This window comes from Flavobacterium sp. FlaQc-47 (assembly GCF_044006475.1).
Taxonomy (GTDB): Bacteria; Bacteroidota; Bacteroidia; order Flavobacteriales; family Flavobacteriaceae; genus Flavobacterium.
This window is the reverse complement of sequence record NZ_JBIPCQ010000006.1, coordinates 57,672-115,342: the sequence shown is the minus strand read 5'-3', so window position 1 is coordinate 115,342 and position 57,671 is coordinate 57,672. Positions and strand designations below refer to the sequence as shown.

At 36.1% G+C, this 57,671-nt stretch carries 27 protein-coding genes (2 of these 27 cut by a window edge); 23 read left to right on the top strand and 4 right to left on the bottom strand.

Features of this window, described 5'->3' with window-relative positions; genetic code table 11:
• The 17 genes from ACHRVX_RS18870 to ACHRVX_RS18790 all read left to right on the top strand — a co-directional run.
• Positions 1-620, top strand: the 3' end of a protein-coding gene (locus ACHRVX_RS18870; RefSeq protein ID WP_395335021.1) for a glycoside hydrolase family 140 protein. It extends 787 nt beyond the left edge of the window; only the last 620 of its 1,407 coding nucleotides appear in the window; its start codon lies off the left edge, out of view; its stop codon occupies positions 618-620.
• A gap of 224 nt (positions 621-844) precedes the next feature.
• Positions 845-2,419, top strand: a complete 1,575-nt coding sequence (locus ACHRVX_RS18865; protein ID WP_395335019.1) for a glycoside hydrolase family 28 protein — start codon at positions 845-847, stop codon at positions 2,417-2,419.
• Between the two features lie 88 nt (positions 2,420-2,507).
• Entirely contained in the window at positions 2,508-3,428 is a 921-nt protein-coding gene (locus tag ACHRVX_RS18860) for a glycoside hydrolase family 43 protein (RefSeq protein WP_395335016.1), read from the top strand.
• Between the two features lie 205 nt (positions 3,429-3,633).
• Positions 3,634-5,499, top strand: coding sequence for a six-hairpin glycosidase (locus tag ACHRVX_RS18855; protein ID WP_395335013.1), 1,866 nt, complete (start codon positions 3,634-3,636; stop codon positions 5,497-5,499).
• Between the two features lie 243 nt (positions 5,500-5,742).
• Entirely contained in the window at positions 5,743-8,493 is a 2,751-nt protein-coding gene (locus ACHRVX_RS18850; protein ID WP_395335010.1) for a glycoside hydrolase family 78 protein, read from the top strand.
• Between the two features lie 165 nt (positions 8,494-8,658).
• Entirely contained in the window at positions 8,659-10,074 is a 1,416-nt protein-coding gene (locus ACHRVX_RS18845) for an alpha/beta hydrolase family protein (protein WP_395335008.1), read from the top strand.
• A 322-nt stretch (positions 10,075-10,396) separates the two neighbouring features.
• A complete protein-coding gene (locus ACHRVX_RS18840; RefSeq protein WP_395335006.1) occupies positions 10,397-12,853 on the top strand; it encodes a glycosyl hydrolase family 95 catalytic domain-containing protein in 2,457 nt (818 codons plus the stop codon).
• A 237-nt stretch (positions 12,854-13,090) separates the two neighbouring features.
• The gene (locus ACHRVX_RS18835) at positions 13,091-14,659 is read left to right on the top strand and encodes an MGH1-like glycoside hydrolase domain-containing protein (protein ID WP_395335004.1); all 1,569 of its coding nucleotides are present in this window, start codon (positions 13,091-13,093) and stop codon (positions 14,657-14,659) included.
• A 177-nt stretch (positions 14,660-14,836) separates the two neighbouring features.
• Complete coding sequence (locus ACHRVX_RS18830; protein WP_395335002.1) at positions 14,837-17,596, top strand: glycoside hydrolase family 78 protein; 2,760 nt, start codon at positions 14,837-14,839, stop codon at positions 17,594-17,596.
• A 135-nt stretch (positions 17,597-17,731) separates the two neighbouring features.
• Positions 17,732-18,877 (top strand): exo-alpha-sialidase, encoded by a 1,146-nt coding sequence (locus tag ACHRVX_RS18825; RefSeq protein WP_395335000.1) that lies wholly within the window; start codon positions 17,732-17,734, stop codon positions 18,875-18,877.
• 109 nt (positions 18,878-18,986) lie between these two features.
• Positions 18,987-19,880, top strand: a complete 894-nt coding sequence (locus tag ACHRVX_RS18820; RefSeq protein ID WP_395334998.1) for a sugar phosphate isomerase/epimerase family protein — start codon at positions 18,987-18,989, stop codon at positions 19,878-19,880.
• A 197-nt stretch (positions 19,881-20,077) separates the two neighbouring features.
• Positions 20,078-22,804, top strand: a complete 2,727-nt coding sequence (locus ACHRVX_RS18815; protein WP_395334995.1) for a glycoside hydrolase family 20 zincin-like fold domain-containing protein — start codon at positions 20,078-20,080, stop codon at positions 22,802-22,804.
• 409 nt (positions 22,805-23,213) lie between these two features.
• On the top strand, positions 23,214-26,744 hold the full coding sequence (locus tag ACHRVX_RS18810; RefSeq protein ID WP_395334993.1) for a malectin domain-containing carbohydrate-binding protein: 3,531 nt from the start codon (positions 23,214-23,216) through the stop codon (positions 26,742-26,744).
• Between the two features lie 306 nt (positions 26,745-27,050).
• Complete coding sequence (locus tag ACHRVX_RS18805; RefSeq protein WP_395334991.1) at positions 27,051-29,474, top strand: sugar-binding domain-containing protein; 2,424 nt, start codon at positions 27,051-27,053, stop codon at positions 29,472-29,474.
• Between the two features lie 115 nt (positions 29,475-29,589).
• Positions 29,590-30,810 (top strand): DUF4272 domain-containing protein, encoded by a 1,221-nt coding sequence (locus ACHRVX_RS18800; protein WP_395334989.1) that lies wholly within the window; start codon positions 29,590-29,592, stop codon positions 30,808-30,810.
• 247 nt (positions 30,811-31,057) lie between these two features.
• A complete protein-coding gene (locus ACHRVX_RS18795) occupies positions 31,058-31,885 on the top strand; it encodes a helix-turn-helix domain-containing protein (protein WP_395334987.1) in 828 nt (275 codons plus the stop codon).
• A gap of 47 nt (positions 31,886-31,932) precedes the next feature.
• The gene (locus ACHRVX_RS18790; RefSeq protein ID WP_395334984.1) at positions 31,933-33,060 is read left to right on the top strand and encodes an FAD-dependent oxidoreductase; all 1,128 of its coding nucleotides are present in this window, start codon (positions 31,933-31,935) and stop codon (positions 33,058-33,060) included.
• A 37-nt stretch (positions 33,061-33,097) separates the two neighbouring features.
• Here the strand turns inward: ACHRVX_RS18790 and ACHRVX_RS18785 are convergent, their stop codons facing one another.
• From ACHRVX_RS18785 to ACHRVX_RS18770, 4 genes are all read right to left on the bottom strand, one after another.
• Positions 33,098-34,105, bottom strand: coding sequence for an FAD:protein FMN transferase (locus tag ACHRVX_RS18785; protein ID WP_395334982.1), 1,008 nt, complete (start codon positions 34,103-34,105; stop codon positions 33,098-33,100).
• A 324-nt stretch (positions 34,106-34,429) separates the two neighbouring features.
• The gene (locus tag ACHRVX_RS18780) at positions 34,430-36,619 is read right to left on the bottom strand and encodes a PepSY domain-containing protein (RefSeq protein ID WP_395334980.1); all 2,190 of its coding nucleotides are present in this window, start codon (positions 36,617-36,619) and stop codon (positions 34,430-34,432) included.
• 83 nt (positions 36,620-36,702) lie between these two features.
• Positions 36,703-37,185 carry a DUF2271 domain-containing protein gene (locus ACHRVX_RS18775; protein ID WP_395334977.1) on the bottom strand — a complete coding sequence of 161 codons (483 nt, stop codon included), beginning with the start codon at positions 37,183-37,185 and terminating at the stop codon, positions 36,703-36,705.
• Positions 37,186-37,265: 80 nt separating this feature from the next.
• Positions 37,266-38,759, bottom strand: coding sequence for an ankyrin repeat domain-containing protein (locus tag ACHRVX_RS18770; RefSeq protein WP_395334974.1), 1,494 nt, complete (start codon positions 38,757-38,759; stop codon positions 37,266-37,268).
• 1,012 nt (positions 38,760-39,771) lie between these two features.
• On the opposite strand from ACHRVX_RS18770, the gene ACHRVX_RS18765 reads away from it, so the two are divergent.
• From ACHRVX_RS18765 to ACHRVX_RS18740, 6 genes are all read left to right on the top strand, one after another.
• Complete coding sequence (locus tag ACHRVX_RS18765) at positions 39,772-52,002, top strand: MBG domain-containing protein (protein WP_395334972.1); 12,231 nt, start codon at positions 39,772-39,774, stop codon at positions 52,000-52,002.
• A 55-nt stretch (positions 52,003-52,057) separates the two neighbouring features.
• On the top strand, positions 52,058-52,984 hold the full coding sequence (locus ACHRVX_RS18760) for a PorP/SprF family type IX secretion system membrane protein (RefSeq protein ID WP_395334969.1): 927 nt from the start codon (positions 52,058-52,060) through the stop codon (positions 52,982-52,984).
• A 738-nt stretch (positions 52,985-53,722) separates the two neighbouring features.
• Positions 53,723-54,754 (top strand): methionine ABC transporter ATP-binding protein MetN, encoded by a 1,032-nt coding sequence (gene metN, locus ACHRVX_RS18755; RefSeq protein WP_395334966.1) that lies wholly within the window; start codon positions 53,723-53,725, stop codon positions 54,752-54,754.
• On the top strand, positions 54,747-55,400 hold the full coding sequence (locus ACHRVX_RS18750) for a methionine ABC transporter permease MetI (RefSeq protein ID WP_395334963.1): 654 nt from the start codon (positions 54,747-54,749) through the stop codon (positions 55,398-55,400). Before metN ends, ACHRVX_RS18750 begins: the two co-directional genes overlap by 8 nt.
• 376 nt (positions 55,401-55,776) lie before the next feature.
• A complete protein-coding gene (gene metQ, locus ACHRVX_RS18745) occupies positions 55,777-56,595 on the top strand; it encodes a methionine ABC transporter substrate-binding lipoprotein MetQ (protein ID WP_395334961.1) in 819 nt (272 codons plus the stop codon).
• A 294-nt stretch (positions 56,596-56,889) separates the two neighbouring features.
• Positions 56,890-57,671 carry the 5' portion of an NAD(P)-dependent alcohol dehydrogenase gene (locus ACHRVX_RS18740; RefSeq protein WP_395334958.1) on the top strand. It continues 244 nt past the right edge of the window, so only the first 782 of its 1,026 coding nucleotides appear in the window; the start codon lies at positions 56,890-56,892; its stop codon lies beyond the right edge, outside the window.

Genomic DNA, 57,671 nt, shown 5'->3' with positions numbered 1-57,671 from the left:
AAGACAATTACAAATTTGTCCTGAGAGATTTCGAATTACAACCTGTAAAACCTACGCTTGACGGAGAACCATCTTACGAAGGGATTCCACATGGTTTGCACGACACTTTACAGCCAAAATGGACAGCAAATGACGTTCGCCGTTACGGATATTGGTCGGTTTTGTCAGGCGCTGCAGGATATACATACGGACACAGCGCCGTAATGCAAATGTTTAGAAAAGGCGATAAACCAGCCTACGGAAATAAAGAATTATGGACATCAGCAATAAATGCACCAGGAGCAAAACAGATGGTTTACCTTAAGAAATTAATGGAAGAATTTCCGCTTTTAGAAGGAATTCCGGATGTTTCATTAGTAGTGAACCAAGGAGAAAAATACGATTATATTCCGGCGATAAGAGGAGAAAAACATGCTTTGCTTTACACTTATAACGGAAGAATAATAGAAGTTAAATTAGGAAAAATTTCCGGGGATAAATTCGAAGCGATTTGGTACAATCCAAGAAATGGGAAGAAAACTAAAATAGGAACTTTTGATAATAAAGGAACTCAAAATTTTCAACCAGCAGGAAAAAAAGAAGATGGTAATGACTGGGTTTTGATTTTGAGATCGAATTAGTAAAAATAATTAGTAAGAAGTAATTCGTGAATTCGTGGCATTTACCCACAATTTTGTCATCCTGAGCGAAGTCGAAGTACCGCAAAGCAACTCGACAATGATTGGCGATAAAATAAATAACCACAAAAAATGAGAATCAAAATCATTGAAAATCTTTTTTATCTGTGGCAAAAAAAAAAAAATCCGCGCAATCTGCAAAATCTGCGTGAAACCAAAAAAACATTATGAAAATCAAATTAATTATAATATTACTATTCTTCATCACAGGATTCAACACCGCTTTCGCAAATGACGGCTGGTTGAATATCCTAAACGAAGGCGGAAACAACAAAGGAATAAAATGTACCGAAGCCATTCAGAATGCCATTGAAAAAGCTTCAAAAAATGGCGGCGGAACAATTTTTTTCCCTTCCGGGGAATATCTAACGGGCGCTTTAAAACTAAAAAGCAACATCACGATTCATTTGGATTCGGGTGCGCTTTTAAAGTTTTCAGACAATTTTGATGATTATTTGCCTTATGTAGAAATGCGTTATGAAGGCTTGGTAATGAAATCTTTTTCACCTTTATTTTATGCGAAAGATGCCGAAAATATTACCATCAAAGGAAGAGGCGTAATCGACGGACAAGGAAAGGCGTGGTGGAATGAAGTGTATAGAATTGAATCGGCAAAAGGCCCAATTCCGCAAACGAAATATCAAAAAATGTGGGAAGAACAAAATGTTGGAATTGTTTATTCGGATTATTATAAAAGAACAATTGACAAAAAGTTTTTCAGACCTTCTTTCTTTCAGGCTTATGGCTGTAAAAACATTTTGATTGAAGGAGTTACGTTTCAAAATTCACCTTTTTGGACGATCAATCCAGAATTCTGCGATAATGTAACGATAACCGGAATTTCAATTTTTAATCCGCATTCGCCCAATACAGACGGGATCAATCCTTCCTCTTGTAAAAATGTTCATATTTCAAATTGCCACATCAGCGTTGGAGATGATTGTATTACAATTAAATCCGGAAGAGATGAAGACGGCCGTAAATATGGAGTTGCAACAGAAAATGTCACCATTACAAATTGCACGATGCTAAGCGGTCACGGCGGCGTTGTTATCGGAAGTGAAATGTCGGGCGGAATCAAGAAAATCACGATTTCAAACTGTGTTTTTGACGGAACAGATCGCGGCATCCGTATCAAAGCAGCACGAGGACGTGGTGGAGTTGTAGAAGATATCCGCGTCGATAATATCGTAATGAAAAATATTAAAGAAGAAGCAATTGTGTTAAGTCTTTTCTACGATAAAGATACCAAAGTTGAACCTGTTACAGAGAAAACGCCAATTTTCAGGAACATTCATATGAGCAATATTACAGGTTCGAATGTGAATAAAGCAGGACAGATTTTGGGAATTACCGAAATGCCAATTCAGAACATTAGTTTTTCCAACATTAATATGAATGGAAAAGAAGGTTTCACCGTAAACACGGCGACAGATGTAGAATTTCACGATGTAAAAGTAAACGCAACAATTGGTTCTTCTTTCAAAATATCAGATTCAAAAAATATTATTTTAGATAATGTTGGATCTTCAACACCAATAAAAAATGTTCCGGTAATCAAATTAGATAATGTTTCTAATATGATGATTAACAATAATTTCCCGTTTAATGCAACGGATGTTTTTATCGAAGCAAACGGAAAAGATACAAAGAATGTTTTCCTGAAAAATAATGTATTTAATAATGTAATAACAGTAGTTAAAAAAGGAAAAGACCTGGACAAAAAGGCGATTACAGAATAAGTTTGACAAAAAAATACAACACAGATTTCACGTATTTACACCAATCCAATTCGTGGTAATTAGTGAAATTAGTGTTTAATTAAATAACATGAAAAAAATATTCATCATCATAACCCTTTCTCTTTTTGCCATAACTAATGCGCAGAAAAAGAAAGAACTCTATCTTTTTACGTCGTTTCGCGAACCGGCTACAGAAGGTTTGTATCTCGCGTATAGCGAAGATGGTTATAATTGGAAAGGTTTGGAAGGTTCGTTTTTGAAACCCGAAATCGGCGCAAGCAAAATTATGCGAGATCCCTCGATTACAAAAGGTGGAGATGGAACGTATCACATGGTTTGGACAACAGACTGGAAAGGTGGAAATGGTTTTGGCTACGCAAGTTCTAAAGATCTGATTAATTGGTCAAAACAAGAATATATTCCGGTAATGAAAAACGAACCGGAAGTGGTAAATGTCTGGGCGCCGGAAATTTTTTATGATGATGTTAAAAAAGAATACATTATTATCTGGGCATCGACTATTCCGTTCAGATTTGAAAAAGGTGTTGAAGAAGAGAAGAATAACCACAGAATGTATTATGTAACAACAAAAGATTTCAAAACTTTCTCTGATACAAAATTGTATTATGATCCAGGTTTCAGCGTAATTGATTGTGTGATTGTCAAGAAGAGCAAAAATGAATATGTTTTGGTTTTGAAAGACAATACAAGACCCATGCGAAATATAAAAGTAGCTTTCGGAAAATCGCCTTTAGGACCATTTGAGAAAAGTTCAAAACCATTAACAGCGTATTTATCAGAAGGACCAACGGTGGTAAAAGTCGGTAAAAAATGGCTGCTGTATTATGACAATTACGGTTCAAAAAATTATAAAGCTTTAAGTACGTCAGATTTTGTTCATTTTGAAGATTTTTCGTCAAAAATAAGTCTTCCGGAAGGACACAAACACGGAACGATTACAACAATTTCTGAAGAAGTTTTAAAAGGATTGATAGAAAGAACTAAATAAAAAAATCAGCCAAATCTGCTAAATCTGCGTGAGTAAATTTTTTCATGCAGATTTAGCAGATCAAAGAAATAGTTAGAAAAATTTCACGCAGATTCAAATTGATTTTAGCAGATTTACCAGATTTTATTTAAACATAATCAGATAAAAAAATCTGCTTTGATCAGCTAAAATCTGCTAAATCTGCGTGAAACAAAAAATATAAACAATGATTACTTTCCAAAACATAAAAACCAACATCATAACTACAGCCGCAATTCTATTGAATTGTACAGTTGTAAATGCACAAAATGATACAGTGCGTTATGTAGGCAAAACACTTTCGAATATTGATTACCATCATGGTCAATTAAGCCCTGCTGTTGGAGTTCACACTACACAAATCATGCGTGCGAGCCGCGAGCATCCGGAGAAAGCAGACGGTTTTGGCTGGACTTACAACCACCAGCCTATGATGGCGTATTGGAACAATACCTTTTACCTGCATTATTTGAGTGATCCGTCCGGCGAGCATATTCCGCCGAGTCAGACTTTATTAATGACTTCAAAAGATGGTGTAACATGGACAAAACCTGCCGTAATCTTTCCTATTTATCATATTCCTGACGGATGGAAAAAAGAAGGTGTAGAAGGAGTAGCCAAAAATCTGGATGCGATTATGCACCAGAGAATGGGTTTTTATACCTCAAAAGATAACCGACTTTTTGCCCTTGCGTATTACGGAATTGCGATGGATGAAAAAGACGACCCGAATGACGGAAAAGGAATTGGACGCGTCATTCGGGAAATTAAAAAAGACGGAAGCTGGGGCGAAATCTATTTTATCAGATACAACAAAACGTGGGATAAAACGAAATCTGCATTTCCATTTTATACCGCATCAAAAGATAAAGGTTTGAAAAAAGCCTGCGAAGAAATCCTCACAAATCCTTTAGTTTTACAACAATGGGTAGAAGAAGCAGATCGCGATGACGAATTGATTCCGCTGCAAAAACCGTATAAAGCATTTAGTTATTACCATTTACCAAACGGAAACGTAGTTGGTTTATGGAAGCACGCATTGACTTCGATCAGTAAAGACGGCGGAAAATCCTGGGAATACATGCCATTGCGTGCACCGGGTTTTGTGAATAGTAATGCTAAGATTTGGGGACAAAAAACATTTGATAATCGTTATGCCACTCTTTATAATCCGTCAGAATACCGTTGGCCATTGGCTATTTCTACAAGTGATGACGGTTTAAATTACAAAGATTTATTGTTAGTTCACGGTGAAGTAAGTCCAATGCGTTACGGTGGAAATTACAAATCGGCAGGTCCGCAATATGTTCGGGGAATTTCAGAAGGCGACGGAACTCCGCCTGACGGAAAAATCTGGGTAGGTTACAGCATGAATAAAGAAGATATTTGGGTAGCGTCGATTCCTGTTCCGGTTGTGAGTACGGTTACTGATAATGCAAATGACATTTTTAATGAACTTCCAGACGGACAAGAATTAAAACTTTGGAATACCTATGATCTGGCTTGGGCTTCTACAAAAATTGAAAAGAAATCAGACGGCAAAAAATGGCTGACTTTAAGAGATCAGGATTATTTTGATTATTCACGAGCAGAACGTGTTATTCCTTTTGCAGAAAAAATGGAAGCTGTTTTTACGATTATACCGGAACAAAACAATCATGGTTTATTGCAGATCGAATTTCAAAACAAACAAGGATTACCCGCCGTAAGATTAACTTTTGATTCTGATGGACAATTGAAAGTAAAAAATGGGGCACGTTCTAATGCAATTGCAAAATACGAAGCAAATAAAACATATAAAATAACAGTGAAATTGAACGTTAAAACGCGTTCGTACACTATAAAAGTAAACGACGAAAAAGAATCGACGAGAATTTTTTATGCTCCGGTAGATGGTTTTGAGCGAATTATGTTCCGAACAGGCGAACAAAGATATTCTCCAAATCCCGACACAGAACCGGATACAGATGATTACGACGATCTGCCTCAAACAGGAAAATTAATTCCCGAAGCAGTATTTAATATTGAATCTTTAATTACGAAGAGAAATTAAAAATTAAAAAATATCGCCACGAATTTGCACGAATCATTCTTTTTGCAGATTTTAAAATTCGGGAAATTAGTGTAATAGTGGCAAAAAAAGAACGCAGATGACACGGATTTACTTCGTAAAAACGCAGATAAAAACGGATTATTTATTCGCTTTGAAATAGATATTTAAAAAAAATCCGTTTTTATCCGCGTCTTCGCTTTAGCGAATCCGTGTCATCCGCGTTCTAAATCTCAACAATAAGAAATGAAGAATTTCAAAAATATAGTAGTAGCAATTTGTCTTTTAGTAACATTAGTTTCTAAAGGACAAATTTTGCCTGTACATCTAAAAACAGAAATGGCTGAAAATCCAGTAGCCGTAGTTCAAAATCAGCCGAGATTAAGCTGGCAATTGGTTTCAAAAGAATCTAATGCATCACAAATTGGCTATTATATTATGGTTGCTTCATCTGAAGAAAAACTAAAAAATGATGAAGCAGATATCTGGAACAGCGGAAGAATAAATTCTGATAAAAATCTGCAAATAGCTTATGGCGGAAGTCCGTTAAAAAACGAAACCAAATATTTCTGGAAAGTTAAAGTGTGGAATCAAACAGGCAAAGTTTCGAAATGGAGTAAAACAGCTTCTTTCAGAACCGCTTCGTTGGAATCAGAATTAAACCCCATCTGGATTGGAGCGATTACAAAAGCCGACAGTCATTTGCCGGAAGGCAGAAATTACCATTCGGCAACTTTTAACAGAGAAAAAAAGAATGCGATAATTAATGCTTCAGATTCGTTGTCACGCAGAAGTATTATGCTTCGTAAATCCTTCGAAGTTAAAAAAGAAATTAAAGAAGCAGTTGTTTATATTTCAGGTTTAGGACATTATGAATTAATGATTAATGGAGAAAAAACAGGAAACAGTGAATTTGCACCTTTATGGACGGATTACGATAAAAGCGTGAATTACAATACTTATGAACTAAATCCGAAAGAATTAGAGAAAGGAGAAAACGTAATTGGAGTTCTTTTAGGAAACGGAATGTACAACACGCTTGCCGAAAGATATACCAAGTTTTTTGTAAGTTTTGGTCCGCCGACTTTATTTTTCAAAATGAAAATTACTTACGAAGACGGTTCTTCAGAAGTCATAAAATCAGATGAAAGCTGGAAATACAGCAAAAGTCCGATTACGTATAACAGCATTTTTGGAGGCGAAGATTACAACGCCAATTTAGAGCAAAAAGACTGGAATAAAAAAGGTTTTAAAGATTCAAGTTGGAAAAAAGTAGTAGTTCAGGAAGCACCAAAAGGAGTTTTAAGACCACAGACCGCGCCGCCAATTACGATTCAAAAACAATACGTAGTTAAGGAAGTAAAAGAATTAAAACCTAACTTTTATGTTTTTAATATGGGGCAAAATCTATCCGGATTTCCAACCATACAAGTAAAAGGAAAAAAAGGGCAAACCGTTCGTGTTTGGGTTGGGGAAGGATTGAATGACGACGGAACAATTAATCAGGGAAGATCCGGAAAACCCTATTATTATGACTATATTTTAAAAGGAGATGGCGTTGAAGAATGGCAGCCAAAATTTAGTTATTACGGTTTTCAATATGTACAGATTGAGAATATCAATTACAAAGAAACTAAAGATAAAAACCTGCCTACATTAATAGATTTAAAATCAAATTTCATTTATAATTCAGCAGGTGAATCCGGAAGTTTTGCGTGTTCAAATGAAATTTTCAACAAGACACATGAGCTAATCAATAACTCGATAAAAAGTAATTTTCAAAGTGTTTTTACCGATTGTCCGCAGCGCGAAAAATTAGGTTGGCTGGAGGAAATTCACTTAAACGGTCCGGGTTTAATGTTCAATTATAATCTCGAAAGTTTTATTCCGGCAACGATGCAAAACATTTCAGATTCGCAGCGTGAAAATGGATTGATTCCAACAATCGTTCCTGAATATGTAGTTTTTGGAGGCGATTTCACCGATTCACCGGAATGGGGCGTAACAGGTGTAATTCTGCCTTGGATGTATTATGAATATTACGGCGATGCTTCTTTAATTGAGAAATATTATCCCGTAATGAAAAAGTACGTGGATTATTTAGGCACAAAAGCCAAAGATCATATTGTGTCGCACGGTTTGGGCGATTGGTACGATTACGGAACACATGCCGCAGGATATTCAAAAAATAGTCCGATTGCGCTTTCTGCAACTTCACATTATTTTTATGGAGCAAGTTTGGTGGCAAAAGCGGCAAAATTATTGAACAAAACAGAAGATATTCAGAAATATGAAACTTTGACTTCGGATATTAAAAATGCTTTTAACAAAGAATTTTTCAATGTACAAACCAAACAATATGGCACAAACAGTCAATTTAGCAATGCCGTTCCGGTTTATATGGATATCGTAGAGCCACAATACAAAGCGGCTGTAATGCAAAATTTGTTAGCAGATATAAAAGCAAAAGGAGACAGATTAACAACAGGCGATGTTGGAAATCGTTATTTGTTTCAGGCTTTGGCACAAAATGGCGAAAACGAAATGATGTACAAAATGAACAATCATTATGATGCGCCGGGTTATGGTTTTCAGATTAAATTTGGCTTGACGACTTTAACCGAACAATGGGATCCGAGAAAAGGAAATTCGTGGAATCATTTTATGATGGGACAAATTGAGGAATGGTTTTACCAAAGTTTAGCCGGAATTGTTCCCGATGATAAAAATCCGGGTTTTAAACATTTTTTTATTCAGCCGGAAATGGTGGGCGATATGACTTTTGTAAAAGCAACTTACAAATCTATTTACGGAAATATTACTTCAGAATGGGAGAAAAAAGAGGGAAAATTGATCTTGAAAATCGAAATTCCTGTGAATACATCGGCAACCATAAAATTGCCGGTTAAAGCGGGAACACAAGTAAAAGTAAATGGAAAAGTAACTAAAAACCTGAGATTTGGATCAGGAAAATATACCATTGAATGTGGAATTTAGAACGCGGATGACACGGATTTACTTCGTAAAAACACGGATTAAAACGGATTTTTTAAATTAGTTTTTATTCACATTAAAATAAAAAAATTCGCGTAAATCTGCGTCTTCGCTTTAGCGAATCCGCGTCATCCGCGTTCAATTCTACGTTTATTAATAAATATTAAAATGATAAAAATTAAAATATACATATTATTATTCTTTGCCGTGACATATGCAAATGCGCAAATAACTTCTGATGAAAACTACAGAAAACCAGTTTCGGAAACATTAAAAAAAATCGAAACCATTTTTAAAGTCACCATTAACGACGACAGAGGTTTACTAAAAGGAAAAGAACTCGATTATGCCGATTGGCGAATTGAACCGGGAAATTTGGCGATTTCCTTAACAAATATTTTAGTGCCTTTTGAATTGATGTATTTCAAACAGCCGGACGGAACTTATATTATCCGTAAATATGAAAACCATAAGGTTTCAGTAGATAAAGGAAAAGAACGTCTGGATTATTTAACGACTTTATATTCGAATGTAACCGAATGGGAAGCACGTAAAAAGGAGTTAAAAGCGTGTATGATTACATCATTTGGTTTAGATAAAGCTCCCCCAATGCCAAAGTCTATACCACTTTTAACCCCAAAAAGAATTTATAAAGATTACAGTATCGAAAATATCGGATTGGAAATTTTGCCTGGCGTTTATGTAACAGGTTCGATTTACAAACCCTATCCGTTAAATAAAAAAGCTCCGGTAATTTTAACTCCGGATGGACATTTTGGAGACGGAAGATATAGAAAAGACGAGCAATATCGTTGCGCTATTATGGCAAAAATGGGAGCTATTGTAGTAAGTTATGATTTGTTTGCGTGGGGAGAATCATTATTGCAGTTTCCTGAAGAGACCCATAGAAATAGTATCGCTTCAACGGTTCAGGTTTTAAGCGGAATACGATTGTTGGATTATTTATCCACTCAAAAAAATGTGGACATGTCAAGAGTTGGCGTTACCGGAGGATCTGGCGGTGGATCGCACACTATGTTTTTGGCTGCGATTGATGACAGAATTACCGTTTCTGCTCCTGTTGTAATGGTTTCTTCTCATTTTTCTGGCGGATGTCCGTGTGAAAGTGGTCGCGGAATTCACCTTTGCGGTAACGGAACCAATAATGCTGAAATTTCGGCAATGATGGCACCAAAACCACAATTGATTGTTTCGGATGGAAAAGACTGGACATTGGCCGTTCCGGAATTGGAATTCCCTTTTATCCAAAGAACGTATGAACTTTACGGAAAAAAAGATTTAGTAGAAAATGCTCATTTTGCCAAAGAAGGTCATGATTTTGGAATTTCAAAACGTATGGCTTTGTATCCGTTTATGGCAAAATATTTAGGTTTGGATTTGAATAAGGTCAAAAATGAAAAAGGCGAAATTGACGAATCGACTTGTGTGATCGAACCTTATGAGAAATTATATGTTTTTGGAAATAAAGCCGAAAATTTACCTAAAAACGCGCTGAAAGATATCGACAAATTATATGAAATGTTTGGCGAGAAAAATAACAAGATTTACGAGGTTAAAAAGTAAGATACAAGAAATAAGAAGCAAGAAAGAGTTGCCACAAATTTCACGAATTTTCACGAATGTAATAGCAGTAATTTAATTTTTGCAACTCCCGATAGCTATCGGGATAAAGGATTAGAAGGATTTTTTAATCTCCATAATCTGCTAAATCTGCGAGAGTAATTTTTTTCACGCAGATTAAGCAGATTTTAATCAGTGAAAATCCTTTAGTATGTGGCAAGAAATTAGAGAAATTGAAATAAAAATTAAAAAGAAATTAGTACTAATTCGTGTAATTGCTTCGCCTGTTCGCTATCGCTCGGGTCGTGGCTAAAAAAATATTTATATGAAGTTAAGAAATAAAATAACTGCAATTTGTGTCGGAATTTTTTCGTTTACGGCGACGGCGCAAAGTAATAGCGATCTAAAATTATGGTACGATAAACCTGCGGCAATCTGGAACGAAGCTTTGCCTCTGGGAAATGGTCGATTGGGTGCAATGGTTTTTGGAGATCCGGCGGTGGAGCGTTTGCAATTGAACGAAGAAACCATTTGGGCAGGTTCTCCAAATAGCAACGCACATTCAAAATCAATAAAAGCACTGCCTATTGTTCGTCAGTTAATTTTTGATGGAAAATTTGATGAAGCGCAGGAATTGGCAACGCAGGATATTATGTCGCAAACCAATGACGGAATGCCATACCAGACTTTTGGAAGCGTTTATATTTCATTTCCGGGACATCAAAAATATACCAATTATTACAGAGATTTAGATATTGCAAATGCTACGGCAAAAGTAAAATATACGGTAAACGGAGTAGAATTTACTAGAGAAATTTTGACTGCTTTTTCAGATCAGGTGATTGTAGTAAAACTTTCTGCAAGCAAACCGGGACAAATTACGTGTAATGTTTTCATGAACAGTCCGATTGATAAAACCGTTGCTTCGACAGAAGGAAACCAAATTATACTTTCCGGTTTAGGAACTAATTTTGAAGGTGTAAAAGGAAAAATAAAATTTCAGGGCAGACTAACCGCTAAAAATAAAGGTGGTGAAATTGATGCCAGTAACGGAGTTTTAAGCATTAGCAAAGCAGATGAAGTGACTTTATATATTTCGATTGCGACTAATTTTAAAAACTATCAGGATATTTCAGAAGATGAAGTTGCGAAAAGCAAGTCATATTTGGCGAAAGCCGAAACAAAAGATTTCGAAAGTATCAAAAAAGATCATATTGCTTATTATCAAAAATTCTTCAATAGAGTTTCTTTTGATTTAGGTTCGAATGAATTGGCAAAGAAACCAACAAACGAAAGAATCAGGGATTTTTCTAAACAATTTGATCCGCAATTGGCGAGTTTATATTTCCAATTTGGTCGTTATCTTTTAATTTCGAGTTCACAACCGGGCGGGCAACCTGCCAATTTACAAGGAATTTGGAATGATATGGTGACGCCGCCGTGGGACAGTAAATACACAACAAATATTAATGCCGAAATGAATTATTGGCCGGCACAAGTAACGAATCTTCAGGAAATGCACGAACCTTTTGTTCAAATGGCAAAAGAATTAAGTGTTACTGGAGCAGAAACAGCCCGAATGATGTACAATGCAAGCGGCTGGGTTTTGCATCATAATACTGATATCTGGCGCGTTACGGCTCCGGTTGATTCTGCAGCTTCGGGAATGTGGACAACAGGCGGTGCATGGGTTTGTCAGGATTTATGGGAAAGATATTTGTATACAGGCGATAAAAAATATCTCGAAGAAATTTATCCGATCATGAAAGGTGCAGCAGATTTTTTCCTTGATTTTATGGTTATTGATCCAAACACAAAATATTTAGTAGTTGTACCGTCAAGTTCGCCTGAAAACACACATGCAGGCGGAACCGGAAAAGCAACAATTGCATCAGGAACTACAATGGACAATCAGTTGATTTTTGATTTGTTTACGCATGTTATCGAAGCTTCGACTTTGGTTTCACCAGATGCCGCTTATGTGAAAAAAGTAAGCGAGGCGCTGGCAAAAATGCCTCCAATGAAAATTGGAAAACACAGTCAGCTGCAGGAATGGCAGGACGATTGGGATAATCCTAAAGACAATCACCGACATGTTTCGCATTTATACGGATTGTATCCGAGTAATCAGATTTCTGCAATTAAAACACCTGAATTATTTGAAGCGGCAAAACAATCTTTGATTTACAGAACAGACGAATCTACAGGCTGGTCAATGGGATGGAAAGTGAATTTGTGGGCAAGACTTTTAGATGGAAATCACGCTTATAAATTAATCCAGGATCAAATGCATTTGGTTACGGCTGACCAAAGAAAAGGCGGCGGAACGTACCCGAATATGTTGGATGCGCATCAGCCTTTTCAAATTGATGGTAACTTTGGATGCACGGCCGGAATCGCCGAAATGCTGATGCAAAGTCAGGAAGATGCGATTCATTTATTGCCTGCTTTACCAAGTGTTTGGAAAGAAGGAAGTATAAAAGGTTTGGTTACAAGAGGTGGATTTGTAATTGATATGACCTGGAAAAACAATAAGGTTTCGGAGTTAAAAATCTATTCGAAAATTGGTGGAAACTGCCGATTGAAAGTAGAAAATACTTTAAAAGGAAAATCTCTTAAAAAAGCAAAAGGAAAGAATACAAATCCGTTGTTTTATGATGTGGAAGTGAAGAAACCGATTATATCTGAAAAAGCAAATTTAAAGAAAGTGGTTTTGCCAAAGTATAATGAATATGATGTGAAAATGAAGGCAGGACAAACGTATACTTTTTATGGGAATTAAACGCTTTTTTGTCATTTCGACGGAGGAGAAATCACATCCAGAGAGTGACGAACTTTGTGTCTTAACGTTATGTGATTTCTCCTCCGTCGAAATGACAAATTGGTGCGCATAGACTTTTGAAATGTTAATACCTACAAGGTTTTGAAAACCTTGCAGAAATGAAAAGCGTGAACGGACAGTAAAATTCGCCGCGGCGAAACACGCCCAAAAAATGAATTTGATACTAATAATTTGAATATGTTACATCATTTTAAATACAAAATAATTGCTTTTATAATCTTGATTTCAACTTTAAATATAAGTTGTAAATCAGGAATAAATGCTACTAAAAAAAGTTCGGCAGTTATTTTAAAAGAAGAAAACTACAAACATTATGTTGATTATTTCAACACGATGGAAGATGAGAATTTAAAATTTGCGATTCCGAATGATTCGTCGTGGAGTTGGATGGAAAAGAATATTCCGTTGTTTGAGTGTCCGCAGCAAAATTTTGAAGAGATTTATTATTTTAGATGGTGGAGCGCGAGAAAACATATAAAAAAAACGCCTCAGGGATATGCGATTACGGAGTTTTTAGTAGATCGTTCTTATGCAGATAAATACAATATGATTAGTTGTGCTTTGGGACATCATATCAACGAATTTCGATGGGTTCATGATCCGCAGTATATTGAGCAGGACGTTCATTTATGGTTTAGAGGAAATGACGGCAAGCCAATGAAAAAGCTTCGAACTTTTAGCAGCTGGACGGCTTATGCTTTGTATAATAGGTATTTGGTCAATAAAGACGATAAATTTTTATTGGACATATATCCTGATTTGGTTGCAGAATATGCAGCCTGGGAAGGAGACAGAAAACGCAAAGACGGTTTGTTCTGGCAGTTTGATGTAAAAGACGGAATGGAAGAGTCGTTGAGCGGAGCAAGAAAATTTAGAAATGCACGCCCGACAATTAACAGTTATATGTTTGGAAATGCAACCGCTTTGGCGAAAATTGCAAAGCTAAAAGGCGATGCCAAACAGGAAACATATTTTGAAGCCAAAGCAGATACACTACAAAAATTAGTTGAAACGAAACTGTGGAATACTAAAAGTGAATTTTTTGAAACGTTTACAGAAAAAGATACTTTAGCGCAGGTTCGAGAAGCAATCGGATTTATTCCGTGGTATTTTAATTTGCCTCAAAAAGATAAAGGTTTTGAAAAAGCGTGGGAACAAATTAAGGATGAAAAAGGATTTTCGGCTCCTTTTGGGTTAACAACGGCGGAGAGAAGAAGTCCGCGTTTTAGAACACACGGAACAGGAACTTGCGAATGGGACGGTGCGATTTGGCCTTTTGCCAGTTCGCAAACCTTAACGGCTTTGGCGAATGTGTTGAACAATTACGATCAGAATTTTGTTGCTAAAACCGATTATTTTAAACAAATGAATTTATATATTGAATCGCAATATTTTCACGGAAGACCTTATTTAGGCGAATATCTGGATGAAACTACAGGATATTGGTTAATGGGTGAAAAAGAGAGAAGCCGTTACTACAATCATTCTACTTTTAATGATTTGATGATTACAGGTTTGGTAGGTTTACGCCCGAGAGCAGATGAAAAAATAGAAGTGAATCCGTTGATTCCGCAAGAAAAATGGGATTGGTTTTGTCTGGATAATGTTTTGTATCACGGCAATATCATTACGATTCTTTGGGATAAAACGGGAGAAAAATATCATAAAGGAAAAGGATTTAGAATTTTTAAAAACGGTAAGGAAATTGCGGTTTCTGAGAAATTAGAAAAGTTAGTTTCGGAGTAAAGATTTACCCACGGATTTGACTGATTAAACGGATTGGCACAGATTCTTATTGTATATTCTGCTCGTTCCTTGGGGTTACAACTAAGCGTAAAGACGGGAATAAATCCGTGTCAATCCGTTTAATCCGTCAAACCTGCGGGCAAAAAAACAGTATCAGCATATCATTAAACACAACACATGAAAAAGTTTTTTTTACATCTAACAATAATCATCTCACTTTTTACACTTTCGGCGAAAGCCCAAAATAAAATCAGCGTTACCAATTTGCAATGCGAAATGCTGAACAATCCGGAAGGAATTGATGTTGTGAAACCAAGATTGAGCTGGCAAATAAACGCAGATGTAAATGATGTAAAACAAACGGCATATCAAATTATTGTGGCTTCGACTTTAGAAAATTTAAATTCGAACAAAGCTGATTTATGGGATAGTGGTAAAGTAGAAAGTGATGAATCTGTCCATATTATTTATAACGGAAAACGTTTAGAAAACCGCCAAAATGCATTTTGGAAAGTAATTGTATGGACAAACAAAGGAGAAATTCAATCTGTTGAGAAAGCTCATTTTAGCATGGGAATTTTAAATTATGCCGACTGGAAATCAACACGCTGGATTGGTTATGAAAAAGCTTCTGCGGGAGATAGTATTTCGCAGTATTCGAAATTGTCTGCCAGATATCTTCGAAAAGAAATCAACTTAAAAAAACAAGTTAAAAGCGCCAAAGTCTACATCATGGGTTTGGGACTTTATGAATTTTATATTAACGGAAATAAAATTGGCGATCAGGTTTTGGCACCGGTTCCTACGGATTATACTAAGAATGAAAAATACAATGTTTTTGATGTGACTTCGCAATTGAAAGAAGGTAAAAACATGTTGGGAACGATTTTAGGCAACGGACGTTTTTTTACCATGCGTCAGGATTATAAACCGTATAAAATTAAAACATTTGGTTACCCAAAAATGGCTTTGCAATTGGTTGTAGAATATACGGATGGAAGTAAAGACATAATCAGAACCGATGATACCTGGAAAGTAACCACAAACGGACCAATTTTATCAAACAACGAATACGACGGAGAAGAATACGACGCCCGAAAAGAAATGAAAAATTGGAACACCACCAATTTTGATGATAAAAACTGGTTTCAGGCAGAATATGTTCAGGAACCCGGCGGTTTTTATGAAGCACAAATGACGCCGAATATGAAAATTATGGGCGAGGTAAAACCCATTTCAATCAATAAAACGCCCAAAGGAACTTATATTCTTGATATGGGTCAGAATATGGTCGGCTGGCTTCAATTGAAAGTAAAAGGAAAAAGCGGCGATAAAGTGACTTTGAAATTTGCGGAATCTTTGCAAGCTGATGGCTCTTTGTATATCGAAAATTTAAGAGATGCGAGAACCACTGATGTTTATACTTTAAATGGAGAAGGCGAAGAAATTTGGGAACCAAGATTTATATTTCACGGATTCCGTTTTGTAGAAGTTTCAGGATTTCCGACAAAACCAACTGTAGATAATTTTGTTGGAAAAGTAGTTTACGACGATATAAAAACAACGGGAACTTTTGAATCTTCGGATGCGACGATGAACCAGATTTTCAAAAATGCCTATTGGGGAATTAGAGGAAATTATAAAGGAATGCCAATTGATTGTCCGCAGCGAAATGAGCGCCAGCCGTGGATGGGCGACAGAACGACGGGAGCTTATGGCGAAAGTTTTTTATTCGATAATCAAACACTATACGCAAAATGGCTTGATGATATCAAAAATGCACAAACGGCAGATGGCGGAATTCCGGATGTCGCGCCTGCATTTTGGCGTTATTACGGAGATAATGTAACCTGGCCGGGAACGTATATTACGGTTACAGATATGTTGTATCAGCAATTTGGCGATAAAAAAGTAATTGAAAAACATTATCCATCCATGAAAAAATGGGTTGTGTATATGGAACAGAATTATTTGGTAAAGGATTTAATGACCAAAGATAAATACGGAGACTGGTGCGTTCCTCCTGAATCGTTGGAATTAATTCACTCCAAAGATTCAGCGAGAACTACAAACGGAGAATTAATTGCAAGTGCTTTTTATTATCATTTATTACAGAAAATGAAAAGCTTTGCAGCAATTAACCGAACAAATGCTGATGATATTCAATATTACAACGCACTTTCTGAAAGAATAAAAACGGCTTTTAATGCGAAGTTTTTCGATCCAAAAACAAATAAATATGTGAATAATACGGTAACGGCAAATTTACTTCCCTTGGCATTTGGGATGATTCCTGAAAATTTAGAAGCTAAAGTATTTGATAATATTGTGCATGAAGTCGAGGTAACGTACAAAGGTCATATTAGTACGGGCGTTATAGGAACTCAGTTTTTAATGCGAACGTTATCTAAATTTGGAAGATCGGATTTGAGTTATAAACTGGCTTCAAACGATACGTATCCAAGTTGGGGTTATATGGCAAAAAACGGCGCGACAACAATTTGGGAATTATGGAACGGAAACACCGCCGATCCTAAAATGAACTCGCAAAATCACGTCATGCTTTTAGGCGATTTATTGATTTGGTATTATGAAAATATGGCCGGAATAAAGAGTGATCCTGAAAATCCGGGTTTTAAACAAATTATTATGAAACCTGATTTTGAAGCCGGATTAACTTTTGTAAATGCTTCGTATGAATCTGTTTACGGATTGATTAAAAGTGACTGGAAAAAAGCTAAAAACAAACTCGACTGGAAAATTAATATTCCGGCAAATAGTTCGGCTATTGTTTATCTGCCAACTTCTGATATTTCAACTGTAACTATTAATAATAAAAAACTAAGTGTTGCATTTTCATCTTCTTATAAAATAGAAAACAATAATTTGGTTTTGAATTTGTCATCCGGATCTTACGCTATTTCCGTAAAGCGTTAATTTTAGACAATTCGGGACAGTACAGGATACATTGTTAAATTTTTAGTGTTATTTTTACACTTAATAAATATTTTTACCTAAAAAAATATTAGGAATGTATTTATAATCCAAAATTTTAATTCAATAAAATTAAGAATGAAGATCATAAAATTGATATTTGTCTTGTTTGGACTTTTCCTTTTGGGAAGCTGCAAACCAACTTTACAAAATAAAACCTGGAAAGAAGGGATTTTGGTTGATGAATTTATTTACGATAAAGCACCTTATCCGTCTTGCCACGCAGTTACAATTGTTGAAACTACAAATGGAGATTTAGTTTCTTCCTGGTTTGGTGGAACGCACGAAAGACATCCTGACGTTTGTATCTATGTGAGCATAAAACCTAAAGGAAGTGATAAATGGGGCGAAGGTGTTAAAGTGGCTGATGGCGTGATGAAAGATGGACCGAGATTACCAACATGGAATCCGGTTTTATATCAGATTCCAGGCGGTGATTTAATGTTATTCTACAAAATAGGACCTAAACCATCTGAATGGTGGGGAATGATCAGAACTTCATCTGATAACGGAAAAACATGGTCTGAGGCTAAAAATATGCCCGATGGTTTCTTAGGACCAATCAAAAACAAACCTGTTTTATTAAGCAACGGAACTTTATTATGTCCGTCAAGTATTGAAGGCGACGGTTGGAGACTTCGTATGGAATCGACTCCTGATTTTGGAAAAACATGGTTAATGGGCGATACTTTATCAAGAGGAAAACAAAAGATAAATGCGATTCAGCCTAGTATTTTATTCCATAAAGACGGAAGAATTCAGGCAATTGGAAGAACGAGAAACAGAGCAATCTTTAGTACGTTTTCTAAAGATAACGGAAAAACATGGTCTGATGTTGAGTTAATTGGTTTGCCAAATAATAATTCAGGAACCGATGCCGTAACCCTTAAAAATGGAAAACATCTGCTAGTTTACAATCACGTTTTACCTCCGGGAACAGAAGCAAAAGGACCCAGAACGCCATTGAATGTTTCTATTTCTGATGACGGAATTAACTGGAAAGCAGCTTTGGTTTTAGAAGATTCAAAAATTAGTCAATATTCATATCCATCGATGATTCAGAGTGCTGACGGAATGGTGCATATTGTTTATACATGGAGAAGAGAAAAACTGAAATACGTAAAAATCGATCCAAGTAAATTAAAAGTACTTCCCATCAAAAACGGAATCTGGCCTGGCGATGAAAGTAAAACCGTAACGGCTGTTAAGGCTGAAGAAGAGTAAAGAAAAAGTTTGCCACGAATTACACGAATTTGCACTAATTTTTAGCCACAATGTGTTAAAAATAATTCGTGAAAATTGGTGCAATTCGTGGCTAAAAAAACACACAACAATGAGCAATAAAATTTTTATAAAATTAACGGCTATATTTTTTACAGTGATTTTTGCAGGAGCATTTAATAGTTGCGCAACAGCTCAGTCATCAAATAAACAACAATATAAAGTTGCGGTTTGCGACTGGATGATTTTAAAAAGACAAAAATTAGGTGCGTTTGGTTTAGCTGCTGAAATAAAAGCCGACGGAATAGAACTGGACATGGGTGGTTTAGGAAACAGACCAACTTTTGACAGTAAATTGGGCGATCCGGTTGAAAGGCAAAAATTTGTCGATAAATCGAAAGAATTGCATGTGGGAATCAGTTCTATTGCTATGTCCGGATTCTATGCGCAGTCTTTTGCCAAAAGAGAAACCATCGAACCGATGATTAATGATTGCGTAAAAGCCATGAAAGACATGAAGGTAAAAGTGGCTTATCTTCCGTTAGGAACTGAAAGTGATTTGGTTAAAAATCCGGAACTGCGTCCTGTAATTGTTGAAAGATTAAAATGGGCAGGAAAACAAGTAGGTAAAATTGGTGGTGTAATTGCTATAGAAACTTCATTGAACGCAACTGAAGAAAAGAAATTATTAGAAGAAATAGATTCTAAATACATCAAAAGCTCTTTCAATTTTGCCAATGCAGCCGATAACGGAAGAGATATTCCATCAGAATTAAAAATATTAGGCAAAAAATATTTGGCACAAATTCACGCATCAAACACAGATAAAGTCTGGCTTGAAAGTGACACCATGATTAATATGTTGGAAATCAAAAAAACGCTGGACGAAATGAAATGGAGCGGCTGGTTAATTGTAGAACGTTCTCGTGACGTCACGCAAGTACATAATGTAAAAGCAAATTACGGTGCAAATGTGGCGTATTTGAAAAAGATTTTTCAGGATTAAATAAAAATATCTGCTCAATCTGCAAATCTGCGTGGAAAATTTTTAGCACGCAGATTTGCAGATTCGGCAGATTTTATACTCTCATTTTTTGTCATCTCGACGAAGGAGAGATCAAACTAGATATTCCAATATTGTGGTTACGTGTGAGATTTCTCCTCCGTCGAAATGACAAATCGGTTGAACAAAAACATAATACAATGAAATATATTACGTTACTTTTTTTAAGTTTTTACGTCACTTTCACAACAGCGCAAAACATCACAATTGTTAGTGATAGCAAGTCGCCAAGAGCACAATTTGGTGCAGAAAAATTATCTGAAACTTTATCTCAAAAAGGATTCAAAGTAATCTCTTCTGATAAAATAAATAAGAAAGAGAAAGTCATTGTTATTGGCGAAAAAGGAACCGATTTTTGGAAACAAAATTCAAAGGCTGCTAAAATAGACGATAGCCAGTTAACCAAAAAAGAAGGCTTCCAAATTCGCACCCAAAACAACATTATCTATATTGAAGGAACCGACGCTTCAGGTGCTTTATACGGTGCATTGGAACTGGCAGATCGTATTAAAAGTTCAGGACAAATTCCGTTAGAAATTAATATTGATGACAGTCCCGAAATGGTTTTGCGCGGTGCGTGTATCGGAATGCAAAAAACAACTTATCTTCCCGGCAGAGACGTTTATGAATATCCGTATACGCCTGAAACTTTTCCTTGGTTTTACGATAAAAAACTTTGGAAAAAGTATCTTGATATGTTAGTCGAAAACCGCATGAATTCATTGTATTTATGGAACGGACATCCGTTTGCTTCATTGGTAAAACTAAAAGAATATCCGTTTGCAGTAGAAGTTAGCGACGAAGATTTCAAAAAGAACGAAGAAATTTATAAATTCCTAACCGAAGAAGCCAACAAAAGAGGCATCTGGGTCATTCAGATGTTTTATAATATCATCGTTTCAAAACCTTTTGCCGAACATTATAACATCAAAACACAGGATCGTTCGCGTCCAATTACGCCTTTACTTTCAGATTATACCAGAAAATCTATTGCCGCTTTTATAGAAAAATATCCAAATGTGGGATTAATGGTTTGTTTGGGAGAAGCCATAAATACGGTTGATGATGACGTAGAATGGTTTACCAAAACGATTATTCCGGGAGTTCAGGATGGTTTAAAAACATTGGGAAGAACAGACGAACCGCCAATTATTTTGCGTTCGCATGATACCGATGGCCCTTTGGTAATGGAAAAATCGCTTCCGTTATATAAAAATCTATACACCGAAAGTAAATATACCGGCGAATCCTTAACCACTTACAAACCAGGCGGACCTTGGGGAGAAACGCACAAACAATTAAGCGCCTTAAAATCGATTCATATCGAGAACGTTCATATTCTCGCAAATCTGGAACCTTTTAGATACGGTTCTCCGGACTTTATTCAGAAAACGGTAAAAGCCATGCACAGTGCGCACGGAGCAAATGCGCTACATTTATATCCGCAGGCATCGTATTGGGATTGGCCATATTCTGCTGATAAAACAAAAACAGGCGAACGAATTCTGGAAATGGATCGCGACTGGATTTGGTACAAAGCCTGGGCAAGATATGCTTGGGATAGTAAAAGAGACAGAAAGGAAGAAGTTCAGTTTTGGGATAAAGATCTGGCTGCGAAATACGGAACAGATTTAGAAGCCGCAAATAATATTCAAAAAGCATATGATGAAACCGGAGAAATTGCGCCCAAAACTTTAAGACGTTTCGGAATTACAGAAGGAAATCGTCAGACTTTATTATTAGGAATGTTCGAAAGCCAATTGGTAAATCCGGCGAAATGGAGAGTTTATCCTGGTTTCCACGAATCGTGCGGACCTGCGGGCGAATTGCTTTTAGAATATGCCAAAAAAGAATGGAATCACGAACCACATTCCGGTGAACTTCCTACCCAGATTATTGCTGAAATCACAGAACACGGAAGATTGGCTGTTGAAGCCATAGACAAAGCAGAACCAAAAGTAACACAAAACAAAGACGAATTTTTGCGTCTTAAAAATGATATGCATTCTTATAAGGCTTTCGCCGATTTCTTTTCAGAAAAGGTAAAAGCGGCGTTATTGGTTTTAAGATACAGTTATTCAAATGATATTTCAGATTTAGATAAGGCAATGCCGCATTTAGAAAAAAGCATCGAGCATTACGAATTATTGGTAAATTTAACGAAAGACACCTATTATTATGCCAACAGCATGCAAACCGCACAACGCAGAATTCCGATTGGCGGCGATGACGGAAACAATAAAACTTGGGCAGAATTATTACCGCATTATGAACGCGAATTGGTTAATTTTAAAAGAAATTTAGAATTACTAAAAGCTTCAAAAGATGGTAAAATTGTAGCTAAAGTAGAAAAACCATGGCAAACTGCCGAAGTAACTTTACTAAGTGAAAGCAAAGGGAATTACGACGTAAAAAATGGAACAAAAGTGTACGGAACGCCAATTTCTGAATTGACAAAAACAGCTCCGGAATTGCAAAACCTAAAAGGAATTGCATTCGATGAAACAGCACAAAACGAAAACGGAACACATTTGAAATTTAAAAATACCAAATCTGTAAAATTGGTTGTTGGTTATTTCAATTCAGATCAAAAAAGATTTTTGTTCCCGCCAAGTTTAGAAACAGATGCCGCCGGAAATGCTTTTGGTCAGGCCGAGGTGATTTTGGCAAGCGCCATGAATTTAAAAGAATTACCTCGTGTAAATATTCACACCTACACGTTTCAGCCCGGAGAAAATAAACTAGATTTGGGTAAAGGCAGAGTATTGATTTTAGGATTTATCGATGCCAATCAAACCATTACACCTCGCGATGTTGGTTATATTGATGCAGGAGAAAAAGGCGCAATCGACTGGTTGTTTTATTAATTTGGGCGTGTCCCTCCGGGCCGGGCTGTACGTTCCCGCTTTTTTTAAGACAAAGACCCGAACGATAGTGAACAGGCGAAGCAAAAATTGCCTTAAAAAAGAGCTCCACTGCCATCCCTCACGCGAACTCGTAGTTATATTAGACCTGACAGGTTTTTAAAATCTGTCAGGTCTAAATGAAGAAGTAAAACAAACATTTTGTCATTTCAACGGAGGAGAAATCACATTCAGAGAGCAACGCACTGTATGTTTACGTTATGTGATTTCTCGTTCCTCGAAATGACAAACTGAACGAAAATATTATGAAAACAGATAGCGGGATTAGCTCCTGATAAAAGATTGGTTTTATCATAGAAATCGAAATCACAAAAAATGATAACCTTATATCACTTATATGGTTTAAAAAAGCATGAAGAAAACATTTTTTATTTATTTTTTTTTAGTTTTTTGCTCTGTTCAGAGCCAGGTGAAACATGCGTCAGCGGAATTACGCAAAGAGATTTCGCTGAATTCATCTTGGGAAACTATTATCTTAAATAATCCCGTGCAGCAAGATGAAAGCTTTGTGAGCAATCCTAAAATTGATTCGCAATGGCAAAATGTAAATGTTCCCCATAACTGGGATCAGTATTATGGCTACCGCAGAATGAAACACGGTAATTTGCACGGAACTTCCTGGTATCATAAAACATTTAAAGTTGATAAAAAAGATAAAGGCAAACGCCTTTTTTTGTATTTTGAAGGAGTAAGTTCGTACGCCACAGTTTGGGTAAACGGGAAAAAAGTGGGTGCACACAAAGGCGGAAGAACCACTTTTACAATCGATATTACAAACTCAGTTTCTTTTAATACCGAAAACACAATAATGGTCAAAGCCGATCATCCATCGTTTATTGCAGATCTTCCTTGGATTTGTGGTGGATGTTCCGGCGAATGGGGATTTTCTGAAGGATCGCAGCCGTTGGGTATTTTCAGACCTGTTTCTTTGGTGGTTACGAATGAGGTTCGTATTGAGCCTTTTGGCGTTCATATCTGGAATGACAAATCAATTTCGAAAGAAAAAGCCATTCTTCATACCACAACAGAAATTAAAAACTACGGTAAATCAGAACGTAATTTAACAATTGAAAATATACTTTTTGATGCTTCAGGAAAGCAAGTTGCTGTCAAAAAAAATGAAATCAAAAGTGCTTCGGGAGAAACAAAAGAAATAACACAAACACTTCCGGAAATTCTTCAACCAAAATTATGGTCACCATCCAATCCGTATTTGTATGCGTTGGTAACTTCGATTTACGAAAAAGGAAAAAAAATAGATGAATTAAAAACGCCTTACGGAATTCGCTGGGTCAGCTGGCCGGTTAGTCGTGACGGAAAAGACAATCGTTTTTATATCAACGATGAACCGTTATTCATTAACGGAGTTTGCGAATACGAACATATGATTGGAAACAGTCATTCGTTTTCAAACGAACAAATTCATGCCAGAATCGAACAAATAAAAGCAGCTGGATTTAATGCTTTTAGAGAAGCGCATCAACCGCATAATTTATTATATCAAAAAGAATTAGACGAAAACGGAATCCTTTTTTGGAGCCAGTTCTCGGCACATATTTGGTACGATACTCCGGAGTTTAAAGAGAATTTTAAAACCTTATTACGAGAATGGATTAAAGAACGCAGAAATAGTCCGTCGGTTGTAATGTGGGGATTGCAGAATGAAAGCACGATTCCAAAAGAATTTGCCGAAGAATGCACCAAAATTATTCGCGAAATGGATCCATTATCGGAGTCGCAACGTTTGGTAACGACTTGTAATGGAGGAGAAGGAACAGACTGGAATGTCGTACAAAACTGGTCTGGAACTTATGGCGGTGATCCTTTAAAATACCATCTCGAAATGAGCACACAACTCTTAAACGGAGAATACGGCGCATGGCGAACAGTAGATTTACATACTGAAGGAGAATTTGATCAAAAAGGAATTTTGAGCGAAAACAGATTTTCGCAATTAATGGAAATCAAAGTCCGTGAAGCCGAATTGGTAAAAGATAAAATCGCAGGGCAATTTAACTGGCTTTTTGCTTCGCATGAAAATCCGGGTCGTTCTCAAAACGGAGAAGGATTTCGTGATATTGACAAAGTGGGTCCCATAAATTACAAAGGACTTTTTACCGTTTGGGGCGAACCTCTGGACGCGTATTATATGTACCGCGCCAATTATGTTTCGAACAAAACAAACCCAATGGTTTATATTGTTTCGCATTCATGGCCAAGTCGTTGGGATTCGGCAGGAATAAAAAACGGAATCGATATTTATTCGAATTGTGATGAAGTAGAATTATTTAATGATGTCAATAAATCATCTTTAGGAAAACTAAAAAACCCGGGAGTAGGTCAGCATTTTCAGTTTAACAATGTCAATGTTCAATACAATGTTTTGTACGCCGTGGGTTATGTAAACGGAAAGGCGGTTGCTAAAGATTATGTGGTTTTGAACACGCTTCCGAAAGCGCCAAATCTTAATGCATTATATACCGATCAGGCAGATATTACAAAAGCAAAAAAAGAATACAATTATATTTACAGAGTCAATTGCGGAGGTTCAGAGTTTACAGATTCAACTGGAAAAACCTGGTTTACAGATGCACATAAAAATGGGCAATATACCTGGGGATCTTTATCGTGGACAGATAAATTTGAAAAATTACCGGATTTTTATGCAAGTCAAAGAAGTACTTTTGACCCCATTTCAGGAACAAAAGATCAGGCTTTATTCCGAACTTTCAGATATGGAGTGGATCAATTAAGTTATGAATTTCCTGTTGGAGATGGTGAATATTTGGTCGAATTGTATTTTACAGAACCGTGGTACGGAACTGGCGGCGGTTTAGATTGCAAAGGCTGGCGATTGTTTGACGTTGCAATAAATGATAATGTAGTTTTAAAAGATTTTGATATTTGGTCAGAAGTTGGGCATGATAAAGCATTGAAGAAAACTTTTGTCGTAAAAAGCAAAAACGGAAAAATCACAATTAATTTCCCTAATGTAAAATCGGGGCAAGCGATAATTTCTGCAATTGCCATCGGAACAAAAAATAGATTTGAGAAACCTGCTGATGCTTCACTAAAAAACATTCAGAATCTGGTTTTAAGTTCTTATGATAAAACGATTAATGGAGTAGCTTCGTGGCTGGATATTAATTCAAAACAATATTCAGATTCAGAAGTTGTTTTTACACAATTACCTTCAGAGGTTTTTGGAGCAGATTATTTGCAGTTTTCTTCCCAATCAAAAACTTCGGGTTCGTTTATAGTTAAAGAAGATTCTGATGTTTATATTTTGATTGATAACAAAACAACAACTCAATTTACAGGATTATCGGATTATAAGAAATCAGAAGAAATGGCGAAAAATAGTGATAATATTAAGTTTGCTCTTTATTCTAAAAAAGTAAAAAAAGGAGAAAAAGTTACATTTGATAATTCAGAAACGATAAGTTCGATTATTGTCGTTCCAACTTATGATATGGGAGAAAAAGATGATTCACGTCAGACCTTAGTTTTAGAAGCCGAAAATGCCAAAACAACCGGAACGGATATTGTAAAAGGAAATTTCAAAAAAGCCGATTATATTGAATTCACAAAAAAGACTTCAAACAGTATTGAATTTGAAGTAAAACCCGGAGTCGCCGGAATTTATTTAATGCGTTTTAAATTCATGAACAGAAATGAAACGCCATTAAAAGTACATTTCAAAATGGAAGATGCGTACGGAATTTTAATGCGAAATGATACGATCGAGTTTTTCCCTTCACCGGAAAAATGGAAAGTTTTAAATACGACTTCCGGCGGATATATAAATGCGGGAACGTATAAAATTACGTTGGAAGGAGAAGATTTGAAAGGGTTGATGTTGGATTCGTTTGAGTTTCAATAGGTTTTTTTGAGGTGCAAAGAGGCAGAGATTCAAAGGGACAAAGGTGATTGTAGAGACGCACAGCAATGCGTCTACGTTTCAGTTGTCCGGACTGTGTGTTTCAGACATAACGTAACCACGATTGTCAGGCTGAGCGGAGTCGAAGCCTACGCAAAGTTTTACCTCATTTTTGTCATTTCGAGGAACGAGAAATCTCCGCAAGAAGCTCTACAAAGATTGACGATTTTGTGGGCGGAGTTACTTGCGCGGGCTTCGACTCCGCTCAGCCTGACAAATAGGACGTAATTTGATTGTAAAAATAAATTTATGAATAAAAACATTTTACAAAATACCGTAATCGCTTTAGCAATATTGCTTACCACAACGTGTTTTGCCCAAGGAAAAAAAGCAAGAATAATCGAAGATTTCAATAAAGACTGGTACTTCAAATTAGGAGATAATCCAACGGCAATTCAATCTGATTTTAACGCTGCCGATTGGAGAAATTTGCAATTGCCTCACGATTGGAGTATCGAAGGAGAATTTAATAAAGACAATAAAACAAAACAGGCACAAGGTTTTTTACCGGCGGGAATAGGCTGGTATCGTAAAACGTTTACACTTCCGGCAAGTGCGAAAAGCAAAACTATATCGGTAGAATTTGATGGTGTTTTTAAAAATAGTGAAGTATTTATCAACGGACATTCTTTAGGAATTCGTCCGAATGGTTATATTTCATTTTCTTATGATTTGTCGCAATATCTAAATTTTGGTCAGCCCAATATCATCGCTGTAAAAGTCGATAATGATGCACAGCCCAATTCGAGATGGTATACAGGATCAGGTATTTACAGAAATGTGCGTTTTGTTATTGCCGAAAAATTGCATGTTGCCGAATGGGGAACTTTTGTAACAACACCGGAAATTTATAAAGAAAAAGCGTCGGTTCATTTAGAAGTCGAAGTTAAAAATGATTCGGATAGGGAAAAGGAATTTATAGTGGTCTCTACCATTTTCGATAAAAATAATGATGACATTGCCGAAGTACAATCAACAGGAAAAATCGCGGCAAATTCATCTTCAAAAAAGATTCAGGACTTCATTTTAAAAATGCCAAAACTCTGGAGTACAGAAAATCCATATCTGTATAAAATTATTACTAAAATTTATGAGAAAGGCGAATTGACTGATAATTACGAAACGCCGCTTGGAGTTCGTTTTTTTGATTTTGATGCCGAAAAAGGGTTTTCATTAAATGGAGTTCCGATGAAAATTCTTGGTGTTTGTTTACATCATGATAACGGTGCTTTGGGTGCAGTTGAAAACATTCATGCATTAAAAAGAAAATTAGTTTTAATGAAAGAAATGGGCGTAAATGCCATTAGAATGTCACATAATCCGCATTCGTTAGAAATGATGCAATTGTGCGACGAAATGGGATTTATTGTTCAGGATGAAGCTTTTGATGTTTGGAAAAAGAAAAAAGTAACCAATGACTACCACAAAGACTGGGATGCGTGGCACAAAAAAGATCTGGAAGATTTTATTAAAAGAGACCGAAATCATCCATCGGTTATGATGTGGAGTATTGGTAATGAAATCAGGGAACAATTTGATAGTACGGGAATTGCGATTACGAAAGAATTGGCTCAAATTGTAAAATCATTAGATATAACGCGTCCGGTAACTTCGGCTTTGACAGAGAATGTTATTGAGAAAAATTTTATTTATCAATCGGGAGCTTTGGATCTTTTGGGCTTCAATTACAAACATGAAGATTATAAAGATTTTCCAACACGTTTTAAAGGACAAAAAATAATTGCTTCCGAAAGTGTTTCGGCTTTGGAAACGCGCGGTCATTATGATTTTCCTGCAGATGGAATTAAAGCCTGGCCGCCAAAACACGGTGCTCCGTTTGACGGTAATGCAGACTGGACGGTTTCGGCTTTTGATCAGGTAAAATCGTATTGGGGTGCAACGCACGAAGAAAACTGGAAAACTATCAAAAAACAGGATTTCATGGCGGGAACTTTTATCTGGACGGGCTTTGATTATATCGGCGAACCAGATCCGTATCCGTATCCGGCGAGAAGTTCTTATTTCGGGATTGTAGATTTGGCTGGTTTTCCAAAAGATGTGTATTATATGTACCAAAGCGAATGGACAACGAAACCTGTTTTACACATTTTTCCGCATTGGAACTGGAAAGCGGGACAAGAAGTTGATGTTTGGGCATACTACAATAATGCCGATGAAGTTGAATTGTTCCTTAATGGAAAATCTCTCGGAAAAAAAGCCAAACAAAATGACGATTTGCATATTTCATGGCGTGTAAAATTTGAACCGGGAACTCTAAAAGCGATTTCGAGAAAAAACGGAAAAGTGGTTCTGGAAAAAGAAATTCATACTGCCGGCGAAGCTTTCAAAATAAACTTAAAAGCAGATAAAAAAGAAATAAGAAATGATACTTATGATTTGGTTTACGTAACGGTTTCTATTACAGATAAAGACGGAAATTTACTTCCAAATGCTGATGATTTAATTAATTTTGAAGTTTCTGGCGGAGGAAAATTAGTTGGCGTTGATAATGGTTATCAGGCAAATCTGGATTCTTTTAAAGCTAATTCGTGTAAATTGTTTAACGGAAAATGTATTGCGATTATTCAGTCGAACGGAAAAAGGGAAACAATAAAAATTAAGGCGTCGGCAAGTAGTTTGCCGGTTTCTACAATTGAAATTAAAGTGGACTAATTTATCTCTTGCAACGTTTTTTTGAACCATATAAGTTATGGTTTATTTTTTATATTAGCGTAAACAAACAATTTTATAAGCCTGAATATTTTAATTACAAATAGAAAATAATAAAATGATCTGCACTATTTATTCACACCAGCATGGTTTTGAAAATATTAAAGAAATAATACTGTCACATGTTCCTAATGGGAATGTTTTGCTGAGTCAGGAAGATGGATTTGATATTATCGACATAACAATTGAAGATTCTCCGAGTTCTTCAAAAAACATAAACATTTCATACAGGGAAAGGCTTAAACCTTCATATCAGATTCCCGAAATTGATGATTCGGCTTTAACGGCGAATTTAAAAGGACTTTACGGTTTTGTGAATTCATTGCCAACTGTAAATGAAAAAGTTAAAGATTTATTTCTGCATAAAATATTGACTTTAAATTGTGAATTTACAATTACTCAGGAAAATGGAGAAGTAAAAGAATTAGCAACGATTATCAAAAATATTGCACAGGAACTTGATGCTGTTTTATTTGTTGAGCCTGAAACTGTTATCAGCAAATCAAGCGGACAACATTTTTTAGATAAAAATTTAAATTTGATTATTGATACTGAAGGGAATTGTGAAATTGAAACTTTAGAGGTAACAATTAGTTCAGACTATTTTGATGCAGATCAGAATCAATTAGAAGAAGATCAATTGCTAAGAAAGGAAAAGAACGAACAAATTCTTGAGGAATATAATATCAAAATAAACAGAAATCTTCCTTGTGTTGAATCTGAAAACGAAACGACGTTAAGAACTCCAAGAGAAATTGCACAAAGGGTTAGTGCTTTAGCAGTTGTAAACCTGGTAGCGTTTAATAGTATTTCTGAGGAAGAAGCTACTGACTATTTAAAAGAATATAATCTTTGGGATTTTACGACGGATGTTGAAAAAGAATTTCTGGCAAACCCAACAGATGATAAAAAAGCACAGGAAAGCTGGAAGTGTGAAGGCATTTGGGTTTTGATGTGGGCTTTGCAGAAAGTTGATACATTAGATTTTCCGGATGAATTTTGCGATCTGGAAAATATTGATCCTGATAATTATCCGGTGGGTCAGGATAAAGATCCTACTATTTTTATCGATTCAATAGTTTCTGTAAGATCTAAAAGTGAAATTTTAGATGCCAATGATTTATATTACAGATTTAATTGGGCTTGTGTTGATGAACGAATTAACGGAAGAGAAATTGAAGGCATAAATCCGGGGATTGTTTACGAAAGGCAATATGCTTTAAACTGGCTGATTAATTATATGGATCAGGATTGGGATTCTGTTAGTTGTGATACATAGTTTTGTGTTGAAATTTAGTTTGTGAACTTTGTGTTGAATTTTACCGCAAAGTTCACAAAGTTTATTAATTGGTGGTTTATAGAGGTAAGTTTAGAGAAGCAAGATTAGAGAAGCAAGATTATAGATTTTAGATGAGAGATTATAGAGGAAAGATTATGGATTATAGATAATTGGATAAATTTGCTGGATAAATTTTATTCTGTCACAATAATTGTTCTTTTATCTTTGTATTCAATAAACTTTAAATATGCTAACTTTTAGAAAACATCATATCGAATTTGATCCTCCGGAGGTGTTGCAGGACAGTATAAAATGCTTCTGGTATGACAAAAGAATTAGTGGTGAGGATGCATCTTATTTTGAGGTTTTACCTGATGGTTATGCTGAAATTGTTTTTTATTTTGGGAGTATTTGCAGTATTTCTTTTAACGGAATTTTACAGCCTTTGCCGTCTCCATTTATCATGGGCTTACTGAATCAGCCTGTTGTTTTACATTCAGGTTCTATGGAAGTTATTGCGATCAGGTGTTTTCCGTGGACGGTATTTGATTTACTCGGATTAACTTCTGGTGCTGGAAATGGCGGAGTTTATTTATTTGAACATGTTATTACAAAGCTTCAATCGACATTACAGACTTTAATTGAATCTAATAAAATAGAAGAAGCAATCGCTTGTGTACAAGAATTTTTCATGAATGCACAATCCCAAATTCCTGTAGATAGTTTGTTATTTAAAGCAGGAACAGCAATGCGAAAAGCGAAAGGAATTATTCCGGTAACCGAAGTTGCGGCGGCAGCTCATGCAACGGTCAGGACTTTAGAAAGAAACTTTAAACAATCCTCAGCACATAGTGTTAAAGATGTTGCTGGTTTGATGCGTTTTGAACAGGTTCGCAATCATTTATGGCATTTTCCTGATGCTAATATTGCGGGTTTAGCCCAGGAACTTGGTTATACAGATCAATCACATCTTAGTAGGGAATTCAAGCGTTACAGTGGCACAACTCCTGGAGTATTTGCCCGAAACGCAAAGAAAATGATCAGTAATGATTTTGTCGCATTTGTACAATCCTAACAGCGCTATAGTGCAGAATTTTGTCTTTCAAAACTAAAAACTAAATTATGTTATTGAAAAACAAAAAAATAGCCATTATTGGTGCCGGACCTGTTGGTCTTACAATGGCAAGATTACTACAGCAAAACGGAGCAGATGTTACAGTTTATGAAAGAGACAAAAATGCACAAACCAGAATTTCTGGCGGAACTCTTGACTTGCATAAAGCAACCGGACAAAAAGTGATGCAAAAAGCAGGATTACTGGAAAACTATTATGCTATGGCAAAACCAATGGGCAGAACTGTTGCGGATATAAATGGCAATGTGCTGTTATCTAAAAATCCTACTGCTGAAAATCAATATGATAATCCTGAAATCAACAGGAATGATTTGAGACAATTATTGCTTGCAAGTTTAATAAATGATACAGTTGTCTGGGACAGGAAATTCATTGAACTTAAAGAAGACAATGGAAAATGGCTTTTGCAATTTGAAAATGGAATTGAGGTAACGGCAGATTTAGTTATTGGAGCAAATGGCGGAATGTCTGTTGTCAGAAAATATAGTACCGATGCCAAGATAGAATATACGGGAACGCTTATTATTCAGGGAGAAGTTGCTTTTCCGGAAGTGGAATGTCCGGAATTTTATCAGCTTTGCAATGATACCATATTAATGACTGCCGGAGACGGGAATTTGCTTGTTGCGAATCCTAAAAATGGAAATGTGTTAAGTTACAGTGTGATTTTTAAAAAGTCTGCAGCATCTGCTGAAACTGAATTAAACTTTAAGGATAAGGAAAATATCATTTCATTTCTTACTGATAGATTTGCTGACTGGCATGAAAGCTATAAGCAATTATTTCGTTCAACGTCGTCTTTTGTTTTATGGCCAACACGAAAGATAGCATTGGATAAACCCTGGAAAAAAAAACGTCTTTTACCTGTAACATTAATTGGTGATGCGGCACATATTATGCCTCCTTTTGCAGGTCAGGGTTTGAATATAGGACTTGTCGATGCTTTACTATTATCTGATAATCTGACTAATGGAGCATTCGAAACTATCGAAGATGCTATTTATGATTATGAAAAACAAATGATGGTATATGCCAAAGAAGCACAACTTGAAACTGCCAAAAATGAAGCAACAATGATTTATCCTAATTTTTCATTTCTAAAGAATTATGAATAGGTTTTGGTCTTTTTTATAGTTAAATTTTTAAAAATCGCTAAAGTTTAGGTTTGAATTTCTTGATTTTGAAGTTTTTTGATTTTACTAACTTTCCGTTGTCGGTAATCATGACACAACTATAATCAGGATATTTTTTTAGAAGCTGTAGTCCTTCGGTTTGTCCTAAAACCATTAATGAGGTACTTAAACCATTCGCAGTTTCTGCATTTGGACCAAAAACCGATACGCTGCACAATCCTGTGGCGGGATAACCTGTTGCAGGATTGATAATGTGCGAATAACGTTTGCCATTAAAAACAACAAACTTTTCGTAACTTCCTGAGGTTGTTACTGCGCCGTTATTCAAAGGAACTACGGCAAATAAGGTATCAGGATGAAAAGGGTTTGTCATACCTATATTCCAGTCTTTTCCGTTGGGTTGCTTTCCCCAGGCGGTCATATCGCCGGAGCCGTTGACTATTCCGGCTTTAATGCCTTTCGCGAGCATCATATTTCGGCATTTATCGGTTGCATATCCTTCGCCTAACGCGCCAAAACCTATTTTCATTCCCTTTAATTTTAGGAATATTGTTGATTGTATCGAATCTAAAATAATGTTTTTATAGCCCACTTTTTCGACTGATTTTTTGATGGCTTCCGCCGAAGGCATTTCGGTCATCGATCCGTCAAATTTCCAGATTTTGTCCATTGCGGCAAAACTCACATCAAATCCTCCGTTTGTGGCTTCAGAAAATTGCATGGCTCTTTGGGTCAAGTCAAAAACTTCACGATCTACTTTTACAGGTTTTATTCCCGCATTTTGATTGACTTGTGAAACTTGCGAATCGGGTTTCCAATCGGATATCAGGTTTTCGATTCGGGTGATTTCTGCAATAACCTCATCGATGTTTTGTTCTGCCGAAAGGGAATCTTTTGCGACGATTGTAATGTCAAAACGTCCGCCCATAAGTAAGGTCGTTCTTTTTCTGAGAGTTTGTGCATTGCCTGAGAAGCAGCAGATTACTGCAGAAAAAAGTAAAAGTTTATTTAAGATTGATTTATACATAAAAATCTTTTTTCAAGGAAAGTTTATTAACATTCGAAATGTGCCTTTAGGTACAAAATATTGGTAGAAAACATAAATTGTAAGACAGTTAACGTGCCGTAGGTACCCAATAGTAATCATTTTGTTGCGTACCTACGGCACGCTAACGAATTTTAAATATAATAGCTACCAATATTTTGTACCTAAAGGGACATACATCTGTTTATATAGCAAAGCAGCAACTCAACTATAGTATTCGGCACGCTAACGAATTTTAAATATAATAGCTACCAACATTTTGTACCTAAAGGCAAATCTGTTTAAAATAACAAAGGAGCAACTCAACTAATAGCAATCACTTAATAACTGACCATTCTCTTTATAATATGAAATGCTCTTCATTTCTTCGGCAAGACATAATTTATCCAAAATAGCTTCTACATCTTTTTGCATGGCGAGAGAACCGCAAATCATGATTACGCCGCCTTCTTTCAATAAACCAATAAAAAAGTCAGCATCACGTTTGATTAAATCCATTACATAAAAATGTTCGGCTTCGCGGGATAAAGCCAGATGAAAACTTTGAAGTTTTTGCTTCTGAATCATTTCTGCTGTAAACTTTTTATAGCCTGAAACGGTTTCGGTTTCCATGCGGAATCCGGCGTATAAATGTGTTTCTGTTTTGGTTTTGTTCTGTTCAATCATTCCCAGGAAAGGCGCGATTCCGGTTCCGTTTGAAATTAAGGCAACTTTAGATACTTTTTTCGGAAAGTGAAAAGCCTTATTATTGATGATTCTGGCTTTGATTGTATTTCCCGGAATCAGATTATTCAAGAACTCAGAACCTAATCCGTTTGGGTGTAATTTTACAACTAATTGTATGTTTCCGGAATGATTCCCGATAGAGTAGAGGCGTTCCCGGGTATCGTTTGCGGGATAAATAGCCAGTAAATCACCTGAAAAGAATTTTGCTCTCATATTTGCTCTTAATGTAAGTATGAAAGTCTGTTCGTTCTCTGAAACCAGTGTTTTATCTAAAACCATAAGTTTTTGAAAACCTTTAGGAACATGATTGTACAAAGATGGTGTTGTTGATAAGGCAATATTGGTTTTAGCGCTCCATAATTTGATCCAATTTACAAATTCGTCTGCTGATTTATCATTTACGGTTTGTACGTCTAATAACTGTTCTGTCCAGGATTGATTTTGTAATTGTTTGTCTATTTCAAAGGCAAATTCACAAAAATCAGGATATGCTTTTGATCCAAAACCTACTACAGAATACTTGATTTTTTGCTTTTGAGGATATTTCTTTAAAAGAGATAAAAATTTACTTCCGTTTGAAGGTGCGTCTCCTAAACCGTGAGTGGAGGAAAATACGATAATATTTTCTGCTTTTGAAAAAGTCGTATAGCTGTTTAATTCGGTTATGTATGCTTTTTTTCCGTGAGCGATTAATTGTTTCAAAATGGCATTGGCGAATCGCAACGAACTTCCGTTTTCTGAACCTGCCAATAAAATAAATTCGCTTTCATGAGCTTTGAATTTATTTTTAATTCGGCTTGATCTTCTTTTTAATGTAATTGCAAAACCGGAATATATAAAAAACAGAATATTAATACTGGCGACTGCTAATATAAAAGCCCAGATTCCGTTGGCTCTTCCGGTATGGAGATTCAGGCTTAAATCAGACAACTGAACGGTCATTGGAGAACGCTTTTCGGTTACAACCGCACCTGTAATCTGATTGACTTCGATTTCACGATCTTTTAATTCAATGATATAATATTCTTCGGGATCATCAGTAAAGGGAAATTCAATTTTTTTGATATCGGATAAAAGGGTAGTGGTGAAAACCGAAGCAGTTTTTTCTTTCGAAGGTATTACGGTTGCTGTTTTTTGCTTTTGGTTTTTCTCTTTTCCCATGAAAAAATTGAACCTTTCCAGCGATAAATAAGTTCCTGTAATGGCAATAATCAAAATTGGAATTAAAGCGAATCTTCCTAAAACTACATGATAGTAATGGGCAAAATATTCTTTGACTACTTTTGAGAAAAAGTTGCGGATTCCTCTTTGTCGGTTCAAAACAAGTGCAAAACCAGAAATAGCAATTAACAGTAACAGAAAGGAAATTACGCCAACAAAAAAGCGTCCGGTTTCATGAAGAAATAAGGAACGGTGAAAACCCGTGACCCATTGTATAAATTCGGATTTCTTAACAGGCTTGCCTAGTTGTTTTCCTGTTTTTGGATCAATGTAGGAGTTAATATCATTGCCATCCTGATCGATGGCCTGCAGGGTTACAAATTGATTGTGATCAATGCTGATTTCAGTTATTTCCGAATATTCTTTTTTTAGAATTGGCAGGGTTTCACCTAGAGTAATCGTATCAAAATTTGCTGTTTTGTACGGGAGTGTTTTTTCCTGCATCGCATCAACTGCCAGAATAACTCCTGTTGCTGATGCTAAAATTAAAAACAAAGATGAAAACAAAGCCAGTGCCAAGTGTGTGTAACGCCAAAAAGAAAGAGTCATTGAGTGTAATCTAAAGTGTAATCAAATATAGTGTAAGCTTTGTCTAAGTTCAAAACTAAGACAAAGCTTGAATAATTAAGTTATTAAATTTTACTTAATCTAACATATCTAATATATCCTTTTCCTTCGGTTTTGTCAGCCAAACCTTCTGTTGTTAAAGGAATTTCTACATCATTTATATGGTATTTTTGATCTTCAACTGCTGATTCAAATCTTAGTTTGTATCCTTTGTTAATTTTCGAATCATCGATTTCTATTGTTGTCATACTGCGATCTCCACCCGTTACTGATGCGCCGGTTTTTGCACTGATATCTGCTGGTTTTGATGTTTGAAATTTATTCCATTCTTTCAATGATTTATACCATTTTTTATCGTCGCCCATTACATACAGCGTTTTTTCGTATTCTCCTTTAGCGTTGATAAGTGAAACTACGATATAAGCTCCTTCACCCATATAATTAGACATTTGCAGCATGCATTTGTATTTGCTTGCCTGCGCATTTGCCTGAAAGGAAATAAGAAATAGTAATGTGCTTGTAAGTAGTATTTTAAATATTGATTTCATTTTTAATTGTAAATTTTAGAGTTCAGATTTTAGATTGTATTGAAATTTGGAATTTTAAAAATTTGGAATTTTATAAAAAACTATTTTAAAAATTCTACTGAAACATTGCTTTTTGTCAATGATTCGTTTTCTTTTGCCAGCGCATACGCACTTTCGTCAAATTCTGTATTGATGTCTTTTTTTGCACCTATTGAAACCAGATATTTTAAGATAGAATCATCTTTTGCTACCATTGCGGCTTTATGTAAAGCAGTGATACCATCTTTGTTTTTTGCATTTACATCGATTTTTAAGTCGGCTAATTTTTTAATCAGGTTGATATCGTTTTTAGCAATTGCGAAATGGTATAAAGTACTTCCGTCTTTTTGAGCTGCTGCAAGGTTTAGTCCCTTTTCCTGTAGTAATTTCACTTTAGTATCAAACGGATCTTTTGCAGCATTGGCCTCGCGGCCTGCCGGTCTGTAAGCTTGGACTAAATAGACTCCCAGATTGTTTCCGTCTTTGTCTTTTACATTTACATCTGCACCTTTGCTTAATAGAGCTGCAACTGCTTCCGGAGTTCCCGATCTTACCGCCATTGTCAAAGCCGATTCTCCTTTTGGGTTTTGTAAATTGATGTTTTTAGCCAGCGGTAATAATTTTTCTAAAGCTGTAATTTCTCTTGCTCCGGCTGCCACCATAAAAGGAGTGTTTCCTTCTTTATTTACTTTGTTGGCATCTACGCCTTTGGCTAAAAAATAAGCGATTATTTCACTTTGATTTGGTTTGTTTACTAAAAGATGAAGTACATTATCTCCTGATTTATTGACAACGGTTGGTTTAATTTTTACTTCTTCAACTAAATATTTGTAGGTTTCGAGAGGAGTAGTTTCCCTACGTGTTCCTTGTGTAGCGATTAAAAGTGCATTGTCTGTATGTTTTACTCCTTTTTCGGCTAATTTTTTTAGTAGAGTTACATTTCCGGTTCTGGCAGAGTAGTCAAAAGCGGTATTTCCGTTATTGTCTACATCTTTCAAAGACAATCCTTTAGTGGTAAGATAATCCGTAAAGGTTAATTCTTTATCAAACGGAATTGCCAGTAATAAAAGATTTGCTCCGTCATTATATTTTTTCTTTGGATCTAATCCTGCTTTAAAAAAAGCGTCTGCAACTCCTGAATTTAAAAGACCGTTTCCTGCTGCAAAAGCAATTGGTGTGGTACCGTGGCTGTCTTCAAAATTAATATCTGAACCTTTAGCGATAAGATATTCTACAAGTTCAGTATTTCCTCTGTAAGCTGCCCAATGTAAATATATACGATTATCGTGTGTTGATTTATTTAAGGGATTTCCGGGTTGATCTAATATGTATTTTATACTTGCTAATGGTGCATCGTTGTTGATAGCAATAACTGCAACATCAAAAGCATTTGCATTGGCTTCAGACGGGCTGTTTCCTTTTGCTATTTCTGCTTTTACTGCGCTGACATCAGGTGCTTTTTTCCAAAATGCCTGTTCCAGCAAATTGTTTTTTTGTTGAGCACTAACAAATAAAGTAGCGACTAATGCCAAAGACATAAAAATATTCTTTTTCATATTTAGGTATTTATTGTTTTGAATTTGTTTCAGGATATTTTATTTATAACTGTTTAGGCTCTTAAAACAAACCTATTTAGAACAAATAAAAATAACGCAAATGTAAAAATTAATATCAGTTAATCAATTCATTTAAGAAATAAACTCCAATTTTAATCCAATTTTAATTTTTTATATAAGTTAGTTTGTATAATTAATTTTAAACATTTTTAAAATTTTGATTAAAAAAACGGAATCATATTAAATGTTATTTTTTCATAATTTGATTCTCTAAAGTTGCCTCTTATACCTGAAAGTTGTTAATTAAAACAGAAATAAAACTTAAAATTTAATTTACATTTTAATAAAACAGCACTATTTTTTTTAAGAGAAAAATGATGTTTCATAATCTAAACGAAACCAAAAAACATAATTTATAAGTTTAAAACTACTTTTTTACTTGTTTAACTTTTATTTAATTTTTTAAAATAAGTTTTTTCTTTCAAAAAATATTTTAAATTGATGTGCCAAATTATAAAATGCAACCAATTGAGTAGAATACATGAATATAGGTTTTGTATTTTAGTATTGAATAGTTTAACAATATTGATACTAAAATATTGTATCAATTTTTAAGCAGGAAAGATTTGTTTTCTTCACTAAATGAGAATTTCTTTAAAATTTGCTTTCACAGATTTCTTATTTCATATCACCTCATTAGGCATAAAAAATACAAGCCATCATTACAGAATAGCGAATTGAAATACAAATTTTAAATTTCATAAAATATTAACATATAGCAGTTTACTCTTTTTTATTTATTTGAAATCAGTACTGTCTCACACTGTTATAATGTATGAAATACCACATTAGATTACCATCTATTATCTGCCAAAATAATTTTCATTGGATCTTTATTGAATACGAAGAAGATAAATTCAAAAATTTGAATTTCAAGTATTTGTATGGTTTAATACTCATTAGCAATTCCCGATATAGTATCTCATAGATTAAAAATTAAAAATTATACGGCATGATTTATACTTCTACTTATTCTTTTACGCGATTGTCTTTTTTGTTTTGTTGGTTGGCTATTTTATTAGCATTGCCAACTGTTTCAGCACAGGCACCTGGCGGAATATCTACGAATCTGAAGCTTTGGCTTAAAGCAGATGTGAGTGTTACACCTGCTACCCAAGGTGCGGCGGTAACGAGTTGGGGCGATCAAAGTGGAGCTGGCAATAATGCAACATATTCTACTCCTATATTTGCACAAACGGTGGTAAACCCCACTTATCAATTAAATGCGTTAAATTTTAATCCTACAATTCGTTTTCCCGGAACAAGCAATACAAATTTTGCATCAATTGGCGGTACCTTAACTCCTGCAATCACAAGTAATAACATATCGGCATATGCTGTTTTTTTAATGAATAGTACTGCTAGCGGTGGGTCAGGTCGTGCTTTCATAATTTCGCAAACTCCAACCTCATCTGATTGGCAAAGTCCATCAAATTCTGGCATAATAAGTCGTAGTTCTGCAAGTAACCTTAGTAGTTACAGAAATAATGTACAAGGACCTACTTTAACTTATCCTACAGGTCAGGCTATTGTGTTTTCTTCGCATTTTACAGCAGCAAATCAATGGACTGCTGAAATGAATGGTAATGCTTTTACGTCTGTAACATACACTACAGCAGCTCTTAACTCCGGTTATTATCGTTTAGGTACTAGTACATACAGTTCAAACGACTGGTTTAATGGAGATATTGCCGAGGTTATACTATATAATTCAGATCAATCTTCTCAGCCAAGTCACAACCAAATAGAAAGTTATCTGGCACTTAAATACGGTATTCACAAAGTGGGCAGTTATGCAAACAGCTCAGGCACTACCGTTTGGGATGCTACAGCAAATGTTGCTTATCATAATGATATATTTGGAATAGGTCAGGATGATGCTACGGGTTTATTGCAAGTACAATCGAATAGTTTAAATACAGGTAGCGGAGATGGTACTGGACAAAGCGGAAAAGGAAATATAGTAATTAGTAATCCTTCGTCATTAGCCAATAATGGATTTCTAATAATTGGTCATGATACCGGTTTATTAACAGAAATTGATGTAAATCTGGCTGGTCATTTAACAAAAGGAATGCAAAGATTATGGAAGGTGCAAAGTACAGGCAATCCTGGAACGGTAACTTTAACTTATGATAAAACCGGATTAACATACACCGGATTAACAGCCAGTGATTATACTATTTTGGTTGACCCAACAGGTACGGGTAATCTTAATAACGACTTAGTGAAGCAATATCCGGCGTCGACAATTGTGGGCGATAAAATTTCTTTTAATACGGTTAATTTGCCAACGGGTGCTGTATTTACAATTCAAACCTCATTTAGTGCTGTGACTCCTACAGTTCAGGCAACTAATGTAACTTTTACAGGTACAACTGCAACTACAACAACTGCAAATTGGATAAATGGTAATGGGGCATTAAGAGAAATATTTATACTTGCTGGATCTACAGGGAGCCCGGCTCCGGTGAATAATATAACCTATACTGCAAATCCAGTTTTTGGTACCGGTACACAAATAGGTACAACTGGTTGGTATTCTGCTTATAAGGGTACAGGATCAAATGTAACAATATCTGGTTTGGCTCCTGCAACAAATTATACTGTAATGGCTGTCGAATATAACGGTATCCCAGGCAGTGAAATATATTTATCTACAGTAAGTACGGGTAATCCTGAAGCAGTTACTACCCCAAACAATGTAGCGACACTAAGTAATTTAAGTATAAGCGAAGGAACATTGAATCCGGTTTTTGCAACGGGTACAACAAGTTATACGGCAACAGTGCCTAATATTATTACGAGCCTGACATTAACACCCACTACTACAGATGTTAATGCAACAGTAACAGTAAATAACGTAACGGTTACGAGCGGAAGTGCATCAGGAGCAATTGCTTTGAATGTAGGTCCCAATATTATTACAACAGTAGTAACAGCCCAGGATGGTACAACAATAGGTACCTATACGGTTACAATAACCAGAACAGAACCCACTATTGTAACTACAGGAACTTTAACAGCACAAACCGCTATATATGGTACACCATCAGCATACGGTACTTTTAATATTTCTGGTAGTGATATGGCAGAGGGAATTTTGGTCACTCCACCAGTAGAATTTGAAGTGAGTGCAGATAATATTGTATTTACAAATTCAATTACGATTGGAGCAGCTGGGATTATTCCGTCAACACCTGTTTATATTAGGTTAAAAGGAACAATTCCTGTAGGAAATTATTCAGGAGATATTGTTTTAACAAGTAGCAACGCAGCGACTGTCAATGTAGCGACTGTTTCTAGTGAAGTAACCAAAGCAACTTTAACAATTACTACCGAAAATAAAACTAAAATTTACGGATCAGTAAATCCAGCGTTAACGGTAACTTATACTGGTTTTGTAAACGGAGATACAGTTGCGAGTTTGTCGTTAGCACCAATAATTGGTACAGCAGCAACGACAGCAAGTCAGGTTGGGTCATATCCAATTACAGCAAGTGGAGCAACCTCAGATAATTATACTTTTGCCTATATTGATGGAAATCTAACCGTTACTCCGGTTGTGCTTACTATTACAGCAGATAATCAGACCAAAACATACGGATCAGTAAACCCAGCATTAACGGCAAATTACACAGGATTTGTAAACGGAGATACAGCAGCGAGTTTGACAACTTTACCAATACTATCAACAACGGCAGATTCCACAAGTCCTGTTGGAACTTATCCAATCACGGCAAGTGGTGCAGTTGACGCCAATTACACTTTTACTTATGTTGATGGAACTTTAACCGTAACTCCTGCAATTTTAACGATTACTGCCGACGCCCAAACTAAAACGTACGGTTCAGCAAACCCAGCATTAACGGCAAGTTATGTGGGATTTGTAAACGGTGATACAGCTGCAAGTTTAACCACTCCTCCAACAATTGCTACAACAGCAGATACGGCAAGTCCTGTTGGAACTTATTCAATCACGGCAAGTGGAGCAGTTGACGCCAATTATACATTTAATTATGTTGATGGAACTTTAACTGTAACTCCGGTTGTGTTGACCATTACTGCCGACAATCAAAGTAAAACCTACGGAGATGTGAATCCAACACTAACGGCAAGCTATACTGGATTTGTAAATGGAGATACGGTAGCAAGTTTGACAACTTTACCAATACTATCAACAACGGCAGATTCCACAAGCCCTGTTGGAACTTATCCAATTACGGCAAGTGGAGCAGTTGATGCCAATTACACTTTTACTTATGTTGATGCAACTTTAACCGTAACTCCTGCAATTTTAACGATTACAGCAGACAATCAGACAAAAGTTTACGGATCAGCAAATCCAGCATTAACGGCAAGTTATGTGGGATTTGTAAACGGCGATACGGCAGCGAGTTTAACAACTTTACCAATACTATCAACAACGGCAGATTCCACAAGTCCGGTTGGGTCATATCCAATCACATCAAGTGGTGCAACCTCTGATAATTATACTTTTGCATATGTTGATGGAAATCTAACTATTACCGCAGCAGTTTTAACCGTTACCGCAGACAATCAAACTAAAACTTACGGATCAGTAAACCCAACACTAACGGCAAGTTATTCAGGTTTTGTAAATGGTGATACGGCAGCGAGTTTAACAACTTTACCAATACTATCAACAACAGCAGATGCTACAAGTCCGGTTGGGTCATATCCAATCACGGCAAGCGGAGCAACATCTGATAATTATACTTTTGCGTATGTTGATGGAAATCTAACTATTACCGCAGCAGTTTTAACTGTTACAGCCGACGCCCAAACTAAAACGTACGGATCAGTAAATCCAACACTAACGGCAAGTTATTCAGGATTCGTTAACGGCGATACAGAAGCAAGTTTGACAACTTTACCAATACTATCAACAACGGCAGATTCCACAAGTCCTGTTGGAACTTATCCAATCACCGCAAATGGAGCAGTTGACGCCAATTATACTTTTGCGTATGTTGATGGAAATCTAACTATTACCGCAGCCGTTTTGACCGTTACCGCAGATAATCAGACCAAAGTTTACGGATCAGCAAATTCAACATTAACGGCAAGTTATTCAGGATTCGTTAACGGAGATACATCGGCAAGTTTAACAACTTTACCAATACTATCAACAACGGCAGATTCCACAAGTCCTGTTGGTTCATATTCAATTACATCAAGTGGAGCAACCTCTGATAATTATACTTTTGCTTATGTTGATGGAAATCTAACTATTACCGCAGCAGTTTTAACCGTTACAGCCGATAATCATACTAAAACTTACGGCTCAGCAAATCCAACATTAACGGCAAGTTACACAGGTTTTGTAAACGGAGATACGGCAGCGAGTTTAACAACTTTACCAATACTATCAACAACAGCAGATGCTACAAGTCCGGTTGGATCTTATCCAATCACCGCAAATGGAGCAGTTGACTCCAATTATACTTTTGCTTATGTTGATGGAAATCTAACTATTACTCCAGCAGTTTTAACCGTTACAGCCGATGCTCAAACTAAAACATACGGATCAGCAAATCCAACATTAACGGCAAGTTATTCAGGATTCGTTAACGGAGATACATCGGCAAGTTTAACAACTCCGCCAACAATTTCCACAATTGCTGATGCAACAAGTCCTATTGGAACTTATCCAATCACGGCAAGCGGAGCAACCTCAGATAATTACACTTTTGCTTATGTTGATGGAAATCTAACTATTACCGCAGCAGTTCTAACCGTTACGGCAGATAATCAGACTAAAACTTACGGATCAGCAAACCCAGCATTAACAGTAAGTTACACAGGTTTTGTAAATGGTGATACATCGGCAAGTTTAACAACTTTACCAATACTATCAACAACGGCAGATTCCACAAGTCCTGTTGGAACTTATCCAATTACGGTAAGCGGAGCAGCATCTGCAAATTATACATTTAGTTATGTTGATGGAACTTTAACTGTAACTCCGGTCGTGTTGACCATTACGGCAGACAATCAAAGCAAAATCTACGGAGATGTTAATCCAACATTAACGGCAAGTTATTCAGGATTCGTTAACGGAGATACAGCAGCGAGTTTAACAACTTTACCAATACTATCAACAACGGCAGATTCCACAAGTCCTGTTGGATCATATCCCATTACAGCAAGTGGAGCAGTTGATGCCAATTATACTTTTGCTTATGTTGATGGAAATCTAACTATTACCGCAGCAGTTCTAACCGTTACGGCCGATACTCAAACTAAAACGTACGGTTCAGCAAACCCAGCATTAACTGCAAGTTATTCAGGATTCGTTAACGGAGATACATCGGCAAGTTTAACAACTCCGCCAACAATTTCCACAACGGCTGATGCAAAAAGTCCTGTTGGATCTTATTCAATTACGGCAAGCGGAGCAGCATCTGCCAATTATACATTTAGTTATGTTGATGGAACTTTAACTGTAACTCCAGTCGTGTTGACCATTACGGCAGACAATCAAAGTAAAATCTACGGAGATGTTAATCCAACATTAACGGCAAGTTATTCAGGATTCGTTAACGGAGATACAGCAGCGAGTTTAACAACTTTACCAACAATTGCTACAACGGCAGATGCTACAAGTCCTGTTGGTTCATATCCAATCACGGCAAGCGGAGCAACCTCCGATAATTATACTTTTGCTTATATTGATGGAAATCTAAATATTACCGCAGCAGTTTTAACTATTACAGCCGATAATTATACTAAAACTTACGGATCAGTAAACCCAGCATTAACCGCAAGTTATTCAGGTTTTGTAAACGGAGATACATCGGCAAGTTTGACAACTTTACCAATACTATCAACAACAGCAGATGCTACAAGTCCTGTTGGTTCATATCCAATCACGGCAAGTGGAGCAACATCTGATAATTATACTTTTGCCTATGTTGACGGAAATTTAACTATTACCGGAGTAGTTTTAACCGTTACCGCAGATAATCAGACCAAAACATACGGATCAGCAAACCCAGCATTAACGGCAAGTTATTCAGGTTTTGTAAATGGTGATACATCAGCAAGTTTAACCACTCCTCCAACAATTGCTACAACAGCAGATGCTACAAGTCCGGTTGGTTCATATCCAATCACGGCAAGCGGAGCGACATCTGATAATTACACTTTTGCTTATGTTGATGGAAATCTAACTATTACCGCAGCAGTTTTAACCATCACAGCCGATAATCAGACTAAAACGTACGGATCAGCGAATCCAGCTTTAACGGCAAGTTATTCAGGATTTGTAAACGGAGATACATCGGCAAGTTTGACAACTTTACCAACAATTTCCACAATTGCTGATGCAACAAGTCCTGTTGGATCTTATTCAATCACGGCAAGTGGAGCAACCTCAGATAATTACACTTTTGCTTATGTTGATGGGAATCTAACTATTACCGCAGCAGTTCTAACCGTTACAGCCGATAATCAGACTAAAACGTACGGATCAGCGAATCCAGCTTTAACGGCAAGTTATTCAGGATTTGTAAACGGAGATACATCGGCAAGTTTGACAACTTTACCAATACTATCAACAACGGCAGATTCCACAAGTCCTATTGGAACTTATCCAATCACGGCAAGCGGAGTAACCTCAGATAATTACACTTTTGCTTATGTTGATGGAAATCTAACTATTACCGCAGCAGTTTTAACCATCACAGCCGATAATCAGACTAAAACGTACGGATCAGCGAATCCAACACTAACGGCAAGTTATTCAGGTTTTGTAAATGGTGATACATCAGCAAGTTTAACAACTTTACCAACAATTGCTACAACGGCAGATGCTACAAGTCCTGTTGGTTCATATCCAATCACGGCAAGCGGAGCAACATCTGATAATTATACTTTTGCTTATGTTGATGGAAATCTAACTATTATCCCAGCAGTTTTAACTGTTACCGCCGATAATCAGACTAAAACGTACGGTTCAGTAAACCCAACACTAACGGCAAGTTATTCAGGTTTTGTAAATGGTGATACATCGGCAAGTTTAACAACTTTACCAATCCTTACGACTACAGCCGATACAGCAAGTCCTGTTGGTTCATATCCCATTACAGCAAGTGGAGCAACATCTGATAATTATACTTTTGCTTATGTTGATGGAAATCTAACTATTACCCCAGCAGTTTTAACCGTTACAGCTGATAATCAGACTAAAACTTACGGATCAGTAAACCCAGTATTGGCGGCAAGCTATTCGGGATTTGTAAACGGTGAAACCTCTGCAAGTTTAACAACCTTACCAATACTATCAACTACAGCCGATACAGCAAGCGCAGTTGGGACTTATCCCATCACAGCAAGCGGAGCGACATCTGATAATTACACTTTTGCTTATGTTGATGGAACATTGACGGTTACTAAAGCTTTGATAACAATTAGTGCAGATGATAAAGCCAAAGCTTATGGAACTGCAAACCCAACTTTAACAGCTACATATTTAGGTTTTGTAAATGGTGAGGATGAAACAGATTTAACGGCTTTAGCAACAATTACGACTACAGCAGATTTAACCAGTGTTGTAGGAACTTATCCAATTACGGTAAATGGAGCACTATCGTCAAACTATGATTTCACTTATGTGAATGGAACCCTGACTGTTACTTCTGGTGCGATACTAACAATCACAGTAAACAATCAAACTAAAATTTACGGAGAAATTAATCCTGCTTTCACAGTTTCTTATAGCGGTTTTGTTAATGGTGATACAGAAGCAAATTTGACTACTCAGCCAATTGTTTCAACAACTGCAATTCAAAGCAGCCCTGTAGGAATATATACAACAATAGCGAGTGGAGCATCTGCCACGAATTACACGATTATCTATGTTAATGGAACACTTGATGTTATTCCTGCAAATCTTACAATAACAGCAAATTATCAGAGCAAAACTTACGGATCAGCGAATCCAACACTAACGGCAAGTTATACTGGATTTGTAAATGGCGATACAGCGGCAAGTTTAGCCACTCCGCCAACAATTACAACCACTGCTGATGTATCAAGCCCTGTTGGAACTTATCCAATCACGGCAAGCGGAGCAACATCTGCCAATTATACCTTTAATTATGTCGATGGAACTTTAACGGTTACGCCGGTAGCTTTAACAATTACTGCTGACAATCAGACAAAAACCTATGGAGATGTGAATCCGACACTTACAGTTAGTTATGCAGGTTTTGTAAACGGAGATACCTCTGCAAGTTTAACGACTCTGCCAACAATTACAACAATTGCTGATGCAACAAGTCCGGTAGGAACTTATCCAATTACGGCAAGCGGAGCAGCATCTGCCAATTATACATTTAGTTATGTTGATGGAACTTTAACTGTAACTCCAGTCGTGTTGACCATTACGGCAGACAATCAAAGTAAAATCTACGGAGATGTTAATCCGACATTAACGGTTAGCTATACAGGATTTGTAAATGGAGATACAGCGGCAAGTTTGACCACTCCGCCAACAATTACAACAATTGCTGATGCAACTAGCCCTGTTGGAACTTATTCAATCACGCCGATCGGAGCAACATCTGCTAATTATACATTTAGTTACGTCAATGGAACTTTAACTGTAACTCCGGTTGTGTTGACCATTACGGCAGACAATCAAAGCAAGATCTACGGAGATGTGAATCCAACGTTAACGGTAAGTTATTCAGGATTTGTAAACGGAGATACAGCGGCAAGTTTAACTACTCCACCAACAATTTCTACTACAGCCGATGCAACAAGTCCGGTAGGAACTTATCCAATCACGGCAAGCGGAGCAACATCTGGAAATTATACATTTAGTTACGTCGATGGAACTTTAACTGTAACTCCGGTTGTGTTAACCATCACCGCAGACAATCAGAGTAAAATCTACGGAGATGCGAATCCAACCTTAACAGTAAATTATGCAGGATTTGTAAATGGAGATACAGCCGCAAGTTTAACCACTTTACCAACAATTACAACAACTGCTGATGCAACAAGCCCTGTTGGAACTTATCCAATCACGGCAAGCGGAGCAACATCTGCCAATTATACCTTTAATTATGTCGTTGGAACTTTAACGGTTACGCCGGTAGCTTTAACAATTACCGCCGACAATCAGACAAAAACCTATGGAGATGTGAATCCAGCCTTAACAGTAAGTTATACAGGATTTGTAAATGGAGATACAGCCGCAAGTTTAACCACTTTACCAACAATTACAACAACTGCTGATGCAACAAGCCCTGTTGGAACTTATCCAATCATAGCAAGCGGAGCAACATCTGCCAATTATACCTTTAATTATGTCGATGGAACTTTAACGGTTACGCCTGTAGCTTTAACAATTACGGCTGACAATCAAACAAAAACCTATGGAGATGTGAATCCAACCTTAACAGTAAGTTATGCAGGATTTGTAAATGGCGATACGGCAGCAAGTTTAACCACTCCACCAACAATTACAACCACTGCTGATGCTACAAGTCCGGTAGGAATTTATCCAATCACGGCAAGTGGAGCAATTTCTACAAATTATACAATAAGTTATGTAGATGGTACTCTTAATGTAACTTCGGCAGCTTTGTTAACTATTATAGCAGATAATAAAACCAAAGTTTATGGAGAAGTCAATCCTGTATTGACAGTAACATATGTTGGTTTTGTCAATGGAGATACAGAAACGAGTTTAACTACTTTGCCCACTATAACCACAACTGCAGTTACAGGAAGTCCGGTTGGAACCTATCCGATAACAGCAAATGGAGCAGCTACTTTAAACTATACTATAACATATGTTCCGGGAATTTTAACTGTAACTCCGGCTAATTTAATTATTACAGCAAATAATCAAAGTAAAGTTTACGGAGATTTGAATCCAACATTAACAGCAGCTTATACTGGTTTTGTAAACGGTGATACCGAAGCTAATTTAACAACAGCACCTGTAATTACGACAGTAGCGGATGCTACAAGTCCGGCAGGAACTTATCCAATAGCGGTAAGCGGAGCAGTAGATTCAAATTATACCATTAGTTATATTGACGGAACTTTGACTGTAACTCCCGCTATATTAACCATAACAGCAGATAATCAAAGCAAAGTTTATGGGGATCTAAATCCACCTTTAACCGCAAGTTACTCAGGATTTGTAAACGGAGATACATCGGCAAGTTTGACAACGCCTGCAACAATTACAACTACAGCCAATGCTACAAGTCCTATTGGATCTTATCCAATAGCGGTAAGCGGAGCAATTAATCCAAATTACACTATTAGTTATATAGATGGAAACCTAATTGTAAATGCAGCAATATTGACCGTAACAGCAGATAATCAAACCAAACTTTATGGAGATTTGAATCCTGTATTAACAGCAAATATTACTGGTTTTGTAAACGGTGATACCGAAGCCAGTTTAACAACTGCACCTACTATTACGACAACAGCAGTTACAACAAGTCCCATTGGAACTTATCCAATCACGGCAAGCGGGGCAACATCTGCAAATTATACATTCAATTATGTTGATGGAATTTTAACGGTAATTCCGGTTGTGTTAACCATTACGGCAGATAATAAAGGTAAAATCTACGGAGATGCAAATCCAACCTTAACGGTAAGTTATGCAGGATTTGTAAATGGCGATACAGCGGCAAGTTTAACAACCCCGGCAACAATTACAACAACAGCTAATGCAACAAGCCCTGTAGGAACTTATCCAATCACGGCAAGCGGAGCAGTTGATTCAAATTATATAATTAGTTATATTGATGGGAATTTAGCCATAACCACAGCCACCTTAATCATTTCTGTAAACAATCAAACAAAAGTTTACGGCGAAGTAAATCCCTCTTTAACCGCAAGTTATACAGGATTTGTAAATGGAGATAATGTTGCAAGTTTTACTACTCCGCCAGCAATTACTACAACTGCGGTTACAGGCAGTATAGTAGGAACGTATCCTATAACTGCAACCGGTGCTATAAACCCAAATTATACAATTAGTTATGTTGACGCAAGTTTAACTATAACTACAGCACCTTTAACCATTACGGCAGATAATAAAACCAGAGTTTTTGGAGAACCTAATCCTACATTAACAGCAAGTTACACAGGATTTGTAAATGGTGATACAGTGGCAAGTTTAACTTCGCCGGTAATTATTGCTACAACTGCAAATTCCGCAAGTCCCGCTGGTGTATATGCTATTACAGTAAGTAGTGCGGCAAATTCTAATTACACTATTACTTATGTAAACGGAATATTGACAGTAACTGCCTTTAGTGATGTAAACTTAGCTAGCCTGACTATTAATAATGGAGTTTTAAATCCTGCTTTTTCTTCAAATGTTGTATCGTATAATGCGACTGTAGAGAGCAATATTTCGTCAGAAACGATAACAGCAGTTGCAAATGATCCTTTGGCAACCATAACCATTAATGGAGTAGCAGTTCAAAGCGGAACTCCTCATACAATTTCATTATTGGCAGGAACAAATGCAGCAGTTATTAAAGTTGTTGGAGAAGATGGCGTAACAACTAAAACATATACAATCAATATTGTAAGAGAAAGTGCTGCTATTGCAACATTATCAAATTTAGCCATTAGCAACGCAATATTAAATCCTGTATTTGAATCGGATATAACCAACTATAAGTCAGTAGTCAAATACAATGTAAATTCAGTAACCATAACACCGACTGTAACAGATCTGGGATCTAAAGTAACAGTTAATGGATTGCCGGTTGCCAGTGGTGCATCAAGTACGGCGATAATTTTAATCGCGGGAGATAATACCATTGAAACCATAGTTACCGCTCAGGATGGTATAACAAAAGAAACTTATACAATTGTGGTACATAAAGCAGTTTCACCGGAATCCTTGGTCGTAACTAATATTCTATCACCAAATGGAGACGGAAAAAATGATTTCTGGGAAATTCAGGATATTCTTTTATATCCAAATAATAAGGTTACTGTTTTCGACAGAGCCGGTCGTATAATATATTCTAAAAGTGGTTATAGTAACGAGTGGGAAGGATCCTATAGTGGTTCACCATTAAATAACGACACCTATTATTATCTAATAGAATTGGGCGATGATATACCTCGAATCAAAGGATTTATAAGCATTATTAGAGATTAAGAATATTGCGAAGAACTTTAAAATAATATAATTGTTATATCATAACCATACAGATATGAATACAAGAAAAAAAATATTTATGAAATTATTTGTCATCAAACCAATCCTGGTTTTTAGTTTAGCTTTTTTGGTCACCAACACAGCTAATGCACAATTAAATAAATTTGAAGCGATGTATTTTCAAAACCAATATTTAGGAAATCCCGCTATGGCTGGATTAAATAAAGGTGTAAACCTAAATATTGGATATCAGAGACAATGGGATGAGGTACCCGGAAATCCCGTGCTCATGTACGGAACTGCTGAATATAATCCGGATAGCCGAATGGCTTATGGTCTTACCTTTAATAGCGATAGAGCGGGACTAATTACCAACACAAGGATTTTAGGAACTTTTGCTTATCATTTGCCCATTGACAGAGATGGAGAGCGCAAAATAAATTTCGGACTTTCATTTGGGGCAAGGTTTCTCTCGCTTGACAAAAGTAAAATTAACGGAGATATTAACGATCCTTCCATCCAAAATTTTAATGAAGGCGGCGCTTTAGATGGGGATTTTGGTATTTCATATACCTCAAAATTGTTAACTGTTCAGGCTTCAGTACCCAACCTGAATAATGTTTTTTTTGCAGATAATAATCTCGAAAGAAAATATGTAGACAATCAGGTATTTTATTCAGCTGTAAGTTATAAATTATATGTAACCAGTAAAATAGATGATTTTAATATTGAGCCTCTTCTTGCTTTTAGAGGTATCAGAGGCTATAAAAATATTGTAGATACAGGTGTAAATGTCAACATGCCGGAATATCATATGAATATAGCGGCATTGTATCATACCAATCAGACTATTTCAGGTTCTTTTGGGATTTCAATAGATAATTTAGGAATCTTTTTAGCCTATTCAAGTTTTATAGGAAACTCAGGAGCCTACGCAAATGATGCATTGGAATTTGGTTTAAGCTATAAAATTTTTGATTAACTATATTTGATTGCATTTTATTAGTTAGGAATTAGTTGGAAAACCCTGCATTTGGCAGGGTTTTTTATGCAAAATTATTGTCCACGGATAATACGGATTTCCTATGGCAAAAACGCAGATGTATACGATTTTTTTCTCATTGATGTCATTTTGATAAAGAAATCACAATTGTAATTCCAAAAAATTTGGAAATTTCGATTGTCACATTATATTGATTTTATTCTCATTTTATGTCATTTCGACTAAGGAGAAATCACACGCGTGATTCGACAAAGATCGTCGAATATAATTGTCGATTTTGCATGCATATGATGGATTATTCCTGATAACTTTCAGGATCCATAAAATATGTCTTGTTGCTTTATAACGTTTCTAAAAATTCCGGAGGAATAACATATTTTGTAGAAAAGGATTTTAATCCGTTCTAGCTCCAAATCCACAAAATAACCTACTATATTGATAGGGTAAAAAAAGATTCGGTTTTTATATTGAAATTTAAAATTATCTCTTTAAATTTGCGCCAGCAATGAAAAACGATAACCAGTATGCAATTCATTACAGCGGCAACATATGTTGTGGGACTACGCGATTGTGCGAACTGGCTTATATATAAAATAATGTATTTATTTCTGAAGCCTTTCATAATTATTGAAGGGCTTTTTGATTTTAAATTTTAGAATTTCGGTTGTCATAAAAATTTTATGTCTGTGAATATAAGACTTAACCTGAACTAAAAAAATGATTGAATTAAAAAATGTCACCAAGAATTTTCATCAGAAAAACCGAATTGTTTCGGCTTTATCAGATGTTTCGCTTAAGGTTCCTCCAGGGAAAATCTTTGGTGTAATTGGAACTTCCGGAGCTGGAAAAAGCACATTAATTCGATGTGTGAATTTATTGGAAAGACCAACTTCGGGAGAAATTATCGTAGACGGAAAATCACTAATCCAATTATCAAACGCACAATTAGCAATTGAAAGAAGACAAATAGGAATGATTTTTCAGCATTTTAATTTGCTTTCGTCAAGAACCGTTTTTGAGAATGTAGCTTTTCCGTTAGAATTAGTTGGTGCTTCAAAAGCTGATATTCAAACCCGTGTTGCAGAATTATTACAATTAGTAGGATTAGCCGAAAAAGAAAATGATTATCCTGCGAGCCTTTCCGGAGGTCAAAAACAAAGAGTTGCGATTGCAAGAACACTGGCTAATAATCCAAAAGTACTTTTGTGCGATGAGGCGACAAGTGCGCTTGATCCTGCAACAACGAGATCGATTTTAAATTTATTGAAAGATATTAATCGTCGTTTAAACATCACAATTTTGTTGATTACGCACCAGATGGAAGTTGTGAAATCAATTTGTGATGAGGTTGCGGTAATCAGTCACGGAAAATTGATAGAGCAGGGAAGTGTAGGTGAAATTTTTGCCGACCCCAAACATGAACTGACCAAAGAATTTATTGCATCATCATTACATCTTGATATTCCAAGAGTATATCAGGAAAGATTACAAAAGGAAGATGCAGAAGGTTTAAGTCCATTATTAAGACTTGAAATGACCGGAAAATCAGTAAATGAACCCGTTATTTCAGAGGTTTCACGATTGTTTGATACTAATTTCAAGATTGTCAGCGCACAAATGGATCAGGCGGGAGATGTAAATTTTGGAGTAATGTTAATTGAACTATCCGGAAAACGTGAAAATTACGAAGCTGCAATTCAATATTTTATTTCTAAACATATTAAAACAGAAATTATAGGTTATGTCTGATTCAATTATTGGCTTATTATTAAATGGCACCTGGGAAACAATTGTAATGACATTTGTGTCCGGATTTTTTGGTTTCGCATTGGGACTTCCAACAGGAGTTTTACTTTTTCTTACCCGAAAAAATCAAATATTAGAGCAACCGGTCTTTAACCGTATTTTATCGGTTTTGGTAAATATTTTTCGTTCAATTCCGTTCATTATATTAATCGTCTGGATGATTCCGTTTACGCGTGCTTTGGTAGGAACTTCTATTGGCGTAAGCGCAGCTTTAGTTCCGTTAAGTATTGGCGCAGCACCATTTATCGCAAGACTTGTCGAAAATAGTCTTTTAGGTTTGCCTTCAGGATTAATTGAAGCTGCAAGAGCTTTAGGTGCGACACCTTTACAAATTGTATATAAGGTGTTACTTCCTGAAGCTTTACCATCATTAATAAACGCTGCGTCTATCACATTAATAACCCTTGTAGGCTATTCTGCAATGGGTGGAGCTGTTGGAGCAGGAGGTTTAGGACAAGTGGGTTATCAATACGGATATATTGGCTATGATGCCGTTACAATGAATTCAGTATTAGCATTATTGGTTATTTTGGTATTCATAATTCAGTTTATTGGAGACTTTTTATCAAAACGATTTGACCATAGATAATACTTTGACGTTTTACCGCAAAGTTTATTTATACTCTGTGAATGGTTTGACATTTTACCGCAAAGTGCGCAAAGTTTTTTAATTAAGCGGTTTGTATAAAAACACAAGTTCGCAAAGCTTTGTGAATGGTTTGAGATTTTACCGCAAAGTGCGCAAAGTTTTTTAATTAAGAGGTTTTTATAAAAACACAAAGTTCGCAAAGCTTTGTGAATGATTTGACGTTTTACTGCAAAGTTCGCAAAGCTTTGTGAACTTAAAGTGTTTACACACTTAAATCTTAGTGAACTTTGCGAAAAACCTTTGCGTACTTTGCGGTAAAAACACACATTACAACACATATTACAACACACATCAATTAAAAATTAAAAAATACGAGATGAATACTAAACTGAATTTCTTAAAAATAACTGCAATTGTTGCCTTAACATTATCACTGGCAAATTGCGGAAAAAGTACAAACAACGATCCGCATTATATTAAAGTGGGTGTTGCAACCGGACCGGAATATAAAGTGGCTGAAGCAGCTAAAAAAGTAGCAAAAGAAAAATACGGACTTGAAGTGGAGTTGATTTCTTTCAACGACTACGTGATTCCTAACGAAGCTTTAAGTCAGGGAGATATTGATGCAAATGCTTTTCAGCACAAACCATATCTTGATGAGCAATCAAAACAACGAGGTTACAAACTCGCAATTATTGGTAAGACATTTATTTACCCAATTGCAGCTTATTCTAAAAAAATCAAAAACCTTTCGGAATTGAAAAACGAAAGCACGATTATTATTCCAAATGATCCAACAAACTGCGGACGATCTTTATTGCTTTTACAGAAAAACGGATTGTTAACTCTTCGTCCAAATGTGGGATTGTTGCCTAAAGTGACAGATATTGTGACCAATCCTAAAAATTTAAAAATATTAGAATTAGAAGCACCTCAATTGCCAAGAGCACTTGATGATGAAAAAGTATCTATTGCAATTATCAATAATACATTTGCTTCTCAGGCTGGACTAGTTCCTTCACGTGATGCATTATTTGTTGAGGATAAGGATTCTCCATATGTAAACTTAGTGGTAAGTCGTGAAGACAATAAAAACGAAGAAAAAGTAAAACAGTTTCTGCAAGCCTTTCAATCTGCAGAAGTAGAAGCGGCGGCTCTTAGAGAATTTAAAGGAGGTGCTGTAAAAGGCTGGTAAAATATAAAAACCTCTTAAAACCTAAAAAGCGCTAAATCATAAATTTAGCGCTTTTTTTATGCTTAAATTTCAAACCACTTTTTCAATTGAAATAAATTTACACATCGTATTTATAATTTTTGTCTGTAGTATATAATAAGGATTTAAAATAAAAATGCAGTAATTTCCAAAGTTAAAATTTAAGCTATTTTATCCTATTTTTTAACGTCTGATCGAATTTATTTATAATATATTTACCTTATTGTTCCATGAGGTTAGAGTAAATTTATAGTATTAAATTATAAATAAATTCTTATGAAAGCAGTACGTTATTTTGGACACAAAGATGTTAGAATTGTAAATGATTTAGAAAAACCTGTTCCTTCCGGAGATGAGGTACTATTAAAAATTGGCGGAGCAGGAGTATGTCATTCTGATTTGCATATTATCGATGAAGGAACGGTTTCAGGAACCACATTTACTTTAGGACATGAAAATGCGGGATGGATTGAAGAAATTGGTCCTGATGTAAAAGGTTTTAAAAAAGGCGACGCTGTTTTAGTTTACGGACCTTGGGGATGTGGACATTGTAAACCATGTCAGCATTCAAATGAAAATTATTGTGATCATCAGTCAGAGCAGGCTTTTGGTGGCGGATTAGGATTAAACGGCGGAATGGCAGATTATATGCTCGTACCTTCTTCACGTTTATTAGTTCCTATTCATGACTTAGATCCTGTAATTGCGGCTCCGCTTACAGATGCTGCATTAACGCCATATTCAGCCATAAAAAGATCTTTGCATAAACTAATGCCGGATGAATATGTGGTGGTTATAGGAGTTGGCGGACTTGGACACGTTGCCTTACAAATTTTGTCTGAAATGTGCGGATCAACAATTATAGCGTGCGATATTACACCGGAAAGACTTGAATTTGCTACATCACTTGGTGCAGCGCATGTGGTTAATTCTACAGATAAAGATGCCGCAGAAAAAATTAAAAAAATTACGGGAATCAAAAAAGCTAAAGTTGTATTGGACTTTGTGGGTGCAACTACTACAATTGATTTAGGAACAAAAATTATTGGACTGGACGG

Coding starts and splice junctions, on each gene's coding strand:
- ACHRVX_RS18865 (WP_395335019.1), top strand. CDS start 845: ATGAAAATCAAATTAATTATAATATTACTATTCTTCATCACAGGATTC.
- ACHRVX_RS18860 (WP_395335016.1), top strand. CDS start 2,508: ATGAAAAAAATATTCATCATCATAACCCTTTCTCTTTTTGCCATAACT.
- ACHRVX_RS18855 (WP_395335013.1), top strand. CDS start 3,634: ATGATTACTTTCCAAAACATAAAAACCAACATCATAACTACAGCCGCA.
- ACHRVX_RS18850 (WP_395335010.1), top strand. CDS start 5,743: ATGAAGAATTTCAAAAATATAGTAGTAGCAATTTGTCTTTTAGTAACA.
- ACHRVX_RS18845 (WP_395335008.1), top strand. CDS start 8,659: ATGATAAAAATTAAAATATACATATTATTATTCTTTGCCGTGACATAT.
- ACHRVX_RS18840 (WP_395335006.1), top strand. CDS start 10,397: ATGAAGTTAAGAAATAAAATAACTGCAATTTGTGTCGGAATTTTTTCG.
- ACHRVX_RS18835 (WP_395335004.1), top strand. CDS start 13,091: ATGTTACATCATTTTAAATACAAAATAATTGCTTTTATAATCTTGATT.
- ACHRVX_RS18830 (WP_395335002.1), top strand. CDS start 14,837: ATGAAAAAGTTTTTTTTACATCTAACAATAATCATCTCACTTTTTACA.
- ACHRVX_RS18825 (WP_395335000.1), top strand. CDS start 17,732: ATGAAGATCATAAAATTGATATTTGTCTTGTTTGGACTTTTCCTTTTG.
- ACHRVX_RS18820 (WP_395334998.1), top strand. CDS start 18,987: ATGAGCAATAAAATTTTTATAAAATTAACGGCTATATTTTTTACAGTG.
- ACHRVX_RS18815 (WP_395334995.1), top strand. CDS start 20,078: ATGAAATATATTACGTTACTTTTTTTAAGTTTTTACGTCACTTTCACA.
- ACHRVX_RS18810 (WP_395334993.1), top strand. CDS start 23,214: ATGAAGAAAACATTTTTTATTTATTTTTTTTTAGTTTTTTGCTCTGTT.
- ACHRVX_RS18805 (WP_395334991.1), top strand. CDS start 27,051: ATGAATAAAAACATTTTACAAAATACCGTAATCGCTTTAGCAATATTG.
- ACHRVX_RS18800 (WP_395334989.1), top strand. CDS start 29,590: ATGATCTGCACTATTTATTCACACCAGCATGGTTTTGAAAATATTAAA.
- ACHRVX_RS18795 (WP_395334987.1), top strand. CDS start 31,058: ATGCTAACTTTTAGAAAACATCATATCGAATTTGATCCTCCGGAGGTG.
- ACHRVX_RS18790 (WP_395334984.1), top strand. CDS start 31,933: ATGTTATTGAAAAACAAAAAAATAGCCATTATTGGTGCCGGACCTGTT.
- ACHRVX_RS18785 (WP_395334982.1), bottom strand. CDS start 34,105: ATGTATAAATCAATCTTAAATAAACTTTTACTTTTTTCTGCAGTAATC.
- ACHRVX_RS18780 (WP_395334980.1), bottom strand. CDS start 36,619: ATGACTCTTTCTTTTTGGCGTTACACACACTTGGCACTGGCTTTGTTT.
- ACHRVX_RS18775 (WP_395334977.1), bottom strand. CDS start 37,185: ATGAAATCAATATTTAAAATACTACTTACAAGCACATTACTATTTCTT.
- ACHRVX_RS18770 (WP_395334974.1), bottom strand. CDS start 38,759: ATGAAAAAGAATATTTTTATGTCTTTGGCATTAGTCGCTACTTTATTT.
- ACHRVX_RS18765 (WP_395334972.1), top strand. CDS start 39,772: ATGATTTATACTTCTACTTATTCTTTTACGCGATTGTCTTTTTTGTTT.
- ACHRVX_RS18760 (WP_395334969.1), top strand. CDS start 52,058: ATGAATACAAGAAAAAAAATATTTATGAAATTATTTGTCATCAAACCA.
- metN (WP_395334966.1), top strand. CDS start 53,723: ATGATTGAATTAAAAAATGTCACCAAGAATTTTCATCAGAAAAACCGA.
- ACHRVX_RS18750 (WP_395334963.1), top strand. CDS start 54,747: ATGTCTGATTCAATTATTGGCTTATTATTAAATGGCACCTGGGAAACA.
- metQ (WP_395334961.1), top strand. CDS start 55,777: ATGAATACTAAACTGAATTTCTTAAAAATAACTGCAATTGTTGCCTTA.